This is a genomic window from Streptomyces sp. SAS_272, from assembly GCF_052543235.1.
In genome coordinates this window covers 1-46,431 of sequence record NZ_JBMNDR010000077.1, presented here as the reverse complement: position 1 = coordinate 46,431, position 46,431 = coordinate 1, and the positions used below count along the sequence as shown (strand labels likewise).

The following is a 46,431-nucleotide window of genomic DNA, read 5'->3' as shown; positions in this document are numbered from 1 at the left end:
TACGGCTGGCACGTGCAGCGCGTCGCCCCCAAGCCGGACGGCGACCTGGACCCGCACGCCCTCTACGACGCGATCGAGGCCGCGAAGCTGGTGACGGACAAGCCGTCCTTCATCGCGATGCGCTCGATCATCGCCTGGCCCGCCCCGAACGCGCAGAACACCGAGGCCGCGCACGGCTCGGCGCTCGGCGACGACGAGGTCGCCGCGACCAAGCGCGTCCTGGGCTTCGACCCGGAGCAGTCCTTCGAGGTCGCCGACGAGGTCATCGCCCACACCCGTGGCGCGCTGGACCGCGGCCAGGCGGCCCGCGCCGTGTGGGAGAAGTCCTTCCAGCAGTGGCGGGACAACAACCCCGAGCGCGCCGCCGAGTTCGACCGCGTCGCCGCGGGCGAGCTGCCCGCCGGCTGGGAGGAGAAGCTCCCGGTCTTCGAGCCCGGCAAGGGCGTCGCCACCCGCGCCGCGTCCGGCAAGGTGCTCCAGGCCCTCGGCGCCGTCGTCCCCGAGCTGTGGGGCGGCTCCGCCGACCTCGCCGGCTCCAACAACACCACCATCGACAAGACGTCCTCCTTCCTGCCCGAGGGCAACCCGCTGCCCGAGGCGAGCCCGTACGGCCGCACGATCCACTTCGGCATCCGCGAGCACTCCATGGCCGCGGAGATGAACGGCATCGCACTGCACGGCAACACCCGCGTCTACGGCGGCACCTTCCTGGTGTTCTCCGACTACATGCGCAACGCCGTACGACTGTCCGCCCTGATGCACGTGCCGGTCACCTACGTGTGGACGCACGACTCCATCGGCCTCGGCGAGGACGGCCCCACCCACCAGCCGGTCGAACACCTCGCCTCGCTGCGCGCGATCCCCGGCCTGAACGTGGTCCGCCCCGCCGACGCCAACGAGACCGCGATCGCCTGGCGCGAGATCCTCAAGCGCTGGACCAAGGTCTTCGGCAAGGGCGCCCCGCACGGTCTGGTCCTCACCCGTCAGGGCGTGCCGACCTACGAGCCCGCCGAGGACACCGCCAAGGGCGGCTACATCCTCCTCGAGGCCTCCACGGGAACGCCGGAGGTCATCCTCCTCGCCACCGGCTCCGAGGTCCACGTCGCCGTCGAGGCGCGCGAGGCCCTGGAAGCCGACGGCGTCCCCACCCGCGTGGTCTCCATGCCCTGCGTCGAGTGGTTCGAGGAGCAGGACCAGGGGTACCGGGACAGCGTCCTGCCCCCGTCCGTCAGGGCCCGCGTCGCCGTCGAGGCCGGAATCGGCCTCACCTGGCACAAGTACGTCGGCGACGCCGGCCGCATCGTCTCCCTGGAGCACTTCGGCGCCTCCGCCGACGGCAAGGTCCTCTTCCAGGAGTACGGCTTCACTCCCGAGAACGTGGTCGCCGCCGCCCGGGAATCCCTCCGGCCTTGGATCATCGGAGACACACCTTCCATGACTGACGAATCGCTCGAGCGTCTCGCCGACGAAGGCGTCGCCATCTGGCTGGACGACCTTTCCCGCAGCCGGATCACGTCCGGCAACCTGACCGAACTCGTGGAGAAGCGGCACGTGGTGGGCGTCACCACCAACCCCACGATCTTCCAGCAGGCGATCGGCGACGGGAGTGACTACGCCGACCAGATCCACGACATGGCCTTGCGCGGAGTGACGGTCTCCGAGGCCGTCCGCACGATCACCGCGGCGGACGTCCGCGACGCCGCCGACATCCTGCGCCCGGTCTTCGACGCCACCGGCGGGCGGGACGGGTGGGTCTCCCTCGAGGTCGACCCCCGGCTCGCACACGGCACGGCGGCGACGATCGCCGAGGCCAGGCACCTCGCCTGGCTGGTGGACCGGCCCAACACGCTCATCAAGATCCCCGCGACCGGAGCGGGCCTCCCGGCGATCACCGAGGTCATCGGCCTGGGCATCAGCGTCAACGTCACGCTGATCTTCTCGCCGGAACGCCACCGTGCCGTCATGGACGCCTACCTGGCAGGCCTGGAGCAGGCCGAGGCGCGAGGCCTGGACCTCTCCGAGATCCACTCGGTGGCCTCGTTCTTCGTCTCCCGCGTCGACACCGCGATCGACAAGAGGCTGGACGCCCTGGGCACTCCGGAAGCCAGAGCACTGCGCGGCAAGGCCGGTGTCGCCAACGCCCGCCTCGCCTACCGGGCGTACGAGGAGGTGTTCGGCTCCGCCGACGGATCGACGCCGCCCTGTGACCGCTGGGCGACGCTGGCGCGACTGCACGCCAACAAACAGCGTCCGCTGTGGGCCTCGACCGGAGTGAAGGACCCGGCCTACCCCGACACCCTCTACGTCACGGAGCTGGTCGCACCCGGCGTCGTCAACACCATGCCCGAGGCCACCCTGGAAGCCACTGCCGACCACGGCGAGATCAAGGGCGATACCGTCACCGGAGCCTACGAGCAGGCCCGAGCCCACCTCGACGCCGTGGAGAGACTGGGTATCTCCTACCTCGGAGTCGTGCAGGCCCTGGAGACCGAGGGCATCCAGAAGTTCCAACAGTCCTGGGACAGTCTGTTGAGCGCGGTGCGCAACGCCCGGCCACATCGCGGCGGCTCCGGAACCTGACACCCGGTCCGAGGCGCCGTCATCGGCCCGCCCGACCCCGACGGCCCGGACGATGGCCGCAACGTGGGGTCGGCATGCGGTCGGCGCCCGGCTCGACCCCATTCCCGCGGGCCGAAATCGGGAGGGCGGATGTGGCTTGCGGACGGGTTCTCGCCCGCCGGACCGGGCTCTAGGCTGCGACCGCTCCGAATCTGGCGATCTCTTGGAGGGTGTGCAGGATGAACCGGGCTCTCATGACCGCATTGGCGGCAGCAGCGTTGGCGGTGTCCGGGAGCAGCACCACGGCATCCGCTCACGATGCCCCGCCGCGAACCACGCACGGTCCTTGCCAGTACACCCAGACACCGGACGAGCCGGCGGCGCGCCCGGTTCCCCTGCCGCCCGACCCGCGGCGCACCCCCGGTCACGGCACGGTCGCTATGGCGGTGCGGACCAGCCAGGGCCCGCTCCCGCTGACCCTGGACCGGGCGAAGGCGCCGTGCACGGTCCAGAGCTTCGTGCACCTGGCGCGGCACCGGTTCTACGACCGTACGGTGTGCCATCGGCTGACGGCGTATCCGACGCTGAAGGTCCTGCAGTGCGGCGACCCGACCGGCACTGGCGAGGGCGGGCCCGGGTACGCCTACAAGGACGAGCTGCCGGTGGACCTGCCGCCGGCACCGAGCGATCCGACCGGCGCCCGTCGCGTTTACGGGCGCGGTTTGCTGGCGATGGCCAACGCCGGTCCGAACACGAACGGTTCCCAGTTCTTCGTCGTCTACGGCGACTCCGCGCTGCGACCCAACTACACGGTGTTCGGCACCGTCGGTGCAGCCGGCCTGAAGACGCTCGACAAGATCGCTGCTGGTGGAATCGAGCCGACCGCGCAGGACCCGGCGCCTGTCGACGGCCCGCCCGTGCTGGGGACCGAGCTGCTCGACGTCCGGCCGTCCTGCCGGCCCTGACGACCTGCGGTGCGATCACCGCAGGTCCAGCGTGCCTGGTCTCAAGGCGATGTGGAGAACCCGCGGCCCCAGGCCGTTCGTGAACATGCGTTCCCGCTTCGCTCGATATCCGCTTTGTTGTAGTTACGATTCATTTCGTGCCTACTTTGAGGCGACGGCGACGCGGTCGTCCGTACGATGTCCGAGGGGACGCTGTCCGACTGTCACCGGTGATCCTCACCGTCCTCATCGGCGCGCTGGCGTTCGCGACGCCGAGGGGCATCGCCATCAGTCGCCTCCTGCCTGCCGCGCCTGCTCTGGCCGCCTCGATGTGGCCTGTGCTCCCCACGATCCTCCTGGGCGCGTTCTGCGTACTGATCATGTTCGGCCTGAGCTTCGCCTACACCGACCTGGGGACCCCCTACACGACGGCTGCGATCGCCGCCGTCACTCTGGCGGCCGCCTACGCGAGCCACGTCCGGCTCCGGCGGGAGGACGCCCTCCTCCAGATCCGACTCGTGGCCGACACTGCCCAGCAAGTCCTGTTGCGACCCTTGCCGAGCCGCCTCGGGGGCATCGAGATTGCATCGCTGTACGTCGCGGCCCAGGCCCAGGCCCGGATCGGCGGCGACTTCTACGAGGCGGCCGAGACACCTCACGGCGTGCGGCTGCTCCTGGGAGACGTGCGGGGCAAAGGCCTCTCCGCTGTGGGGGCGGCCTCTGCGCTGATCAGCTGCTTCCGAGAGGCGGCGCACGACGAATCCGACCTGACGAGCGTCATCCGACGCCTGGAGATCAGCATCGGCCGTCACAGCGCCGTCCACCCCTCCGCGGACCTCCCGGAGCGATTCGCCACCGCTCTGCTCGCCGAGATCCCGCGCGGCGGCGGCCACGTCACACTCCTCAACTGCGGACACCCTCCACCGCTTCTGGTGCACCATGGCGAAACGCGGGTTCTGGAGCCAAGCGAACCCTCGCCGCCGCTCAACCTCGCGGCACTTGTCGAAGACGACTACCGCACCGACACAGTGCCCCTCACGCCGGGCGACCAACTCCTGCTCTACACCGACGGCGTGACGGAGACCCGGGATCACGCCGGCGAGTTCTTCCCACTGCAGGACTGGATGCGACAGCAGAACCCGGTGTCACCCCAGGTACTGCTCAACCGGCTCCACCAGGACCTGCTTCGTTTCAGCGGCGGAAGCCTCGACGACGACATCGCAGCCCTCGCCGTGCGATACCCGAAGGCCGGGCCCCCTGAGGCGGGCAGCGGCACGTGATCTCACCCGGATGGTCTTCCCGGGCTGTACTGCCGGAACAACTCCTGCCGGGCACGCGGATTTCGCCCTGTGACAACCCCGCCACCACAGGCTGGCCGAGGTAGAGCCTCCTGACCGGCTCCCTGCTGGTCGGCTCCTGCCCGGTGCTCTGCGAGGGCAGTCCCGGCATGCCCGGAGCCGGACGTGCGGGGGCGGAACGGCGCAGGACACCGGTACGGCATTCCTCGGCGCCGGCCTGCGTCGACGTCATGGCCAAGGCCCGCATCGTGCCCGGCGCACGCCACGATCTGTCCGCTCTGCGCACGGTCATGCCCGCCGGCTCACCGGTGTCGCCGCAGTGCACGGTCTGGTTCTGCGGCAATGCCAAGGCGGACCTGCGGATCGGCGTCGGCAGCGGCGGCCCGGCGGCGGTACAGCGGCGGCCCAGCGGGTTGCGCCGCAGTCGCCCCCGCGGACCCGCCATCCCGATCGCACCCATCGCACGGGGACGCCGCTGTCGATCGGCCTTCCTGATTGATGCGCTTCAATCGAATTGCCGAGGGAGGCGCGCGTGCCTCGCGCTCGCCTCTCGCGGGCCGTCAAGACCGTCCCCCGCACTTCTACGGCCGGGCTTACGGCTGCCCTGTGCCTGCGAACGTCGAGCGATCCCCCTCGATCGGCCGGCGCCCGCAGGGAGTGAGGGGGCAATCGGCCGAGCCGGGACCCGCGGCCTGCCTCGTCGAACGGCGAGCCCACCGCAGGACGCGCTGGCGGACGCCGAGCTTTGGAGCGCTTCAATGCGCGTCGTGTATTCTGCCGCTTGCCCGCGGCAGCGCCGGTCACTGTGAGTGCCCTGCCGGCCCGGGCTGGATGAGACCGGAGGTCGAGGAGCGCTGTGGCAACCGCCCGCCCGCGAGTGCAGGGGCATGCCGGTCCGAGCATGCAGGACGTCGCCGACGCCGCCGGCGTCTCGGTCGGCACCGTCTCCAACGTGCTGAACCATCCGGCGAAGGTGAGCCCCGCGACAGCACAGCGTGTCCGCGAGGCCATAAGCCGGCTTGGTTTCGTGCGCAATGACGCGGCCAGGTCGCTGGTCTCGGGATCGACCAACAGTGTCGGCATGGTGCTCGCCGACATCGAGAACTCCCTGTTCATCGACATGGCACACGGTGCGCAGGACGCCGCCCGAGCGATCGGCCAGAACCTGCTGCTCGCGAACACGGCATGCGACATGACGCTTCAGGACGAATATCTGGACCTCTTCGACGAGTCCCGGATGACCGGCGTGCTGCTGGCTCCGATGGAGGACTCCTCGGCCGGCATCGCCCGCATCCGTTCGCACGGGCGTCAAGTCGTGCTCCTCAACTACGCTCCGAGACCGGGCACGTGCTGTTCCGTGCTGGTCAACAATGAGCACGTCGGATATCTTGCGGCTCGCCATCTGATCGATACCGGGCGCAGGCGACTGGCCTACGTGGTGGCGCACGACGACTACCAACCCGTGCGCGACAGGCGCAGGGGAGTGCGCGCGGCCGTCGAGGAGGCAGGACCCGACGTCACCCTGGAGGAGATCGACAGCATCGGCCTGACCACGTCGCACGGACATGTCGTCGGCCAGGACCTCGCGCGGCGAGCTCCCGGCGATCTGCCGGACGGCCTGATCGCCGTCACCGATGAGCTGGCCAACGCCATCATCCATGAACTGCACACCGTGACGGGGATCCGGGTTCCCGACCAGGTCGCGGTCGTCGGCTGCGAGAACAACCGCGCGGCGGGCGCCGCGGCGGTGCCGCTGACCGCGGTGGACATGCCGGGCCGGATCATGGGGCAGGAGGCGATCCGGCTCCTGATGGACGAGGTGGCCTCGGGCGACCAGCACCGGCATGCCACGGTCGTACTGGAGCCCGAGCTGATCGTCCGCGCAAGCGCGCCGAGCTGATCGCTCGTGCCCGCGTACGAACTGTTGACCTGCGCCGAAGCGCCGGACTGATCGCCTGCGCCGACGCGCCGGACTGATCGCCTGCGCCGACGCGCCGGACTGTTCGTCCGCCGAGACAGCGAGCCGAGGATCCGAGCCGTCGGTCCGAACCGACTCACGGAGCTGGTCGTCTGGGCCGGAGCGTCGCTCGGACCGTCCACCCGCCGGTGCCGCTGTCACTGCGCGTGTCCGCCCGCCCGGCGGCCGTGCGGTTCCTGACCGCCCGCCCGTGGCCGTGCGGGGCTCTGGCCGTCCCTGCAGCCGATCCTGATGGCCGTTCGCTGCCTCGTACCGGGGGGATTCCGGCGGCCGACACCGTCGGCAGCCCTCGCGTACGGTTCGGAAACATCCGCGACAGATCCTTGACACACGCTGATATGGGTCATAGGTTCCCGGCATTCCCTCCATTGAAGCGTTTCAACGCGCTCAGCGTGCCGAGGAGCACCCGTGCACAAGACCCTCAGGACCCGTCGTATCGCCCTTCTGACGACCGCTGTCACCTCGAGTCTGGTGCTGAGCGCCTGCGGCGGCGGCAGTGGCTCGGGCTCCGACGCAAAGGCGTTCACCCTCACCATCAACGACGACAACCACATCGTTCAGCAGGAGCTCACCACCCTGAGCAAGGGCTCGTGCGCGGCGCAGAACAAGGCCCTGCCGCTGAAGATCCAGACGCTGCCGATCGGCAACGTCGACCAGAAGGTGCAGCTGCTCGCCGGTCAGAACGCCCTGCCGGTGCAGTTCGCGGCGGGCGGCACACCGCAGCTCACCAAGACCCTGGACAAGGCCGGCCAGGTCCTCGACCTGGAGAAGACACTCAAGGACCTCGGCGTCTGGGACGACATCCAGCCGGCGGCCGTCAAGACCGTTCAGAACCTGTACGGCAAGTTCAACGTCATGCCCTACCAGTTCAACATCGAGGGCATCTGGTACAACAAGAAGCTCTTCACCGACCATCACATCGCCGTCCCCGCCGATTACGACCAGCTGGTCGCGGCGGCGGCGAAGTTCAAGGGCGCCGGTGTCACCCCGTTCTCCGCGGACGGCAAGGACGGCTGGCCCCTCACCCGTCTCGTCAGCGGCTACCTCTACCGCGAGCTGGGCCCGGACGCCCTCCAGGACGTCGCGGACGGCAAGGCCAAGCTGACCGACCCCGCCTACGTGAAGGCCGCGCAGGCCGTCGCCGACCTCGGCAAGGCCGGCTACTTCGGCAAGGGCGTCGGATCGATCGACTACGACACCGCGACACAGCAGTTCCTCACCGGTAAGGCCGCCATGTTCTACATGGGCAGCTGGGCGCTCGGTGACTTCAACGACAAGACGAAGAACAAGATCGGCGCGGACAACGTCGGTTTCATGCCGTTCCCGGTCGTCGCGGGCGGCAAGGGCAGCGCGGACCAGATCCCGGCCAACGTCGGCCTTCCCGTCGCCGTCTCCGCCAAGTCGTACGACGCCAAGGTCGGCGACTGGCTCTCCTGCATCACCAAGAACTACGGCGCCGCCTCGCTCAAGGACCAGGGCACCGTCTCCGGGTTCAAGCCGAACGGTGACACCGGCGCGCTCCCGCCGCTCACGCAGACCGTCCAGGACACGATCACGAAGACCACGACCAGCACCCTGTGGTTCGAGGCGCTGTTCAACACCAAGGCCACGGAGACCAGCCAGACGAACGCCGCGCCGCTCGTCACCGGCTCCCTCTCCGCCAAGGACTTCATGCAGAAGGTCCAGGCCGATCTCGACAACGGCTGACCCCGCAGCACCACCGCCGTCCGCATCGAACCCTTCGTGAGAGAGCCGTCATGCGTTCAGTTCTGGGAGACCGCCGTGCCATCGCCGTCCTGCTGGGCCCGGCGTTGCTGGTGTACACCCTGGTGATGCTCGTGCCGATGGGGTGGTCCCTCGGATACACCTTCTTCAAGGGCAACGTCATCGAGGGCTTCACCTTCGGGGGGCTCGGCAACTTCGAGAAGCTCTGGCACGACCCGCAGGCGCACTCGGCGCTCTGGTTCACCTTCAAGTACGCGCTCGCCGTCAGCGCAGGACAGGTGCTGTGCGGGTACCTGCTCGCACTGCTCTACGTGTTCGTCCTGCGCAAGTCCTCCGCGGTGGTGCGGACGCTGGTGTTCTTCCCGGTGATCCTTCCGACGGTCGCCGTGGCCCTGATGTTCCAGAAGCTCTTCGCCGTCGCGCCGCAGAACGGCCTGGCGAACATCGCTCTCGAAGGGCTCGGCGTCCACCACGGCGACTGGTTCGCGAGCGCCGGCGGCTCCTTCGTCGTCCTCGTCGTCATGGACGTATGGCGCTCCATGGGCTTCTACGGCGTCCTGCTCTTCGCGGGACTCCTCGACATCCCCGACGAGACGCTCGAATCAGCACGGCTGGACGGCGCCACCGGATGGCGGCTCATCCGGCACATCGTCCTGCCGCTGTCCGCACCCGTGCTGCTGTCGTCGGTCGTGTTCAGCATCAACGGAACCCTGAAGGTGTTCGACTCGGTCCTCGCCCTGACCAACGGCGGCCCGGGCAGCGACACGACGCCGCTGACCCTCTACATGTTCCGCACGGCGTTCTCCTACGGCGACTACGGCTACGGCAGCACCATCGCGTCCCTGCTCACCGTCGTCTGCCTCGGCGTCACCCTGATCGTCTTCCGTTTCTCGCGCCGCGACCTGACCAAGGGCTGAACCCCATGACCGACACCACGACGTCACCGCGGCGCGGACTCCTGCCCGGCCCACGGCCGGCCCCCGTGCGAAAGCCCGGGCGCGCCCGGCGCCTGACCCGCGACCTGCTCGTCGCCCTGCTGGTGGCCGTCGAGGTGACGCCCCTGCTGTGGCTGCTGCTCAGCTCCTTCAAGACCCAGTCGGAGTTCGTCAACGACCCCGCCTGGTCGCTCCCGGGGAAGTGGGACTTCCACAACTACGCCGACGCGTGGACGACCGGCCACGTCGCCCTCTACGTCCGCAACAGCTTCCTGGCCACCGTGCCCTCACTCGCACTGATCATCGTGCTGGGCACCGCCGCCGGCTTCGCCCTGGAGGTCATGATCTGGCGCGGACGCCACCAGGTCCTCCTCGTCTTCCTGCTGGGCATCATGGTGCCGAGCCAGATGATCCTGCTGCCCCTGTTCCGGGTGTACTTCCAGGGCGGCCTCTCCGGCACGATGTGGCCGCTGATCATCACCTACACCGCGGTCGGTCTGCCGCTCACGGTCTTCATGATGGCCACCTACTTCCGGGCGGTACCGCGCGAGATCTTCGAGGCCGCCACCCTCGACGGCGCCGGCATGCTCACCGCCTTCTGGCGGATCGGATTCCCCGTCGTGCGCAACGCCGTCTTCACGGTCGCGCTGGTGCAGTTCTTCTTCATCTGGAACGACCTGCTCATCTCGCTCACCTTCACCACGGACGACGACCTGCGCACCATCCAGGTCGGGCTGCTCAACTTCACCGGCCAGTACGGAGAGACCGCCTACGGACCGCTCTTCGCCGCGATCAGCATCAACGTCGTCGGCGCCCTGGTGCTGTACCTGTTGATCAACCAGCGCATCATCAAGGGCCTGACCGCCGGGGCGGTGAAGGGATGAGCCGCGAGCGGACACCCACGGTGGCCGCGCCGACCGCGGAACACCACCGGGAGCCCATGGGCATCGGCGAGTCGTCGCCCCGTATCTCCTGGAAGACCTCGGCGCCGGCCGGCTGGACGCAGCACGGCTACCAGCTCGAGGCCACCCGCACCGGCGGGACGCACCGTACGGACTGGGTGACCTCCCAGGACTCCGTGCTCGTCCCCTGGCCGGCGGCTCCACTGACCTCCCGGGAACGCTGCGCGATCCGCGTGCGGGTCCGCGGATCCGACCTGACCGTCAGCGAATGGAGCCCCCCGCTGCGGATCGAGACGGGCTTGTCGGAGCCGACGGACTGGACGGCCCACGCGATCTCGCCGCAGGAGCCGGAGCGGTCCGCCGTGCGCCGGCCACCACTGCTGCGCAAGGAGTTCGCCGTCGTCGGTGCGGAAGTGGAGCGCGCGCGGCTGTACGTCACCGCCCACGGCCTGTACGAGATCGAGATCAACGGCCGGCGAGTGGGCGACCACACGCTTGCGCCGGGCTGGACCAGCTACCACCATCGGCTGCGCTACCAGACCCACGACGTCACCGACCACCTGCGCACCGGCGCCAACGCCATCGGCGCATGGCTGGCCGACGGCTGGTACCGGGGGCGGCTGGGCTTCGGCGGCGGTCACGCCGATCTTTATGGCGACCGACTGGCGCTCCTCGCCCAACTGGAGATCGTCCACCGCGACGGAAGCGTCACCGTCATCGGCACCGACACCTCCTGGCGGGCCGGCCGGGGCCCGATCCTCTCCTCGGGCCTGCTCGACGGCGAGACGTACGACGCCCGGGAGGAACTGCCCGGCTGGTCGAGCCCTGGATTCGACGACGGGGACTGGTCCCCGGTGACACTCGTCCCCCGGGACCGGGCGACCCTGGTCGCCCCCACCGGCCCGCCGGTGCGCTGCACCGAGGAGACAGAACCTGTCCTGGTGACCGTCCTGGACGCCGACCGGCTCCTGGTGGACTTCGGGCAGAACCTCGTCGGCAGGGTCCGCATCACGGTCTCGGGTCCCGCCGGGCACACGGTCGTCATCCGCCACGCCGAAGTGCTCCAGGACGGTGAGCTGTGCGTGCGCCCGCTGCGCGACGCCGTGTCCACCGACCGGTACACCCTGCGCGGTGAAGGCCCCGAGACCTGGGAGCCGCGCTTCACCCTCCACGGGTTCCGCTACGCGGAGATCACCGGCTGGCGCGGCGGCGACCCGGGCCGCGACATCGTCGCCCGCGTCCACCACACCGACATGGCGAGAACCGGGTGGTTCGAGTGCTCCCACGAGCAGGTGAACCGTCTGCACGAGAACGTGGTGTGGAGCCTGCGCGGCAACTTCGTCGACCTCCCGACCGACTGCCCGCAGCGTGACGAGCGGCTCGGATGGACCGGCGACATCCAGATCTTCGCGCCCACCGCCGCCTTTCTCTACGACTGCCACGGCATGCTCGCGTCCTGGCTGCGCGACGTCGCCGTCGAACAGCACGACGACGGCACCGTCCCCTGGTACGTGCCCCAGATCCCGGGCGGTGAGCAGTGGACGCCGGCCAGACCGGGCGCGGGCTGGGGCGATGTCGTGGCGCTGACACCGTGGGATCTGTACCGGGCCTCGGGCGACGCCGGTCTCCTCGCCGCCCAGTACGACAGTGCGCGGCGATGGGTCGACCTCATCACCGAACTCGCCGACGAGTCGGGCCTGTGGAGCCGCGGCTACCAACTCGGCGACTGGCTCGACCCGTTCGCGCCCCCGCACGATCCCGGAGCCGGCCGCACCGACCGCCACCTCATCGCCACCGCGTATTACGCATGGTCCGCACGACACGTGGCATGGACCGCAGGCGTCCTGGGCCGCGAAGACGAGCAGCGTCGCTACGAGCGACTCGCGGACCGGGTACGGCAGGCGTTCGTCGACGCATACGTCCTGCCGGACGGCCTGATGAGCAGCGACACCCAGACCGCCTGTGCCATCGCGCTGCAGTTCGACCTGCTCCCCGACGCGGCGGCCCGGGCCACCGCCGGACGGCGTCTGGCCGACCTGGTCGCCGCGGGCGGGCACACCATCCAGACGGGCTTCATCGGCACCCCCCTGGTGACGCCCGCGTTGAGTGCCACCGGACACGACGACACCGCATATTCCCTGCTCCTCCAGCAGGAGTGCCCGTCGTGGCTGTACGCACTCAGGCACGACGCCACCACCGTCTGGGAACGCTGGGACAGCATGCTGCCCGACGGCACCGTCAATCCGGGCGACATGACCTCGTTCAACCACTACGCCCTCGGGGCCGTCGCGCAGTGGCTGCACAACACCGTCGCCGGGCTGAGCGCGAGTGCGCCCGGCTACCGCGACATCGTCTTCCGTCCGCGACCGGGCGGCGGCATCACCTGGGCGAGTGCCACCCACGAATCGCCGTACGGCCGTGTGGCCGTCCGATGGGAGCTGCGGGAGTCGCATCTCACCGTGGAAACGACCGTGCCCACCGGAGCGACAGGCCGCATCGAATGGCCCGGCGGAAGCGTGACCGACCTGCCGACCGGGACGTCCACCCACTCCGGACCGGCCCACTGCCGCCCAGCGGGTGACCACGCCAACATCCCAGCGACACAAAGGAGTCTCGCGTGACCAGCCACCACACCCAAGAGCCCCGCACCGCAACCCACAGACAGCACGGGCGCCCTGCCCTCGCCGCGATCGTGGCCGTGCTCCTGACCGTTCTCGGCCTGCTCACCGTCTCGCCCGCACAGGCGCTCAGCGGCGACCTTCGCATGCACGACCCGAGTGTCATCAAGGTGGGCGGCTGCTACTACGGCTTCTCCACCGGGTTCGAGCACGACTCCCTGAACCCCAGCGGATCCATCACCCTCCGCAAGACCTGCGGGGGAACAGCGGCGTCCGGCTGGACGAAGGTGGGCAACGTCTGGGAGTCGACCCCGTCCTGGATCGCCGGCAAGCTGGGCTCGACCCCGCCGAACATCTGGGCCCCGGACATCAAGTACTTCAACGGCCTCTACCACCTGTACTACGCGGGCTCCCTGTGGGGCAGCAACTACGCCGTCATGGGCCTGGCCACCGCCACGAACATCGAGGGCCCCTGGACCGACCAGGGCATGGTCACGGACGTCAACTACCCGATCGATCCCAACGTCGACTGGGGTCCCGACGGCAGGCTCTACATCTCCTGGGGCTCCTGGACCGGCAGCGGCACCTACATGCACGTCCTGGACACCGCGACCGGCAAGCTCTCGACCACCGACAACAACCTGTGGCACATCGCCGTCGGCATAGAGAACCCCACCATCATCCTCAACGGCGGCTACTACTACCTCTTCGGTTCCAAGGGCACCTGCTGCAGCGGAGTCAACAGCACCTACTACACCGTGGTCGGCCGCTCCACCGGCATCACCGGCCCCTACCTCGACCAGAACGGCACCGACATGGCCTCCGGCGGCGGGACCACCGTCCTCACCGGCGCCTACCCCAGAGTGGCCGCCGGCGGCGCCGACGCCTACGACGACGGCACCGCCAAGTTCCTCGCCTATCACTACTACGACGGTGACAACTCCGGGCGGGAAACCCTCGACATCCGCCAGGTGACCTTCGCGAACGGCTGGCCGGTCCTCGCCGGTCCGCTCGGCGCCGCGAACAACCACCTGCTGAACCGCAACAGCGCCAAGTGCGCAGACGTCTGGGGCCTGAGCACGGCGGACGGGGCAGCGGTCGACTCCGGCAACTGCAACTCCGGGGCCAACCAGCAGTGGGTGCCCACCGCGGTCGGCTCCAACTACGAACTCGTCAACGTCAACAGCGGCAAATGCCTGCAGATCTCCGGCGCCTCCACCGCCGACGGAGCGGTCGCGGTCCAGTCGACGTGCACCGGAGCCTCGCACCAGCTGTGGAAGAGAACGGCGGTCATCGGCGGCTACGTCACCTTCACCAACGCCAAGAGCGGCAAGTGCCTCGAGGTCGCCGGGGCGTCGACCGCCAACGGTGCGGCCCTGGACCAGGCAACCTGTGCCTCCGGCACGAACCAGCAATGGATGGTGGTCTGACACTCCCTGACACTCCCTGACACGCCGGCCGTCGCGCTCGACGGTTCGGCGACGACGGGCTCTGGACGGCACGGCTGAAGTCGGAGAACTCCGCTCCGACTTCAGCCCGTTGCCGGAGCGGACCGCCGGCGTGACCGACTGTCCGACGACCGCCGTCGACGCCGCGGGCCGGGTGCCGATCTTCTACCGCGACTCCGACGGCGCGGCCCGGCCGGCTCGGGTAGGGACGACCTTGCCGGTCCTTGCCCTCGCTTCTTACTAACCTGTAAGTTAGATGTATGACCACCACCATGGCCGACGTGGCCTCCACTGACATCACCGCTGTCGAAGACTTCTGCGCCCGCTGGGAATCGGCGTGGAACGAACACGACGGCGACGCGGTCGCGGGGCTGTGCGCCGACGATCTGGTCTACGACGAGCCCGCCCTGGGCGGCACGGCGCACGGTCCGGATTCCATCCGGACCTTCGTCCACCACATGGCGAGCCTGTTCCCGGACTACTCCTTCACCCGCATGGGGCTGTACGGAGAGGTGACCCGTCGAGCGGTGCTGGTCGCCTGGCGTTTCTCCGGCACCCTTGCGGGCACGGGCCGACGCGTGGAGTTCCACGGTGACGACCGGGTGGAGCTGGGTGCGGACGGCCTGATCCAGGCCTACCGGTGCCTGTACGACTACAAGTCCGTACTGGCGCAGATCGAGGCCGCGTCCGCGTCGGTCCCGGCGTGAACGAAACCCCACGCGTCCGCAAGCCGGCCTCCGAGCGCCGTGCCGAGATCATGCAAGCGGCGGACGCCGAGTTCGCCGCGAACGGCCTGGCGGGTACACGCATCGAGGCCATCGCCGCACGGGTCGGTGTCTCGCATCCACGCATCGTGCAGATGTTCGGCTCCAAGCGCAGTCTGTTCATGGAGGTCATGCACGCGACCTTCGACCGTATCGAGGCGGTCTTCGCGGAGGCCGAGCCCACCCTCGTGGGGCTCGGTGACGCGTACCGGCGTTTGTTGCGAAGCGAGCGCACGGTAGGTCTCGTGATGCTCCAGGCGTACGCGGCGGGCGCTGACGAGGCGGTACGGGAAGAGGCGCGCCGACGCCAGCTAGACCTTCAGGAGTCCATTGCCCGGCTGACGGGAGCGGACGGGCTTCAGGTGCGCACGTTCTTCGCCACCGGTCTGGTCATGACGGTCTCCGACCTTCTCGAACTGCCCGAACAGCGTGCGGACGCGGCCTGGAGCGCGTGGATTCTGGAGCGAGCGGCCCCACCGGACGGAGACTGAAGCCATCGCGTGTCCCCACGGGCGGACGTGAACGGCGTGGAACGACTCGTGGTCGGGCCCGGGCCCGCAGGCCCGGCCATGAGCAGCGGCCGCCGGTCCCCGTCAGAAGGTGACCGTCTCACCCTTCGGCTCGGCTCGCCGGGCGGTGTAGGAAACGCCGTGGACCTTGAGGCCGTCAGGGTCGAGGAGAGTGATGGCCCCTCCGCCGTCGCCCAGATGGAAGTCACCGGAACCGGGGACGGCCAGGGCCTCGCCGGGCCGAAGGCTGACGTCGGGCAGGGGGAGCTTGTGCTTCTCCTGATCCACCAGCTGCCAGTCCGTGAGGCTGACGGGGGCACGGGAGGTGTTGATCAGGGTGGTGGTTTCGCTCTCCTGTCCGGGACCGAGGGGATCGACCAGGGCAGCCACGATCCGCACAGGGGCGCGTCCCTCGTCGGTGAGGCGGGGTGCGGTCTCGATGGCGTGGCCGGTGGTGTCGTCCGTGTGCCATGCCTGGGACTGGAAGGCCAGGAAGATCGCGACCCAACGGGACTCCCCGGGCAGGTGCAGCAGGAGTCCGCCGTCCTGCCAGACCCCGTCGTCACCGCGGAACCGGCCGCTGTTGCCCTGGTTCATGTGGATGTCATGGACGCCGTTGCCGGGCTCGAACCCGAAGATCTTGTCGGGCTTGCCTTCTTCGCGGCCCCAACGCTGGCCGAAGGCGTACAGGCAGATGGCCGGGTCGTTGATCGCCCGCTGGATGTAGTGGTCCAGCAGGTCGGCGAGGTCGTTGTCGGGACCCGGCAGTTCCGGAGGCAGCAACCGCATCTCGGCGGGCGCGAACAAGTTGCCGCGGATGAAGTCGAGGCCTGCCGCTCCTGGTCGGGACGGCAGCCCGGTCCAGCCGCTGCCGGCGACCGGGAGCATGTCGGTGAGCGGATGGTGGAAGTCGTCGTCGGCCAGGTACAAAAGCTCCGAAGGGGCTTGCTGTGACTGCACGTTGACGGCGGCACGGTAGTGCGTGTCCGTGTCGTCGACGAGGTGGACCTGGTAGTGCGGGGTGTCACTGTGCCCTTCCCGGCGTCTGTCGACGACGTGGGCGGCCAGCACTCCGTACTTCTTCAGCGGCATTCGGATCACCTTTCTCTCCTCCGGCCGGCCCGGACGGCTCCGAGGTCGGCACTCCCGCTGTGCGGGACGACACGTCATGGGAGGCGCAGCAGGCCTGGATCGGAGCATGGTCGGAGGCGGGCGAGTCCCGCCGCTCCGAAGGGTCTTCGCCGGCCGAGAGCAGCGCCGTTCGCCATGGAGGGCATCGGCCAGATCGCCGAGTGCCGGCGGGTCGCCGGCCGACCGCCGCCTTTGCAGCGTCGGCCCTCACGGCCGCGCGGCATGTTGCCTGAGCCATCGCAGCAACGCCGCGAACTCCTCGGACATGGTCGTATCCGACTGCACCAGGACGGACGCGTGGCCGCCCTCCTCAACCGTGATCGAGTAACTCATGGCGTCTCTCGCGAGGCTGGAGGGCTCCTCGGTCCCTTCCGCCACCGACCCGGCGGCTGCGGACACCAACCGGCGCAACTCGGCAGCGGCTCCTTCGGACAGGGTGTCCGTGTCCAGGACCTGCGGCGGAAGGTCGGCGAGAACTGTGGCAGCCAGCCCGCCGTCTGTCACCAAGGTGATTCTCATGGCACCTCACGGCCATCCAGCGCCCTCCGCCGGTCCGGCGGAGGGCGCGCAGCGATCAACGGCCGCTGGTCACACGTCCCTTCAGCATGGCCACGTCGTTGCTCAGTTCCTGGACCTGGCCTGCAAGCGCCTGAACCCGCCTGGCCACTGCCCCAACGGAATCCTGTTGGCCCGCGTCACTGCTCTCGTCGACCATGCGGCCCTGTTCCTGCGCGATCCCGGCCGGCACCCCGGTGACGGTGATGCCCACCTGCTGCCACGCGCCCAGTACGGCCTGCTGCTGGAGGCCGCCGACTTCGTAGAGATCCCCTGCCTTCTGGTAGGTGGTATCGGCGAATTCCTGGAACCGCGTCTCGCTGTTGGACGCCTTGAGCGATTCGTACCAGATCGTTCCCGCAGCCTCCCACGCGTGTCCGCCGATCGCTGTCGCCGTCAGGTAGAAGGCCTTGTTCGGGATTCCGGAGTTGTAGTGCACCCCGCCGTGGTCCCCCGACATGTGGACGTAGTTCGACATGTGGTCGGGCTGAGGGTCCCGTGCCCAGGCGTGCCCAGGGGCCTTCATCGATCGCAGAGCGTCCATCTGCACCATGGGTGTGAAGACCTCGCGGCCGATCAGCCAGTCCGCCTGATCGGCCGTCTGATTCAGCGTCCATTGCTCGACCAGCGTCCCGAACACGTCGGAAATGGACTCGTTCAGAGCCCCGGACTGGTCGCGGTACACGAGTCCCGCGGTGTGCTCGGTCACTCCGTGCGCCAATTCGTGGGCGATCACGGAAATCGAGCCCGTGAGATCGGAGAAGATGATTCCGTCACCGTCGCCGAAGCACATTTCTCGCCCGTCCCAGAAGGCGTTGTTGTACTTCTCGTCGTAGTGGATGTAGCCGTCCAGGCGCATCCCCTGACCATCGATGGAGTTCCGGGCGAACACCCGCTGAAAGAAGTCTCGAGTCCTGCCGAGGGCGTCGAACGCCCGGTTGGCGGCGCCGTCCGATGACGGCGGGCCGTCCTCGGACCGGGCCAGAACCGCGAAGGCGAGATCCGTGCCGTTTCGGCAGTCGAAGACTGTCCTGCGCCCGTTCCCGGGCGTGGCGGCACCGGGGAAGGCCGCCAGAACCGTCCGCGCACCCCTCAGGCGGGCAGTGGTGAGCAGGGTGTTCAGGGCTGCCCGCCGCACCTCGACGTCATCGCTTTCCAGAAGGTCCTCGAGGATGTACGGGGGAATCGCGCAGTTCACTCGAATTTCGCTCTTCATGGGGGGCTCCGTGTCCTAAGACGAAGGTTTGTTGATGATTCTCCGACGTGACAGGCCGAAGCGGCCCGACCGCTGGCCACTTCCCATGTGTCACGGTGTGGGTTCTCTCTCGATATCAGCATTGCAGGGTTCCGGGTGCGGTGCCACATTTCACCGACCAATGACAGAGAGGGTGTTGACTTTTTCGATTTCACATAACTCCCCGCATTCGCGCCGATTCTTTGGGTGGGGGCGGGTGTCGCGTCAAAGGGGCGGGTTTCTTTACCGACTTCTGGGGTCTGCATGGTTGACCGGGGAATCCGAGGTGCGGGCGCCGATGTGGGGCCGTGAGGAGCCGCGGACGGCGCACGGTTGACGAGCCGTCCTGGACAGGACCGTTCACCCGGTTGAGTCCGCGTCAGTTCAGCGGGCCGATCACCGCGTCAGGGCGGTCGTCGTCAAAGGCCGGCCGCCGCCGGCAGCCACAACGACCGCATGGCACAGGAGCTGTCCTGCACACACCTCCCATTGCAAGGCGCGCGCCCGCGTCGAGCACGCCTTCGCCCTCCGCGACTGCCTCACAAAGGCCGAAACGGTTCGGCGGCCGGGTGACCGAGCGTTGCCTGAACGATTTCGGGGTTTCCGCCAGGAAGTGATCTCACGAGTGGACTTGAGGAGCCGGCAGGAAGAGGATTCGCGCGCGTCCGTCAAGTTGCGGGGGGCTTGTCGTCGACTGACAGTGGAATATGAGGTATGAGCGTCCTGGAGGACTGCTGACGAGGGCGTCCGGACCATTGCCTTTCTGTGAATCCTCCGTCCGAATCGGGTGCCATGGCCCATGACTGTCCGGCCGTGCACGGAAATCGGTGATTATCCCGTTTGTTCGTGGCCGAGAGGGTGCTCGACGGCAACGAATACCCGGCGGTGGCGGCCAAGGAGCGACGGGCCAGGGGCACGGGCTGTCGACCACCGGAGCTGGAGCGACATGTGCGCAATCCACGACTGTGCGCCGGTTCCCGGTTCGGTCCGTTCTTCTGACCGACTTCTCGGCGTCCGTCCCCTCCATCCGTCGCGCTCGGCCTTGAGGGACCGTTCGCAGTCGCCTGCGTTCTTCCGCGTCCGTGCGATCCAGCCGCTCCGGTCCGACACAACCAGCCGCCCGTGACGGGGAGAAGGCGCCCCGTCCGCGAGTGGAGACGCACAAGCCACCGAGGCGAACAGGAGTCAGGCGATGAACCTGCGGCCGGTCGAGATCAAGGTCAACGTAGAGGGCGACGTTCCCGCGGCGCTGTCGGCCCTCGGGGGGACCCGGGACGCGATGGCGACGCGTCTCATCTGGTTCGTCGAAGAGGCGAAAGGCGTGGCCGAGGGGCGGCTTCCGCTGCTGAACAGCGGCGAGATCATACGGTTCAGAATCGGTGCCGCCGCGGACGACCTGACCGTCAAGCTGCGCCCGTGCACCGTTGAGCAACTGATCGGCCGGTTCTCCGCGGCCTTCAAGGAGGAACCTTTCACCTACAAGATCGAGGAGGACTGGTCGGCGGCGGGCCGGGTGCTCGCGGCCTCCGCGGTGCGTACTTGTCCCCCGGGGACTCTGTCGGACGCGGTGGAGCCCGGAGCAGATCCCACCGCTGCGATCGACGCGATGCAGAGGCAGTTCCTGTCCGACTGTGGGCCCGCCGTTGCGCTCGACGGGCTGGTCGCGCTGGGACCCGTCCTCTCGACGAAGGCCGACGACGTCCCGCTCGACGACCTGGAGGTGGACCTGGAGACGTGGTCGGCCGTCGGTCTCGAGTTCCTGGAGGTGTCCTTGCGGGTGAAGCCCAAGGACGAGGACGATGCCGAGAAGCTGACGGGTCGGGCGGAACGTAAGCAGCGGAAGCTGGAGGAGGCGGTGCGCGAGCGCGGGGTGACCCTCTCCGAGAATTCGGAGAACAAGACGCGCCGCACTCTCACTGCCCTGGCGCAAGCGGTACGAACCGGCTGAGACGGTGAGCGGGCGGGAGCCCGCGACAAAGGCGCGGAGGGGCGGACGGGGTGGGCGTGGCGCTGATGAGGCGAGAAGGCGCCACGGTGAGTGACGATTCCGGGTCGGCCTCGCGCAGAGCCCGCAGCTCGGTCGGTCGGACCGGGCACGGCCTTGTCTCCTGTCGGGCACGAGATTTCCCGGTGCCGGCTCGGTGCCGGCTCGGTGCTGACTTCGGAGTGGCTGTGGCGGCGAAACCGTAGGTCGTAGCCTCGGCCGACTGAGTTGTCGTGCCACTCGATGGCGTCCCGATGAGGCTGACGGCGACGATGCGCTTGAGGCTGGCGGGGGACGGGGCATGGGGCATGGGGCACGGGGGACGGGGGACGGGGCACGGGGGACGGGGGATGAGGGGAGCGGTCGCGGGGGTGGACGTCGGCCCCTTCCCGGTGGCTTCTTGGCCTGCCGGCGGTACAGGGCTGCCGATCACCGTCAGGAACAAGGCGCTGCGCGAGCTCGCCGAGTGGCTGCTGACCAGCGGGAGCACGCGACGTTCGACACGAAGGTGATCGCGGTGACCCGGCGGGAGGCTCACCGCGATCACCGGCCGGACGAGTTCATGGGCGACAAGGCCGACCTGCCGTCCGCGTATCGGCGTCCTGGCCCCGGCGGGAGGGTGCGACTGGGCGGGGCCTCGTCCGGAGAGTCGTAGTCACCGCATGATCAAGGCCGTCTGACCGCGCCACCCCCGCCGCCCCGGGGGTGGCGCCGCGCGTACGGAGGCGCCCGCGAGCCGCATGAGGCACCGTCGGAGCGGGGGCTGACGGAAGGTCAGGTCGCGGATGGGGAGCCGTGCCGAAATCCCTCGTTGTCGCGATGTGTGCGGTATCACGCGCTCAAAGGGTCGCCCAAGTTGTGTGAGTCACAGCGGAAATGTCCCTTTGGCGTCCATGCTCGACACGCACACAGCGACTCCCCAGCGGAGCCCCTCGGCATGGGCGCGAAGTTCCGAAGTGGCCCATGGCGCCGTCCTCGTGACGCTTCTCCTCGTTCCCCTCGAAAGGGTGCCCATCATGGCCGCTTACCTCTGTCCCCCTGCCGTGATCCACGGCGAGCACACCGTGCGGACCAGCCAGATCGTGGCGGAGGTCCGCGACCGGCACCCGCACGCGCCGTGGGCGCCGCGGATCGACGGCATCGCCGCCAGTACGGGCATCGAGACCCGTGGCTGGATGCTGCCGCTCGAGACCGCCGTCGCGCCCGGCGCCGGCGGCGGCCTGCGGACCTGCGGTGTCGGGCCCGCCCAAGAGGCGCTGGCGCGCGACGGGTTCAGTCCGCGGGACGTGGACCGTGTGATCGCTGCGCTGGAGGCGATACCCGCGCCGCAGACCGTCCAGGAGCGCACCGCGCCGGCCTGGGAGGCGGTGCAGTCCTACGGGGAGCGCGCGGCCCGCGGGGCCCTGCAGATCGCCGGCCTGGACGCCGCGGACGTCGACTGCCTGATCACCAGTCACTCCACCACCCCGGCGCTGCCGGGTCTGGACCTCGCCCTGTCCAACAGGCTCGGGCTCCGCAACGACGCGATGCTGCTGCCGGCCACCCAGTGGGCCTGCGTCGCGGGGACCCGATCCCTGGCGCTGGCGGCGGACCTCGTGGCCGCGGACCCCGACCGGGTGGTCCTGGTCGTGATCTCGGAGGCGCTGAGCACGACCTACCAGCCCGCGGACGACACCCTCGAGTCCCTGATCGTCCGGCTGCTGTTCGCGGACACCGCGGTGGCTGCGGTGGTCACGGGCCGCCCGAGGCACGAGTCGGTGCTGCGGCTCGACGCCGCCTGGCACCACACCCTGCCCGGCACCCAGGACCTGCACCGCCTGGAGACGCGGGCGGACGGCACCCACTTCGTGATGGACCGGCGCGGGCCGCGCGCCGTACAGGAGACGGTCACCGCGATGTGGGAGTGGCTGCGCGTCCGCTACGAGGACGCCGCCGACGCCTGGCACCCCGACGTGCTGCTGGCGCACCCCGGCGGGACCCGGGTGCTGGAGTACATGGAGCAGACGATGCCCGACACGTGGCCGTCGGGTCTGCTGGATCACAGCCGGGACAGCTACACCAGCGGCAACCGCGGAGGCGCCGCCGTCTTCGACATCCTGCGGCGGGCGTACGACGCCGGGCAGAAGTCGGGCGATCGCGCCGTCCTGTACGCGGCGGCTCCGGGCCTCACCGCCACCGCCCTGGAAGGGGAGTGGCTGTAGAGCGCGCCCGCGCCTGCCACCGGTACGAGCGGTGGGGCCGCTCCTGCCTCGGGCCCGGCATCACCGCCCTGCCTCGGGCCCGGCATCACCGCCCTGCCCCCGCCTCCGTCTCGCGACCCCGCGGGCGCCCGGTCGCCGTACCGCCGCGCCTACCGGCCTGCCCGGTCGCCGTACCTTCGCGTCTCCGTCTCGCAACCCGGCGGTGCGGGCCGCCGCCTCACCGCCTCGGCCTGCCCGCTCGCCGTACTTCACCGCCTCGGCCTGCCCGCTCGCCGTACTTCACCGCCTCCGGCCTGCCCGGTCGCCGTTCCGTCCCGCGCTGCCGGCGGCCGCCTCACCGCCTCGGTCGGCCTGGCCGCCCTCACCGTCCCGCCCCGCCTCAGGCGGCTGCCCTCTCACCTCGCGACTTCCGCCCAGACCACCTTGCCGGTGTCCGTCCAGCGCACCCCCCACCGGGTGGTGAGCCTGTGCACGATGTGCAGTCCGCGCCCGCCGTCGTCGAGGAGACCGCCACGGCTCAGACTCGGCCTGCCGTTGCCGGTGTCGCCCACCTCGCACAGCAGGCCGTGACCGGCCCTGATCAGTCGTACCGTGACGGGTCCTGTGGCGAACCGCACCGCGTTCGTCACCAGCTCCCCGACCAGGAGCGTCACGTCGTCCCGGATGTCGTCCCTGGTGTGCCATTGCCGCAGCAGCCTGTCGACGTGCGTGCGGGCCCGGACGGGCGCGTCGTCACGGGCGGGCAGCCGCCAGGTCGCGGTGTCCTCCTTGCGGTAGCCGATCGTGCGCACGAGCAGCAGCGTTACGTCGTCGCGCCGCCGCACCGGCGCCAGCGTGGCGACGAGGTGCCGGGCGGCCTGTTGCAGGGCGTCCCACGGATGCACCGCGGACATCGTGTCGGCCAGCCTGCTGATCCCCTCGTCGATCGACAGGGCCGGGTCCTCCACCAGGCCGTCGGTGTAGAGGGCGAGCAGGGAACCCGGCGGCGCGTCGAACGTGTGCACGTCGAACGGCTCCCGCAGTGCGAACTCGGCGCCGAGGCCGGGGTGAGGGGTGACCGCGAGCGGTCCCGCCCGGCCGTCCGGAAGCACCATGACCGGGGGGAGATGGCCGGCGCTGGAGAGCGTCACGTGGTGGCTGACCGGGTCGTACAGGGCTATGCAGCAGGTGGAGCCGAGGGCGCTGTAGCCGGCCGCGAGCCCGGAATCCGCGTCGTCGAGCAGTGTCACGGTCTCGTCGAGGTGCTCCAGCACCTCGTCGGGCGCCAGCCCCGCCGACAGCAGGGCGCGCGCCTCCATGCTCAGCTGGCCCATGGTCGCCGCGGCCCCCAGGCCGTGCCCGACGACGTCTCCGACCACCAGCGCGGTACGCCCGTCCGGCAGCGGAAAGCTGTTCACCCAGTCGCCGCCGACGCCCGCGCTGTCGGGGGTGGCGGGCTGGTAGACGCTGGCGATCTCCATGGTGTGGCCGCTCGCCCTGGGCAGCAGCCGGCGCTGCAGCGCCAGCACCTGAGTGTGCTCGCGGTGGTGCTGACGGGCCAGGTCGACGTGATGGGCGGTCCTGGCCACCAGTTCCTGCAGGTCGAACAGCTCGCTGTCGCGGAAGGGGCAGTCAGCCCGCCGCCAGACCTCCGCCACGCCCAGCACGACGGGCGGCGTGCCGTCCAGGACCAGCGGTATGCACGCCACACTCGCCGACCGGTCGCCGGGCACCAGGGCCCGGATCACCCGGGGGCTGCCGAGCAGCCGCTCCACCGCGTCCCGGTCCGGTATGACGATGGCCTGTGGTGCGTCATCGCGTCGCACCGCCTGCGCCAGGAGGCGGCTCGCGTCGTTCGGAAGATCGTCGCCGGGGGTCGTGTACCCCTCGGGCCACACCCGGTCCGGCACCAGGGCCGCACGCCGCAGCCGGATGCGACCCTGTGCGTGCTCGGTGACTCCCTCGCCCGTCCACACCGCGAAGTCGAGGTCGACGGCGGCCACGTCTCCCCACGCCAGCAGGGACTGCGCCAGTGACTGCGCGGTCTCGCCGATGTCCAGCGAGGTGCCGATCGCGGTCTCGGCGGCGTACAGGTGCAGCCGCCTGGCCATGGCGATCAAGGAGACGGTCAGCCCGTGCTGGGGCGCCGCCGCGGGGAGGATGCTCATGGAGACCACCAGCTCCGACCCGTCGTGGCGCCGCAGACGCTGGATGCGGGCGACGTGCGCCTCGCCTATCTCCAGGACCTGCCGCAGCCGCCGGGTGACCGTGGGCACGTCCCCTGGCGGCAGGAGGTCGGCGAAGGGGCGTCCGATCGAGGCGTCCAGACCCGTGAACACGGCGGCGTCGAGATTGCAGCGGGTGATCCGCAGATCCCCGTCCAGGCTGACCACGCCGAGGATCTGGTCCTGACGGTCGGCCGCCGGGTCGTCCGGCGGCTGCGGGCGGGCGGCGTGGCCGCCCTGCGCGCCGGCCGATCCGGCGGCCGCTGCCGGGCCGCCGCGCGGGGAGTAGCGTCCCAGGGCGCTGCTGAGCAGGTCGAACGGGGATGAGGACGAGGGCGACGGCGTGGCGTCCATGCTGCTCTCTCGGCATTCCCCGGCCCAGCGCCGGGTGCGTTACTCGGACCCGTGCGACGGGGCCCCGAGATCCCTGACCGCACACCTCATTGAATAACACCGGGCGTCGCTTCGCCCACACCAGCGGATCGCGTGACGGACACGGAGGGTGAGGCGACGCGGCGGACGAGGGGCCCGTGCTCCCGCCGACGGCTCGGCCACCGGCCTCAGACCGGCTTGCGCCACACCGAGATGTGCTTGTCGGAGTCCTGGGTGAACGGCGACCCGGCCCAGTCGGCGACGCGGCGTTCCGGCTCGAGCCCGGCGATCCGTGCCATCAGGTCGAGCTCGGCCGGCCAGGCGTACCGGTGCCGGGAGGCGTCGCGGCGGTAGCGGCCGTCGTCGCCGTCGCGGGTGAGGTGGTGGGAGACGAGGATCTGCTCGACGAGGTCGAAGGTGTCGAAGCCGAGATGCCGCTCGGACACGTCGAACGGCACCGCGACCTGACCGGGCGGCAGAAACCGCAGCGGCGGTACGCCCAGCTCGACGACGAACCGGCCGCCGGGCGCCAGATGACGTGCGGCGTTGCGGAAGCACTCGACCTGCTCGTCCTGCGTGAGCAGGTTCGTGATGGTGTTGTAGACGAGATACACCAGGGTGAACTCGCCGTCGACGACGGTGGTGGCCATGTCCCCGACGGTCACCGGGAGGGCGTCCTCGTCGATCTTGCGCCGTAGCCGTGCCGTCATGTGCTCGGACAGTTCGATGCCCGCGACCGGCACGCCGCGCTCCCGGAGGGGGACGCCGACGCGTCCGGTCCCGATGGCGAACTCCAGCGCCCGGCCCTCTCCGGCGAGCTCGGCGAGGAAGGCGAGCGTGGGTCCGAGCACGGCGGCCGAGGACATCGTGCTCTCCTCGGCGTCGTAGCGGTCGGCGGTCGCTTGCGTCCACAGCTCGCTGCTCGTCATGGGCCGCCACTCTGCCGGGCGTTCCGGGGTGCTGTCGACGGGTTTTGTCGCCCGCAGCCCAGGGATGCAAGCGCTTTCCGGATGTATCGGACGCCGGGGGCCGGGCCCGCGGATCCCGACTCGTCCACCGTCTTGACGAGTTCATGGCCATCCTCAAGCATGCGCAGAGCGCGATTCCTTCTGTTCGGTTCTGTTCGGCTCTGTGTTGTGAAAGGGAGTGCTGTGTCCCCTCGGCATCGCATCGTCCGGGCGCTGGCGCCCGCGGTTCCCCTGGCGCTCGGCGCGAGTCTCGTGGCCGCGCCCGCGGCGAGCGCGGATCCGGCGCCGCAGAGTGCGGTCACCGTACGCATCGACCCCTCCTACCGGCAGCAGGAGTTCGAGGGCTGGGGCACCAGCCTCGTCTGGTTCGCCAACGCCACGGGCCGTTACCCCGACCCCATCCGAAAACGTCTCGTGGACATGCTCTTCGGTGCGGACGGCCTCGGCCTCACCATCGCCCGGTACAACATCGGCGGCGGCAATGCTCCGGACGTCCGCACGGACTACATGAAGCCGGGCGCCACCATGGAGGGCTTCTGGAAGGCCCCCGACGGGACCACGCGGCAGGACGTCGACTGGTGGGACCCGAACGACCCCGACCACTGGAACCGGGACGCCGACGCCGGCCAGCGCTGGTGGGTGGACCAGATCAAGGACAAGGTCAGCCGGTGGGAGGCCTTCAGCAACTCGCCGCCCTGGTTCCAGACCGTCAGCGGATACGTCTCCGGAGGCTTCGACGCGAGCGCCGACCAGATCCGCGCCGACCGCGTGGACGACTTCGCGACGTATCTGACCGGGGTGACCGAGCGTCTGGAGCAGGCGCACGGCATCCGGTTCGACACGATCGACCCCCTCAACGAGCCCAACACCCCCTACTGGGGGACCCAGATCGGCGCGGACGGCCGGCCCACGGGCGGACGCCAGGAAGGCGCCCACGCGGGCCCGGAGCTTCAGCAGAAAGTGATCCTCGCCCTCGACAAGGCACTCCGGGGCGCGAAGACGAACGCGCGGATCTCCGCGATGGACGAGACCAACCCCACCCTCTTCACCCAGAACTGGAACGCCTACGGCGCGCCCGCCCGCGCCGCCGTCGACCAGCTCAACGTGCACACCTACGGCACGGGCATGCGCACCAGCGCACGCGACATCGCCAAGGGCGCGGACAAGAGACTGTGGATGAGCGAGGTCGAGGGCACCTGGGGCACCGGCACCGACTTCACCGGCATGGAGCCGGGGCTCGGCATGGCCACCCGGATGGTCGAGGACATGCGTGAACTGGAGCCCTCGGCCTGGGTGTTCTGGCAGCCGATAGAGGACGCGACACCGCAGGCCGCGGCGGGCAAGAACTGGGGCAGCATCCACGTGCCGTTCAACTGCACGGCCGAGGACACCCTGCAGACCTGCCCGATCCGCACCAACTCCAAGTTCCACACCATCCGCAACTTCACCCACTACATCCGTCCGGGCGATCACTTCGTGAAGGCCGACGATCCGTCGAGCGTGGCCGCGGTGCGCAGTTCAGGCCGTGCGGCGACCGTCGTGCACGTCAACGGCGGCACCTCCGCGCGCTCGGTCACCCTCGATCTCTCCCGCTTCGGCTGGATCGCCCGAGGGGCCTCGGTCACGCCCGTGGTGACGAGCGCCGACGGCGCCCTCGTACGCGGCGCGCCGGTCCGCGTGACCGACCGGTCGGCCACACTCGTCGTCCCCGCCAAGTCGGTCACGACGTTCCTCGTCGACGGGGTCGGCGGCGTGGCGACAGACGCCGCGCTCGTCCAGCCCGGGCACGTCTACCGGCTCCAGGGGGCCCAGAGCGGCAGGTCGCTCGCGCCCTCGGACGCCGGCAGCGGCGTCGTGCTGCGCACCGACGACGTCGCCAGTGCGCAACAGCTCTGGTCCGTAAGCAAGTTGACGCGCGGCATCGACAACCGTGAGCGCTACGCCGTGGCCCGCACCGGCACCGGCGAACTGCTCACCGTGCGCGACGGCCAGGCCGTTCTGGAGCCGCCGCAGAAGGGCGCAGTCGCCGAAGCCGCACAGTGGATCATGTCGACGACCGGCGACGGCACATGGACGTTCGTCAACGCCGCCACCGGCCGGCTGCTCGACGTCGCCGGACAGTCGACCGCGGACGGCGCCAAGGTGTCCACCTACACGCCGACCTCCGCAGCGAACCAGCGCTGGTCCGTGATCGACGAGACGGTCCTGCGCACCGAGCCCGCCGACGCGTTCACCGTCCCGGGCCTGCGACCCGAACTGCCGAAGACGGTGACGCCGGTGTTCCGCGACGGCGCCCGCGGCGCGCTCCCCGTGGTGTGGAGGCTTCCGTCCGACCGGACGTGGCGCGCTCCCGGGACGGTGCGGGTCACGGGCGAGGCGACCGACCCGCTCGGGCGGACGCTCCCCGCGGTCGCGGTCGTCACCGTCGACACGATCGCCTCGACCCGCGCGGGCCGCGCCAAGACCTACGTCGGCGGCACGCCGAACCTCCCGGCCACCGTCGTCGGCGTCGGCCGGCACGGCGGCCGGGTCGACCTTCCGGTGACGTGGGACCCGGCGCCAGAGGGGTCGTTCGACGGGACCGGAGTCGTCGCCCTGCGCGGCGTCGCCCGAATCGTGGGCGGCGGCACGATCGACGCCACGGCGCGCGTGCAGATCACGGAACCCGTCCAGACCAACATCGCCGGGGACGGCGGCGTGTCCGTCGCGGCCACGTACACCGAGAGCGGGTACTCCGCGGAGCGCCTGCGCAACGGGGACCTGTCCGAGAAGGCCTGGTCCAACTGGAAGCCGGGGACCGCCAAGAACCCCTCGGACTCGATCACCTTCACTCTGCCCGGGGCACGCGACCTGAGCCGGATCGTCACGCACTTCTACCGGGACGGGAGCAGCGCCTCGTTCCCCGAGACGCTGAAGGTGCAGGTCCGGGAGGCCGCCACCGGGGCATGGGCGGACGCGAGCGGCCCTGTCGCGGTCGGCGACGAGGGCGCGCCGGTGGTCGACGTGCCGGTGGCGGCGAAAGCGGCGTCCGCTGTGCGGGTCGTCATGACCGCGCGCCCGGGCGGCTACCTCACCGCGAGCGAGATCGAGGTGTTCGCCAAGGCCCCGGGAGTCGCCTCGGACGCGGCAGCCGCGTCCGTCGAGGTGTCCGGCGAGCCGATCGCGTCGTTCGACCCGGAGACCACCGCCTACCGGGTGGTCACCGGCGCCCCTGGCCGCAGCCGGGTCACGGCGACGGCCCGCGACCCCTACGCGAAGGTCGCCGTCGCGTATCGCGACGAGCCCGGCGGACGGTCGGCACTCGTCACCGTGACCGGTGAGGACGGCTCGCAGACCCGGACCTACCGGATCCGCCTCGTCCGACGCTGAGGCCGAGCGGGTGGGCGGCCGTGCGGCCGGGCGGCCGGGCGAGAAGGGACGACGCCCGGGCGATGCCGGCCTCGATGCCGCTGCGGCGGCTGGAGGCGTCGTCGGCAGCGCCCGGCGAGAGCCCCGGGGCGACGGCGACGATGACGGCGAGGGGAGCCGCGGCGACGTCCGCGCAGCCGGTGGCCGTGACGGCGACCGCGGCGATCCGCCAGAGGCGGCAGTCGGATCACACCGGACGGCGGGCAGGCCGCGTCGGGCGCTCTTGAGCAACGCCGTCCGATGAGCGGCCGGGACGTCGACGGGGACGGGGCGGCGCACCCGGTCGCTCAGCCGGTGGTCTCCGGCCGGGTGCGGCGTGCGTAGGCCCGGGCCGCGCGGGCGCGGTCGCCGCATCGGGTCGAGCACCAGTGGCGGCGGCCGTGACGCAGCAGGTAGCGGGTGCAGGGAGTGGAGCCGCAGGCGGTGAGGCGCTCGGCGTCGGCGCCGGTGAGCAGATCTGCGGCGTCGGCGGCGAGGACCGCGAGGGCGTGGTCGAGGATCCGGTCGGTGGGGTGCGGGGTCGCGCGGTGGAAGCCGCTCTGCTCGTCCCACCGCAGGAGCGGGGCGGCCGGCGCCCCGCTCAGGGCGTCGTTGACGGCGGACAGGGCGGCGGGCGGGGCCGGGAGCGCGGCGACGCGCGAGGCGAACAGGGTGCGGATCTGTTCCCGCATGGAGCGCAGTCGCCCGGCGCAGATCTCCTGCAGTCCGGCGTCCGCCGGTGCGAGGTCGTGTTCCGCGAGCCACCGGTCGGCCCCGGAGGGCGTGCCGAGGTAGTCGGCGAACCGGCCACCGGTCAGCGCGACGGTGCTGTTGACCAAGGCCAGGGCCGGGTGCTGCTCCTCGCCCGGCGCAGGCGGTGCGGCGGGTTCGGTGATCGCGGACGCATCCATGACTCTCATGGTACGGCTTGCCTGTATCCGTGAGGAGCGGCTACGGTTCCTCACGGATACATTCTTCTCATCCGTGAGGTGTTCTTCGTGACGTCTTCTGTCGAAACCGTCGAGCCGTTCCCCGTCCGCGTCTTCGGCGGCCCGACCGCCCTCTTCGAGTACGGCGGCCTGCGCCTCCTCACCGACCCCACCTTCGACGACCCCGGCGACTACCCGGCGCCGGGCGGGCCGTCGCTCACCAAGACCGCGCCCGCCGCCGGCGGCCCCGCCGACCTCGGCCCCGTCGACGTGGTCCTGCTCTCGCACGACGAGCACCCCGACAACCTCGACCGCTCGGGCCGCGCCCTCCTCGCCGATGTGCCGCTCACCCTCACCACCCCGGCCGGCGGCGAGCGCCTCGGCGACCGTGCCAGGGGGCTGGCCGACTGGGAGTCCGTCGAACTGGACCGGCCCGGCGGCGGCAGGATCACCGTGACCGGTGTCCCCGCCGTGCACGGCCCCGGCCCGCGCGAGGAGATCGAGCCGATCTCCGGACAGGTCGTCGGCTTCGTGCTGACCGGCGACGGACTGCCCACCGTGTACGTCAGCGGCGACAACGCCTCCCTGGACGCGGTCCGGGAGACGGCCGCGCGGTTCGGGCCGGTGGACACCGCCGTCCTCTTCGCCGGCGCGCCCCGCATCGCCGGCCTCTACGACGGGGCGACCCTCGTCCTGGACAGCGCCCAGGCCGCGGAGGCCGCACGGATCCTCGGCGCCCGCCGCGTGGTCCCGGTCCACTACGACAGCTGGGCGCATTTCACCGAGGGCCGCGAGGAACTGGAGCGCGCCTTCGCCGCCGCCGGGCTGTCCGACCGCCTGGACTGGGGGAGCGCAGGCCGTCCGGCGGACCGGTCGTGACACGCCGCCGCAGGTCTCCCCGGGAGGTCCGCAGGCGTGCCCTGGCCACGGCGTGTTTCGAAAGTCCCGTCTGCCCGGCGACGCCTGGCACGCACTCCCCCAGAGGGGGGACCCCCAGCCGCGTTGTCGGGATCACCCCGATGCAACCGGATCGGTGCGACCCTCCGCCTTGCGATCGCGCGCACCGGACGCCGCCGGGCCTGCCCTTCGGGCAGACGACGCTACTTTCGAAACACGCCTTATTAGGCGGCGGCCTTCGCGGCGGCGGCCTTGCCCTTGGTGACGGCCTCCTCGTGAGCCCTGGCCTTCGAGGCCTCGGCCAGCGGGATCAGCTCGGCCATGGCCGGGTTGGAGTGGGCTGAGGTGAGCTCGGGGACGATGAACTCGACCGTCATGCCGAGCATGTCGCCCAGGACGGCCTGCAGGTAGTTCTGCACGTACTCGTAGCCCTCGCGGGGAGTGCCCGGGGCGTAGGAGCCGCCCCGGCTGGCCACCACGTAGACCGGGGTGCCGCGGACCGACGACGCCTCGGCCGGCGCGGTGCGGCCCATGAGGATCACCTGGTCGAGCCAGGTCTTCAGCGTCGAGGGGACCGTGAAGTTGAGCATCGGCGCGCCGATCAGCACGGCGTCCGCGTTCTCCAGCTGCTCGATCAGCTCGAGCCGCGGGGCGAAGGCCGCGGCCTGCTCGGCGGTGTGGTCGGCCGGGGCGGCGAACCCGGCGGACGCGGTGAGGGCGTCCAGGTGCGGCACGGGGTCGGTCGCCAGATCCCGGTGGATCACCGTGCCGTCCGGGTGCTGTTCCTCCCATGCCCGGCGGAAGGCCGCCGTGACCGAACGCGAGGTGGAGGCGGACTCGGGGAAGAGCGAGGAGTCGAGGTGCAGCAGCGTGGCCATGAGAAGTCTCCGATGCGAAGGGACGGCATGACTGGGCGTCGGTAAGGAGCTGCCGTTCCGTGTGTACCTATTGATAGCACAGCCCCTTACTTTTTCTCAGCTACTAGGGCGGTTGTCGTACACTTCCGGCATGGAGGAGGCGGACATGGAGTCCTGCAAGCCGGTGGACAGCGGGCTCACGCGCGTCTTCGTGTTGCTCGGCAAGCGCTGGACCGGCCTGATCGTGGCCGTGCTGATGGAGCGCCCGGTGCACTTCTCCGACCTGTGCCGTGCCATCCCGGGCATCAGCGAGCGCATGCTGTCGGACCGGCTGAGCGAGCTGGGCGCCGCCGGTCTGGTGGTGCGCGAGGTGGATGCCGGGCCGCCGCTGCGCGTCGCCTACCGGCTGACCGAGGCCGGTGTGGCACTCGGGCCGGCCCTGGCCGAGCTGCAGGAGTGGGCGGGCCGGTATCTGCCCGAGGCGCAGCACGGCGGATGCCCCCGCGCGACGACCGGCGCACCGGAGAGGTGAGCCGAGCCCGCCCGGGGGCGTGTTCGGAAGCGGCGTCGTCCGCCCGCCGGCCAGGCGGGGCTTTCGAACGACCCCTGGGCGGGGGCGGCGCCGACGGCTCGGGCGGGCTCGTGAGCCCGGGGGATGCGGGGCTCCGCTGAGGAGCCCGTCCGGGATCAGCCCGCGTCGGGGGTGCGGATCGCGGCGATGTCGAACTGCAGACGTACCTTCTCGCTCACCATCGCGCCGCCCTCCGCCAGGCGCGCGTTGTACGTCAGGCCCCAGTCGGAACGGTCGATGGTGGTGGTGCCGTCGAAGCCCGCCCGCTCGTAACCGAACGGGTCGACGACGTGGCCGAGGTACGTGAGCTCGAGGACCACGGGCCGTGTCACGTTCCTGATGGTGAGGTCGCCGGTCATGCGGTAGACGTCGGAGCCCGCGAGCTCTACGGCTGTGCTGGCGAAGCGCATCCGCGGATAGGCGGCCGCGTCCAGGAAGTCACGGCCTGCCAGATGGGCGTCACGCTGTTCCACGCCGGTGTCGACGCTCGCGGTGGCCAGCACGATCTCCGCGCGCGAGCGGGCCGGGTCCAGGCCGTCGAAGTAGAGGCGGCTCTCGTACCGGGTGAAGGCTCCGCGCACCGTGGTCACCAAGGCGTGCCGGACGGAGAAGCCGACACGGCTGTGCGCGGGATCGATCATCCACTCGCCGGTCAGCGCGGCCAGCGCGGGGTCGGGCCGGCCGTCGGCGTCGGCGGGGGTGAACGCGGCCGGGCCGGCGGGCCGTCGGGGAGCGGCGGAGGGCGCCGAACGCCGAAGGGACGCGCTGCGGGTGAACAGGTTCATGATTCACGTGGTTACTGCACGGCCGACGGCGCTGCAAGCCGGTGCCCCCGGGCGGCGGCCGTCCGAATCAGTACCGAAGGGTTGATAGACGTCCATCGCCGACCGGGGGGTTACGACATCCACACACGGCCGTCACCGAACGAGAAGGGCTCCACCTGAGTTCACAGGCCACGGGGCCGGTGTGCGCGTGGAGGGATCCTGGTCGGGAAGTGCGGTGACAGGCCGCGGTGGTGGCCTACTGGGTGTAGAACGTGGCGTCGGCCCGGTCGGTCGCCGTGCTGGGGGTCTGGACGTACAGCAGGTAGTTGTAGTGGCGGATGTAGCGGCCCGGAAGGTTGTACGACTCGTAGGAGACCCCGGCGGAGTCCGCGAGGCCGGCCCGGGCGGTGAAGGAGGCGTCGCCGGCGAACAGCGTCGTCCCGTCGTTCTTCTCCACCCATACCTCGTCGTTCTTGTGGCGCAGGAAGTAGCCGGGGAAGTTCGCCGACTCCAGGGAGGCGGTTCCCGTGCCGGCGAGACCGGTGACGACCCGGAACTGCGAGTCGGCCAGCGGCGAGACGTTCGCCTCGATCTTGGCGCGATAGTCCCAGTGCCGGATGAACCGGTCCGGGAAGTTGTACGAGGAGAGCCGGACCGGGGTGAGACCGTCGGCGACCGGGATGCCGAAGTCGGGCGTGCCGTCGGCCCTCCAGTAGATCTTCTGGACGCGGGTGCGGCGGTTGGGGTCGTTGAGCGGGGAACCGCTGATGTCCTTGTAGCCGCGGTCGTGGTAGACGAGGATGTCGGACTTGCCGTCCTCGGAGACCGTGAACTGGTTGTGCCCGGGGCCGTACTGGCCGGTGGCGGCGTTGCCGGCGAAGACCGGGCCCGTGGACTTGGCCCAGGACGAGGCATTGAGCAGGTCGGCCGAGGCGGACGCGGTCAGCATGCCCATGCAGTAGTTGGCGTCGGTGGCGCTGGCCGAGAAGGTCATGAAGACCTTGCCGCCCCGCTGGATCACGGCCGGGCCCTCGTTGACCGTCTCCCCTCCGGCGGTCTCCCACGAGGCGGTCGGCCGGCTGATCATGACCGGGGTTCCGGTGATGGCCCACGGGCTGGACATCTGCGCCAGGTAGATGTTGGTGCCGGGGCCGACGGCCGGGTCGTTCTGCGCCCAGGCGAGGTAGCGGGTGCCATTGACGGCGAAGGTCGTCGCGTCCAGGGAGAAGGTGTTGAGCGGCAGGGCGATACGCCCCTTCTCCGTCCAGGTCCCCGTGATCGGGTTCGCGGCGGTGCACTCCAGGACGTAGGGCCGGATGTTCCAGATGTTCTCGGCGTCCCCGGCGGCGAAGTAGATGTACCACGTGCCGTCGATGACGTGGATCTCCGGGGCCCAGATGTGTGCGCCCATCGCACCGCTGGCGTGCTTGGTCCAGATGGTCGTCTCGGCGGCCGAGGACAGCCCCTGGATCGTCGTGGCACGGCGGAGCACGAGGCGGTCGTACGCCGGCACCGTGGCGGTGAAGTAGTAGAAGCCGTCGGTGTGCTTGTAGATGTGCGGGTCGGCCCGCTGCTCGGCGATGGTGTTCGTGTAGGTCGCACCGGGTGACGCGGGCACGGCGGCGTGAGCGGTACCGGCCGAGACGCCGGTGACGGCGGCGGCGGCCGAGCCGGCGATCATGCCGAGGACCGTTCGACGGGTGAGCTCAGGTGTCACGTAGTACTCCCTCTGGTGCGGGTGCGGGTGCGGGTGCGGGTGCGGGTGCGGGTGCGCGTGCCGGGTGCGGGTGCGAGTGGTGCGGGGAGGCCGCCCCTTCGCCGTTGTCGATATGTCGAACGGTGTTCGTGAACTCGGCCAAAACATAGGTTCTGCACCTGTCCTGGTCAACACTTCCGCCGTCAGGAGCGTCCCCGCGCCGTTCATGGCGTCGCCGTGGCCCGGGGGCGGAGCGTCAGCGGGCCGGCATGCGTTCGACGAAGTGCTCCAGGTCCTCGGCGGTGGGCCGCAGCAGGCCGTCGCGCAGGGCGAGCGCCGTGGCCTCGGCGCGTGAGGCGCTGCCGGTCTTGCGGAGCAGGTGCTCCATATGGCTGTGCACGGTCCGCGGGGACAGGAAAAGCGCCTGGGCGATGGCCTGATTGGTCCGGCCGCGGGCGGCCCGGGTGAGGACCTCCAGCTCGCGCGGACTCAGACCGTACGGCAGTTCGGTGGGCGTCTCCGTCACCAGGACGGCGTCCCTGGCGAGCGGCGATCCCGCAGTGGACCGGCTCAGCACCACGCGCCGCCATGCGCGGCCCACCGGCCACAGCGCCCGCAGGCGCAGGCCGCCGATGGCCGTGAACGCTCCGACCAGACGGGCGAACGCGTCGTCCGCCAGGACCTCGGCGGGCTCACGGCCGGGGAGGGCGATGACGCCCGCCGCCGTGACCAGGCTCGCGCCCGCTCCGGGCGGCAGATCGTGGACGTCGCCGGTGTGCGCGACCGGGTCGGCGAGGGCGCCCAGGGCGGGCAGCACTGTGGAGAGCAGCCGCCGTGCGTCCGTGTCGTACGCGCCGGGACCCTCGACGGACAGGTTGATCAGGCCGACCAGGCGCCCGTGATGGCGCAGGGCCCCGGTCAGCGCGTCCCGGAAGCCGGCCGGGCGGACCCGCTCGGCGTAGAACCATCCGTTGCGGAAGCGCTGTCCGCCGGACGACGTGTCCTCCACGTCCTCGGTGATGGACGGGGGGAGCTCCTGCCGGACGACATTGGCGTACCAGGGGGTCGAGGCGAACTCGGCGGCCAGCGACTCGGACGTCCCGGCCGGGTATCCGATGCCCGCGAGCTGCACGTGCGTTCCGGTGCGCGGGTCGATCGCCAGCAGGGTCGCCGCGTCGAGGGGCAGGGCTCGGCGGAGTTCGTCCAGGGCCTGGGCGCAGGCCGCGGCGGTGTCCCGTTCGCGGGTGAGCATGCCGATGCGGGCGGCCGCCGCGAGCTGCTGGTGGCTGATCATGGCGGGCCTCCGGGAACCCACGACCAGGGGTGTCGTTTGGTCCCTAACGGTATGACTCCTCGGGCGGTCCGACAAGCCGTTCGCCGTTTCGTGACCGAAGTGCGCCTACGATCGCCCGCCGTCGGGGCCGGTCGGTATTTGTACGGATGGCGGTACGGTGCGCCCGCGACTTTCCTGTTCGGCACAGCCCGACGCCCGATGCCAGCGAGGCCGGGCCGCGACCCTCGGAGAGCGCCGCCATGAACAGATTCCCGTCCCCGCCCCCCTCCTCGCGCCGGAAGTTCCTCGGTCTGTCCGGCGGGACCGTCGCCGCCGCCCTGCTGGGCGCCGCGGGCTGCTCGGCGCCGGGCGGGGGCGCGAGCTCCGCACAGGCCGCGGGGGCGTCGGGCGCCGGAGCGAGGACCCTCACGAAGATCGGTCTGGACTACCCGTTCACGCAGATCCCGCTCTACTCGGCGCTGGTGAAGCTCTCCTCCGCCGCGGGGAAGAAGCGCGGCGTCTCCCTGGTGACCACCAACGACGCCGCGAGCGCCGACGCCCAGGCCGGCAACCTGCGCACCTGGGTCGCCCAGAAGATCCCCGCCATCGTGTCGTTCCCGATGGTCTTCGAGGCCACCGAGTCGATCGCGAAGGCCGCGACGGACGCCGGCCTGATCTGGGTCACCTACGGAGGGTCTCTGGAACACCAGAGCGCCGACATCCAGTTCAACTTCCTCAAGGGCGGCACCCTCCTCGGCGAGGCCGCCGCCAAGTGGGCCCAGGAGCAGCTCGGCGGCAAGGGAAAGATCGCCTTCCTCACCGACGACACGATCCAGCTGGGCCGCGAGCGCACCAAGGGCATGATCGACGCCTTCACCAAGGCCGCGCCGGGCGTCGACGTCGTCGCCCGGGAGCAGGCCATCGACCCCGACACCGGTCTGTCGAAGGCGCGGGCGGTGCTCGCCAAGCACCCCGACCTCAACCTCGTCCTCGGGGTCACGGACGCCGCCGCGTACGGCGCGTACAAGGCGCTGCAGCAGACGGGCCGTGCCACGACCGACGCCAGGACCTTCGTCGGCGGCCAGGACGGCGCCGCCCCCTCCCTGCTGGCGATCAGACAGGGCACGTTCTACCGCGCGTCGGCAGCCCTCGCGCCGCAGGACATCGCCGACGCCGTCGTCGACGTGCCCCTCGCCGTCGCCGCGGGGAAGGCGAACCCGAGCGTCCAGGTGCCGATCACCCTCGTCGGGCCGGGCGACACCGCGCGGATCGACGCCCTGCTCGCCCAGAACGCCTAGGCGCGGCCGCCATGACCGAACCCACGCTCCGCATTCGCGGCCTGGGCAAGTCGTTCGGCGGCGTCCGCGCCCTGGACGGCGTGGACCTCACCGTCCCGGCGGGGCAGGTGCACGCGCTCCTCGGGCACAACGGCGCCGGCAAGTCGACCCTGATCAAGTGCCTCGGCGGCGCCTACCCGCCGGACACCGGCACGATGGAGATCGACGGGACCGTCCACACGCGGCTGAACCCGCGCGAGTCCATCGCCGCCGGGGTGGCGATCATCTTCCAGACGCTCAGCGTCGTCGACTCCCTCACGGTCGCCGAGAACATCTTCCTGGGCCAGGAGTGGACCCGTTACGGGACCGTCCATCGGCGCGCCCAGGAGGAGGTGGCCGCGGGCCTGCTGGAACGGGTCGCCGCCACCTGCTCGCCTCGCGACCGGCTCGGTGAACTGCCCATGGGACAGCGGCAGCTGGTCGAGATCGCCAAGGCGCTGAGCCGCAGCGCCTCGGTGCTGGTCCTCGACGAGCCCACCGCCGCCCTGTCCGGGGCCGAGACCGACGCCCTCGCCGCACGGGTGGAGCACCTGCGCGCCCAGGGCCTGGCCATCGTCTACGTCACGCATCTGCTCGCCGAGGTGGAACGCCTCGCGGACGCGGTGACGGTGCTGCGGGACGGCCGCGTCACCCATCGCTCCACGGTGGCGGGACGGACCCGGCAGGAGCTGGTCGAGGCCATCGCCGGAGGGGCCCGCGCCGAGCACGGCCCGGGACAGCGGCCCGAAGGGCCCTGCGAACAGGGCGACCGGCCCGGGACGACCGCGCACGCGTCCGACGCCACCCCGCTTCCCCTTCCGCTCCCGCTCCCGCTCCCGGGCCGCCCCCGCCCGGCCCGTCTCACGGTGAAGGACCTGCGAGGACCGGGCTTCGGCCCCGTGGACCTGGACGTCGCCGAGGGCGAGATCGTGGTGCTGTACGGCCTCATCGGCGCAGGACGCACCCGCATCCTCGAGACCCTTTTCGCAAGACGCCCCGCCGCGGGAGGAACCGTCCGCGTCGGGGAGCGCACCGTCGCGGTCGCCCGGCCCGCGGACGCGCTCGCCGCGGGAATCGCCCTGGTCCCCGGAGACCGGCGCAGGCAGGGCTTGTTCCCTGCGCTGAGCGCACAGGACAACGCCCTGCTCCCGTCGGTGCGCGGCCTGGCCCGGCGCGGGGTGCGGGCGCTCCGCGCGGAACGGCGCGTGTTCGCCGGGCTGTCCGGCGCCGTGGGGCTGCGCCCGGCCGACCCCCGGCTGCCGGCGGCCGCCTTCTCCGGCGGCAACCAGCAAAAGCTCGTCCTCGGCCGGTGGATCAACGAGGCGCACGACGTCGACGTCCTGCTCCTGGACGACCCGACGCAGGGCGTCGACGTCGGCGCCCGGCAGGAGATCTACCAGGTGGTGTCTTCGCTGGCCGCACGCCGCGGCACGGCCGTGCTGTGCGCCTCCAGCGACCCCGAGGAGGTCGTCGCGCTCGCCCACCGCTGTCTGATCGTCTCCGGCGGCCGGGTGACCGGCGAGCTCTCCGGCGCCGAACTCACCGAAACCGCCCTCCTCTCGGCCGTCCACGAAGCCGCCCGAGCAGCGCCCCCGGCCCCCGAGCAGCCCCCGTCACCGACGCCGATCCCGATGCCGTCACCGACCGCGACTTCGACACCCACCACGACTTCGACACCCACCACGACTTCGACACCCACCGCGACTTCGAACGGAGCGGCATGACCACCGCGACCAGCGCCCCCTCGGCCGACCGTCTGCTGCCCGCCCCGCGCCCGCCGGCGCTCACCGCGCTCCAAGCCGTACGGCGGCAGCCGCTGCTGCCCGTCCTCGCGGTCATGGTGGTCGTCTTCCAGTCGACGACCGGCAGCTTCCTGGACACCGGCAACCTGCGGGGGATCGCCACCGACGCCGCCGCGGTCGCCATCGTGGCCGTGCCGCTGGCCCTGCTGGTCATCAGCGGCTACCTGGACCTCTCCGTCGGCTCCACGCTCGCCCTCGGCGGCCTGGTGGCCGGTTGGCTCGCCGGGGAGCAGCACCAGTCGCCGGCCGTCGCCGTGCTCGGCGCGCTGGCGGCGGGCGCGGTGGTCGGCGCCGTCAACGGCGTGCTCTGCTGCTACCTGGGACTGTCCGCGTTCATCGTGACCCTCGGCATGCTGACGGCGGTGCGCGGCTTCGCCCAGCAGCTCTTCCCGCTGCCGCTGAGCGGTTTCGGCTCCGGGTTCGCGTGGCTCGGCGGGGCCCGTATCGCCGGGATCGACGCACCGGTCGTGATCGCCGCCCTCGTCCTCGTGGCGGGCGCGCTGTTCCTGGCGCTCACCCCGGCCGGTCGGCATGTCTTCGCGATCGGCGTCAACCGAGAGGCCGCCTACCTCTCCGGCATCGGCGTCCGCCGCACCCCGTTCGCGCTGTTCGTCGTGACGGGCGTCGCGGCCGCGCTCGCCGGCGCGATCAAGGCCTCGGTGCTGGACAGCGTCGTCGCCGGCACCTCTGGGGCCGGGTTCGAACTGACGGTGCTCACCGCGGTGCTCCTCGGCGGGGTCGCGCTGACCGGCGGGTCCGGCTCCGTTCTCGGCGTCCTGCTCGGCGTGCTGTTCCTCGGAAGTCTGCAGAACGGGCTGACACTGCTGAGCGTGCCGACGTTCTGGCAGCAGATGGCACAGGGCGTGGCACTCGTCGCCGGCGCGGCGCTCGCCTTCTTCGGGCCCCGGCTGACCCGGTGAGCCGCGCCCGCGGCACCGCCGACCCTCCCGCGACTCCCGATCCGCCCGCGCGCCGCCTCCCCCGGCACACCCGCTCCACCCCTGCTCCGAGAGGACTCACGTGAAAGACAGCGCCCCCTCCCTCGTCCTGACCGGCGGCCAGGTCCTGACCGTCGACGGCGACTTCACCGTCGCGGAGGGCCTGGCCGTGCGCGGCCGGGACATCGTCGCCGTCGGCAGCGACGCGGAGATGCGCGCCCTGGCCGGACCCGGCACCCGCCTCGTCGAACTCGGCGGCCGGACCGTGCTGCCCGGCATCAACGACTCCCATCTCCACGGAGCCGCCTACGGCATGACCAAGCCGCCGTTCGCCCTCGACGTCGGCCACCCGGCGGTCGGGTCGATCGCCGACATCGCCGACGCGGTCGGCCGGGCGGCCCGCGCCGCGCGGCCCGGCGAGTGGATCGTCGGACTGGGCTGGGACGCCGGCTACCTGGCGGAGTGCCTCGCCGACCCCCGGCGCTTCCCGCACCGCCGCGACCTGGACGCCGTCGCACCGGACAACCCGGTCTGCCTGACCCACTTCTCCTCGCACCTCGTCTGGGTCAACAGCGCCGCGTTGCACCGCTGCGGCGTCGACGCGGACAGCGTGCCGCCGCCCGGCGGCGTCATCGACGCCGACCCCGACGGCCGTCCCGCCGGCATCCTGCGCGAAGCCGCCCAGGAACTCGTCAACGTCGGGCTGCCCACGCCCACCGTCGAACAGCGCCGCCGGGCGATCCAGGGCGTGGTGCGCGAACTCCACTCCCGCGGCATCACCAGCTACACCGAACCCGGCCTCGGCCCCGGCGGAGCCGGCTCCTTCTTCGGTGGGCTGAGCACCGACAACTGGACCGCCTACGCCGATCTCGCGTCGAGCGGCGAACTCGAGGCGCGGGTCAGCGTTCTGCTGCTGCCCGCGCCGATGGGCGGCTCGGCCGACGACGTCCGCAAGGGACTGGCCGAACTGCGCCGCCCCGAGTCCGCGGACCCGCGCCTGCTGAACGCCATCGGCGTCAAGATCTTCGCCGACGGCGTGCCCCCCAACCGCACCGCCTGGATGAACGAGCCGTACTCCGGCGGCGGCCACGGCGCGCTCTGCGTGCACGGTGACACGCCCGCGCTGCGCAGCGGCGAACTGCGCGAGATGATCCGCGTCGCCCACGAGGCCGGCTTCCAGCTCGGCGTGCACGTCACCGGGGACCGGGCCATCGACGAGGTGGTCGACGCGTTCGTCGCCGCGAACGCCGCCGTACCGCGGCCCGACGCCCGGCACTACGTCATCCACGGCGACTTCGTCGGCGCGCGCAGCCTCGCCAGGCTGGCCGCCCACGGCTACGGCGTCAACATGAACCCGGCCATCAAGTGGACCATCTCCGACCTGATGGACGAGGTCGTCGGCCCCGAGCGCTCCGCCTACCAGTGGCCCGTGCGGTCCGCCGTCGAAGCCGGAGTGCGGGTGTGCGCCGCCTCCGACGCCCCGATCACCGAGCCCGACTGGCGGCAGGGGGTGAGCGCGATGCTGCTGCGGGAGTCCAAGGCCAGCGGCCGCCCGAGCGGACCCGAGCAGTGCGTGCCGCTCGCCGATGCCCTGCGCGCCTACACCGCCCACCCCGCCCGGCAGGACTTCGCCGAGGAGTGGAAGGGCTCGATCGAGGTCGGAAAGGTCGCCGACCTGTGCGTCCTGGACCGCCCGTTGCTGGACCGGGACCCGCACACCGTCACCGACGCCGAGGTCGACCTGACGGTGTTCGACGGCCGCATCGTCCACGAACGCTGAGCGGAGCAAGGACCAGGCAAGGAGACCAGATGACCACCGCACCCCGCATGCTGCTCGTCCTCAGCGAGAACTGGACGCTCACCGGCGGCCGGGCCGACCTGCCCACCGCGATCCGCTGGGCACGCGAGGCCGAGGACGCCGGCTTCGACTCCGTCATGGTCAGCGAGCACATCGTGCTCGGCCCGGACGCGGCCGCCGACGGCGTCATGGGCAACCCCCGCGACTACGCCCTGCCGGGCAACCAGGACCCGTACACCCCCTGGCCCCACTCCCTGCTCCTGCTCGCCGCCATCGCCTCGGTCACCGAGCGGCTGCGGCTGGCCGCCGCCGCGGTCCTCGCACCCCTGCGCCATCCGCTGCTGATGGCCAGGGAGCTCGGCACCCTCGACCTGATCAGCGGGGGGCGGCTGCTGGTGCAGCCGACGGTGAGCTGGAGCCGGGACGAGTACGACGCGCTGGGAGTGCCCTTCGACCGCCGCGGCCGGCTGCTGGACGAGCATCTCGACGTCTGGGCCAAGGCGTGGGGACCGTCGCCGATCTCGCACGAGAGCGCCCACTACCCGTTCCGGGACGTCTACTTCGAGCCCAAGGCGTTCCGTCCCGAAGGGCCCCGGCTCTGGTTCGGCGGACAGCGCCTGGCCGGGCCGGTGCTGCGCCGGCTCGTGCGGCACGGCCACGGCTTCCACCCCCTCGGACGGCCGACGCCGCAGGACCTGCGGACGCTCGAAGAGGCCATGACCGCCGCAGGCCGGGACCTCGCCGACCTGGAGATGATCGGCGGCGCGCAGGGAGTCTTCCCCGACGACCGCTCCACCGCCGACCTCGGCGCCGCGCTCGCCGGGATACCGGAACAACTTGAGCAGGGCTTCACCACGTTCTGCGTCAAACCGAACCAGTTCACCGACGACCCGGCCGGGGTCGGCGCCTTCTGCCGGGAGGTGATGCGCCGCGTCGAGGCGTTCACCCGCTGAGCCCGCGCGCTGCCGTTCGCCCTGTTCGCCCCTTTCGCCGCCCCCGCTCCGGGCCGGCCTGTCCTTTCGTACAATTTGAGCCCGAACAACACGTCGATCCACCGACCCACGCACCACGTGGCCGAAGGAGTGTGCCGATGCCCGGCCAGCGATCCATCGCAGAAGCCGAGAAGCTCGCCGAGGCCAAACTCGGCGGCATCCCGCTGCGACGCGAGCAGATGGCCGTCGTCGCCAACATCTACCGCGCCGCCTCGGCGGTACGGCAGCACCTGGAGAACTCCGTGCTGCGCGGTTCGGACCTCACCTGGACGGCGTTCGTCGTGCTGTGGGTGGTGTGGGTGTGGGGCGAGTCGGAGACCCGGCACGTCGCCGAGGAGGCCGGGATCTCCAAGGGGACGCTGACCGGGGTGGCGCGCACGCTGGAGGGGCGCGGTCTGGTCCGGCGGGCCGGGCATCCCACCGACGGCAGGCTGGTGCTGCTCAGCCTCACCGACGAGGGGGAGGCGCTGATGCGGCGGCTGTTCCCGGCCTTCAACGAGGAGGAGGCGTTCGTGGCGGGCCGGCTCAGCGACGAGGAGTGCCGGACCGTCGCGGACGGGCTGCGCCGCGTGGTGCGGCAGGTCGAGGAGGAGGGCGAGGAGCGCCGCGCCGACCTCCTCGACGGCGCCCGGCCGGCGCCGCGCCGCAGCGGTCGCCGCCCGAAGACTCCGAAGGCCCCGAAGGCCCCGAAGGCCTGAACCCGGCCCCGATACCCCGCGGGGCCAAGGACGGGCGCCGCGGGGGCGACGACGGGCCTCGCGGGACCAAGGGCGAGGGGGCAGGTGCGGGCGCCGAGCGGGCAAGGCAGGCCCCGAGCGGGCAAGGACGGGCGCCGAGCGGGCAAGGCAGGCCCCGAGCGGGCAAGGACGGGCGCCGAGCAGGCGAGGAAGGCCCGAGCGGGCGAGGAGGCGCGTGGGGGCGACCCCGAGCGACGGCCGCGAGCAGGGTGCAGGCGCATGACGACGGAGGGGCGTGACGCGGTGCGGGTCATGCGGGTCTGTGCGCGACGTCTTGACGTGTACTTGGCATAGTGGCTTCATGGGAGCGCTCCCATGCTTCGGTGGCCCCCCACGTCCTCCCGACCTGCTCCGAGTTCCTCCCCACCCCTCCCGCCGGCCGAGTTCTCCGGCCCCACCTCAGGAGTCGCAGTGAGCACTGTCCCCACCCCACGCACCATGTCCTTAGCCGGGTTGCTGACCAGGCTCGCGGCCCTCCTCGGCATGGTCCTGCTGGGCGCCCTGTGCCCGGCGGCCGCGCAGGCGCAGCCGCAGTCGGCCGCGGCTCTCGCGACCGGCCTGCACATCAGAGACGGCCGTCTCGTCGAGGGCAACGGGAACGACTTCGTCATGCGCGGCGTCAACCACGCCCACACCTGGTACCCGGGCAGGACGCAGCAGTCGCTCGCCGACATCAAGGCGATGGGCGCCAACGCCGTGCGCGTCGTCCTCGCCGACGGCCACCGGTGGAGCGCCAACAGTCCCGCCGACGTCGCGGGCGTGATCGCCCAATGCAAGGCCGACCGGCTCATCTGCGTGCTGGAGGTGCACGACACCACCGGTTACGGCGAGGACGCGGCGGCCGGGACGCTGGACCAGGCGGCGGACTACTGGATCGGCCTGAAGGACGTCCTGGCCGGCCAGGAGGACTACATCATCGTCAACATCGGCAACGAACCGTGGGGCAACACCGACCCGGCGGGCTGGACGGCGCCCACGATCGCCGCGGTCAAGAAGCTGCGCGCCGCCGGACTCCAGCACACGATCATGGTGGACGCGCCGAACTGGGGCCAGGACTGGCAGGGCGTCATGAAGGCCAACGCCCGGTCCGTGTACTCCGCCGACCCCACCGGCAACCTGATCTTCTCGATCCACATGTACAGCGTCTTCGACACGGCGGCGGAGGTCACCGACTACCTGAACACCTTCGTCAACGCCAAACTGCCTCTTCTGATCGGGGAGTTCGGCGGCCCCGCCGACCAGTACGGAGACCCCGACGAGGACACCATGATGGCGGCCGCCGAGCAGCTCAAGCTCGGGTACCTGGCCTGGTCGTGGAGCGGCAACACCGACCCCATCCTCGACCTGACGCTCAACTTCGATCCCGCGCAGCTCAGTTCGTGGGGCAAGCGCATCTTCAACGGCGTCAACGGCATCGCGCAGACCGCGAAGGAGGCCACCGTCTTCGGCGGCGGCACGCCGGGAGACACCCAGGCGCCGACCACCCCGGGCGCCCCGACGGCCTCGGCGGTGACGGCGACCTCCGCGACCCTCTCCTGGCCCGCCGCGACCGACGACGTCGGCGTCGCCGGTTACGACGTGGTGCGGGTCAGCGGCACCGCCGAGACCAAGGTCGGGGCGTCCACCGGCGCCACCGCCACCCTCACCGGGCTCACGGCGAACACCGCGTACACCTTCGCCGTGTACGCCCGCGACGCCGCCGGGAACCGCTCCGCCCGCTCGGCGACGGTGAACGTCACCACGGGCAGCGCGCCCGCCGTGGCCTGTTCCGTCGCCTACCGTGTGGTGGGGGAGTGGCCGGGCGGCTTCCAGGGGGACATCACCCTGCGCAACACCGGCGCCACGCCGATCAGCGGCTGGAAACTGGTCTTCGCCTTCGCCGACGGCCAGACCGTCGCCAACATGTGGGGCGGCACCGCGGCCCAGAGCGGCGGCACGGTGAGCGTCACGCCCGCCGCCTACACCTCCACGGTCCCCGCCGGCGGCTCGGTCACCGTCGGTTTCATCGGCAGCAAGGGCGCGGCCAACTCCGCGCCGACCGCGTTCACTCTCAACGGCGGTGCGTGCGCCACCTCCTGACGTCACGTCACCGACGCTCCCGCGCCTTCGCCGGGGCGGGCGTCGGGGCGGGGGGCGGCTCCCGCG

34 protein-coding genes are annotated in these 46,431 nt (G+C 71.1%); 24 read left to right on the top strand and 10 right to left on the bottom strand.

Going from position 1 to position 46,431, the window contains the following annotated elements; translation table 11 throughout:
- The 11 genes from tal to ACN6LD_RS32685 form a co-directional block, all read left to right on the top strand.
- Positions 1-2,580, top strand: a 2,580-nt coding sequence (gene tal / locus ACN6LD_RS32735; RefSeq protein ID WP_445045069.1) for a transaldolase, incomplete at its 5' end; no start/stop codon positions are given.
- A 419-nt stretch (positions 2,581-2,999) separates the two neighbouring features.
- Complete coding sequence (locus ACN6LD_RS32730) at positions 3,000-3,524, top strand: peptidylprolyl isomerase (RefSeq protein WP_319194433.1); 525 nt, start codon at positions 3,000-3,002, stop codon at positions 3,522-3,524.
- A 209-nt stretch (positions 3,525-3,733) separates the two neighbouring features.
- On the top strand, positions 3,734-4,783 hold the full coding sequence (locus tag ACN6LD_RS32725) for a PP2C family protein-serine/threonine phosphatase (RefSeq protein ID WP_445045068.1): 1,050 nt from the start codon (positions 3,734-3,736) through the stop codon (positions 4,781-4,783).
- 919 nt (positions 4,784-5,702) lie between these two features.
- On the top strand, positions 5,703-6,701 hold the full coding sequence (locus ACN6LD_RS32720) for a LacI family DNA-binding transcriptional regulator (RefSeq protein WP_319194437.1): 999 nt from the start codon (positions 5,703-5,705) through the stop codon (positions 6,699-6,701).
- Positions 6,702-7,187: 486 nt separating this feature from the next.
- Complete coding sequence (locus ACN6LD_RS32715; RefSeq protein WP_319194439.1) at positions 7,188-8,486, top strand: ABC transporter substrate-binding protein; 1,299 nt, start codon at positions 7,188-7,190, stop codon at positions 8,484-8,486.
- A 50-nt stretch (positions 8,487-8,536) separates the two neighbouring features.
- The gene (locus ACN6LD_RS32710) at positions 8,537-9,421 is read left to right on the top strand and encodes a carbohydrate ABC transporter permease (protein ID WP_319194441.1); all 885 of its coding nucleotides are present in this window, start codon (positions 8,537-8,539) and stop codon (positions 9,419-9,421) included.
- A 5-nt stretch (positions 9,422-9,426) separates the two neighbouring features.
- Entirely contained in the window at positions 9,427-10,323 is an 897-nt protein-coding gene (locus tag ACN6LD_RS32705; protein ID WP_319194443.1) for a carbohydrate ABC transporter permease, read from the top strand.
- Complete coding sequence (locus tag ACN6LD_RS32700) at positions 10,320-12,962, top strand: family 78 glycoside hydrolase catalytic domain (protein WP_445045067.1); 2,643 nt, start codon at positions 10,320-10,322, stop codon at positions 12,960-12,962. Before ACN6LD_RS32705 ends, ACN6LD_RS32700 begins: the two co-directional genes overlap by 4 nt.
- Complete coding sequence (locus ACN6LD_RS32695; protein ID WP_445045066.1) at positions 12,959-14,389, top strand: family 43 glycosylhydrolase; 1,431 nt, start codon at positions 12,959-12,961, stop codon at positions 14,387-14,389. Before ACN6LD_RS32700 ends, ACN6LD_RS32695 begins: the two co-directional genes overlap by 4 nt.
- 278 nt (positions 14,390-14,667) lie before the next feature.
- Positions 14,668-15,114, top strand: coding sequence for an ester cyclase (locus ACN6LD_RS32690; RefSeq protein WP_445045065.1), 447 nt, complete (start codon positions 14,668-14,670; stop codon positions 15,112-15,114).
- Positions 15,111-15,662, top strand: coding sequence for a TetR/AcrR family transcriptional regulator (locus ACN6LD_RS32685; protein ID WP_445045064.1), 552 nt, complete (start codon positions 15,111-15,113; stop codon positions 15,660-15,662). Before ACN6LD_RS32690 ends, ACN6LD_RS32685 begins: the two co-directional genes overlap by 4 nt.
- 102 nt (positions 15,663-15,764) lie before the next feature.
- Here ACN6LD_RS32685 and ACN6LD_RS32680 read toward each other — a convergent pair whose 3' ends face one another.
- The 3 genes from ACN6LD_RS32680 to ACN6LD_RS32670 all read right to left on the bottom strand — a co-directional run bounded on the left by ACN6LD_RS32680 (position 15,765) and on the right by ACN6LD_RS32670 (position 18,582).
- Positions 15,765-16,772: a DUF2278 family protein gene (locus ACN6LD_RS32680; protein ID WP_445045070.1), complete on the bottom strand. Its 1,008-nt coding sequence runs from the start codon at positions 16,770-16,772 to the stop codon at positions 15,765-15,767.
- A 246-nt stretch (positions 16,773-17,018) separates the two neighbouring features.
- Positions 17,019-17,330 (bottom strand): protealysin inhibitor emfourin, encoded by a 312-nt coding sequence (locus ACN6LD_RS32675; protein ID WP_445045063.1) that lies wholly within the window; start codon positions 17,328-17,330, stop codon positions 17,019-17,021.
- A gap of 55 nt (positions 17,331-17,385) precedes the next feature.
- Complete coding sequence (locus tag ACN6LD_RS32670) at positions 17,386-18,582, bottom strand: M4 family metallopeptidase (protein WP_319194455.1); 1,197 nt, start codon at positions 18,580-18,582, stop codon at positions 17,386-17,388.
- Between the two features lie 864 nt (positions 18,583-19,446).
- On the opposite strand from ACN6LD_RS32670, the gene ACN6LD_RS32665 reads away from it, so the two are divergent.
- From ACN6LD_RS32665 to ACN6LD_RS32655, 3 genes are all read left to right on the top strand, one after another.
- The gene (locus ACN6LD_RS32665; protein WP_445045062.1) at positions 19,447-19,599 is read left to right on the top strand and encodes a hypothetical protein; all 153 of its coding nucleotides are present in this window, start codon (positions 19,447-19,449) and stop codon (positions 19,597-19,599) included.
- Positions 19,600-19,792: 193 nt separating this feature from the next.
- Positions 19,793-20,548 carry a hypothetical protein gene (locus ACN6LD_RS32660; RefSeq protein WP_319198409.1) on the top strand — a complete coding sequence of 252 codons (756 nt, stop codon included), beginning with the start codon at positions 19,793-19,795 and terminating at the stop codon, positions 20,546-20,548.
- Between the two features lie 1,052 nt (positions 20,549-21,600).
- On the top strand, positions 21,601-22,785 hold the full coding sequence (locus tag ACN6LD_RS32655; RefSeq protein ID WP_319194183.1) for a type III polyketide synthase: 1,185 nt from the start codon (positions 21,601-21,603) through the stop codon (positions 22,783-22,785).
- A 395-nt stretch (positions 22,786-23,180) separates the two neighbouring features.
- On the opposite strand, the gene ACN6LD_RS32650 is transcribed toward ACN6LD_RS32655, so the two are convergent.
- Together ACN6LD_RS32650 and ACN6LD_RS32645 are read right to left on the bottom strand one after the other, a co-directional pair.
- A complete protein-coding gene (locus tag ACN6LD_RS32650; RefSeq protein ID WP_319194182.1) occupies positions 23,181-25,343 on the bottom strand; it encodes an ATP-binding SpoIIE family protein phosphatase in 2,163 nt (720 codons plus the stop codon).
- A 206-nt stretch (positions 25,344-25,549) separates the two neighbouring features.
- Complete coding sequence (locus ACN6LD_RS32645; RefSeq protein WP_319194180.1) at positions 25,550-26,290, bottom strand: class I SAM-dependent DNA methyltransferase; 741 nt, start codon at positions 26,288-26,290, stop codon at positions 25,550-25,552.
- Positions 26,291-26,512: 222 nt separating this feature from the next.
- On the opposite strand from ACN6LD_RS32645, the gene ACN6LD_RS32640 reads away from it, so the two are divergent.
- Complete coding sequence (locus tag ACN6LD_RS32640) at positions 26,513-29,698, top strand: glycoside hydrolase (RefSeq protein ID WP_319194179.1); 3,186 nt, start codon at positions 26,513-26,515, stop codon at positions 29,696-29,698.
- A 326-nt stretch (positions 29,699-30,024) separates the two neighbouring features.
- On the opposite strand, the gene ACN6LD_RS32635 is transcribed toward ACN6LD_RS32640, so the two are convergent.
- A complete protein-coding gene (locus ACN6LD_RS32635; RefSeq protein WP_445045061.1) occupies positions 30,025-30,636 on the bottom strand; it encodes a CGNR zinc finger domain-containing protein in 612 nt (203 codons plus the stop codon).
- A gap of 78 nt (positions 30,637-30,714) precedes the next feature.
- Between ACN6LD_RS32635 and ACN6LD_RS32630 the strand changes: the two genes are divergently transcribed.
- Positions 30,715-31,524, top strand: a complete 810-nt coding sequence (locus ACN6LD_RS32630; protein WP_445045060.1) for an MBL fold metallo-hydrolase — start codon at positions 30,715-30,717, stop codon at positions 31,522-31,524.
- A gap of 242 nt (positions 31,525-31,766) precedes the next feature.
- Here ACN6LD_RS32630 and ACN6LD_RS32625 read toward each other — a convergent pair whose 3' ends face one another.
- On the bottom strand, positions 31,767-32,420 hold the full coding sequence (locus tag ACN6LD_RS32625) for an FMN-dependent NADH-azoreductase (protein ID WP_319194173.1): 654 nt from the start codon (positions 32,418-32,420) through the stop codon (positions 31,767-31,769).
- A 130-nt stretch (positions 32,421-32,550) separates the two neighbouring features.
- Between ACN6LD_RS32625 and ACN6LD_RS32620 the strand changes: the two genes are divergently transcribed.
- Positions 32,551-32,931: a winged helix-turn-helix transcriptional regulator gene (locus ACN6LD_RS32620; protein ID WP_445045059.1), complete on the top strand. Its 381-nt coding sequence runs from the start codon at positions 32,551-32,553 to the stop codon at positions 32,929-32,931.
- 155 nt (positions 32,932-33,086) lie between these two features.
- Here ACN6LD_RS32620 and ACN6LD_RS32615 read toward each other — a convergent pair whose 3' ends face one another.
- From ACN6LD_RS32615 to ACN6LD_RS32605, 3 genes are all read right to left on the bottom strand, one after another.
- On the bottom strand, positions 33,087-33,755 hold the full coding sequence (locus tag ACN6LD_RS32615; protein WP_319194169.1) for a YceI family protein: 669 nt from the start codon (positions 33,753-33,755) through the stop codon (positions 33,087-33,089).
- Between the two features lie 235 nt (positions 33,756-33,990).
- On the bottom strand, positions 33,991-35,415 hold the full coding sequence (locus ACN6LD_RS32610; protein WP_319194184.1) for a family 43 glycosylhydrolase: 1,425 nt from the start codon (positions 35,413-35,415) through the stop codon (positions 33,991-33,993).
- 271 nt (positions 35,416-35,686) lie between these two features.
- Positions 35,687-36,724 carry a helix-turn-helix transcriptional regulator gene (locus tag ACN6LD_RS32605; RefSeq protein WP_319194168.1) on the bottom strand — a complete coding sequence of 346 codons (1,038 nt, stop codon included), beginning with the start codon at positions 36,722-36,724 and terminating at the stop codon, positions 35,687-35,689.
- 239 nt (positions 36,725-36,963) lie between these two features.
- On the opposite strand from ACN6LD_RS32605, the gene ACN6LD_RS32600 reads away from it, so the two are divergent.
- From ACN6LD_RS32600 to ACN6LD_RS32570, 7 genes are all read left to right on the top strand, one after another.
- Positions 36,964-38,001: a sugar ABC transporter substrate-binding protein gene (locus ACN6LD_RS32600; protein ID WP_445045058.1), complete on the top strand. Its 1,038-nt coding sequence runs from the start codon at positions 36,964-36,966 to the stop codon at positions 37,999-38,001.
- Positions 38,002-38,012: 11 nt separating this feature from the next.
- Complete coding sequence (locus tag ACN6LD_RS32595) at positions 38,013-39,743, top strand: sugar ABC transporter ATP-binding protein (RefSeq protein WP_445045057.1); 1,731 nt, start codon at positions 38,013-38,015, stop codon at positions 39,741-39,743.
- Positions 39,740-40,741 (top strand): ABC transporter permease, encoded by a 1,002-nt coding sequence (locus ACN6LD_RS32590; protein ID WP_319197577.1) that lies wholly within the window; start codon positions 39,740-39,742, stop codon positions 40,739-40,741. Before ACN6LD_RS32595 ends, ACN6LD_RS32590 begins: the two co-directional genes overlap by 4 nt.
- Before the next feature lie 100 nt (positions 40,742-40,841).
- Positions 40,842-42,539: an amidohydrolase gene (locus tag ACN6LD_RS32585; RefSeq protein WP_319197579.1), complete on the top strand. Its 1,698-nt coding sequence runs from the start codon at positions 40,842-40,844 to the stop codon at positions 42,537-42,539.
- Between the two features lie 29 nt (positions 42,540-42,568).
- Complete coding sequence (locus ACN6LD_RS32580; RefSeq protein ID WP_319197581.1) at positions 42,569-43,510, top strand: TIGR03619 family F420-dependent LLM class oxidoreductase; 942 nt, start codon at positions 42,569-42,571, stop codon at positions 43,508-43,510.
- Positions 43,511-43,647: 137 nt separating this feature from the next.
- Positions 43,648-44,247, top strand: coding sequence for a MarR family winged helix-turn-helix transcriptional regulator (locus tag ACN6LD_RS32575; RefSeq protein WP_319197583.1), 600 nt, complete (start codon positions 43,648-43,650; stop codon positions 44,245-44,247).
- A gap of 477 nt (positions 44,248-44,724) precedes the next feature.
- Entirely contained in the window at positions 44,725-46,365 is a 1,641-nt protein-coding gene (locus tag ACN6LD_RS32570) for a cellulase family glycosylhydrolase (RefSeq protein WP_319193998.1), read from the top strand.
- Positions 46,366-46,431 lie beyond the last annotated feature (66 nt).

Coding starts and splice junctions, on each gene's coding strand:
- ACN6LD_RS32730 (WP_319194433.1), top strand. CDS start 3,000: ATGGCGGTGCGGACCAGCCAGGGCCCGCTCCCGCTGACCCTGGACCGG.
- ACN6LD_RS32720 (WP_319194437.1), top strand. CDS start 5,703: ATGCAGGACGTCGCCGACGCCGCCGGCGTCTCGGTCGGCACCGTCTCC.
- ACN6LD_RS32710 (WP_319194441.1), top strand. CDS start 8,537: ATGCGTTCAGTTCTGGGAGACCGCCGTGCCATCGCCGTCCTGCTGGGC.
- ACN6LD_RS32705 (WP_319194443.1), top strand. CDS start 9,427: ATGACCGACACCACGACGTCACCGCGGCGCGGACTCCTGCCCGGCCCA.
- ACN6LD_RS32700 (WP_445045067.1), top strand. CDS start 10,320: ATGAGCCGCGAGCGGACACCCACGGTGGCCGCGCCGACCGCGGAACAC.
- ACN6LD_RS32690 (WP_445045065.1), top strand. CDS start 14,668: ATGACCACCACCATGGCCGACGTGGCCTCCACTGACATCACCGCTGTC.
- ACN6LD_RS32680 (WP_445045070.1), bottom strand. CDS start 16,772: ATGCCGCTGAAGAAGTACGGAGTGCTGGCCGCCCACGTCGTCGACAGA.
- ACN6LD_RS32675 (WP_445045063.1), bottom strand. CDS start 17,330: ATGAGAATCACCTTGGTGACAGACGGCGGGCTGGCTGCCACAGTTCTC.
- ACN6LD_RS32670 (WP_319194455.1), bottom strand. CDS start 18,582: ATGAAGAGCGAAATTCGAGTGAACTGCGCGATTCCCCCGTACATCCTC.
- ACN6LD_RS32660 (WP_319198409.1), top strand. CDS start 19,793: ATGAACCTGCGGCCGGTCGAGATCAAGGTCAACGTAGAGGGCGACGTT.
- ACN6LD_RS32655 (WP_319194183.1), top strand. CDS start 21,601: ATGGCCGCTTACCTCTGTCCCCCTGCCGTGATCCACGGCGAGCACACC.
- ACN6LD_RS32650 (WP_319194182.1), bottom strand. CDS start 25,343: ATGGACGCCACGCCGTCGCCCTCGTCCTCATCCCCGTTCGACCTGCTC.
- ACN6LD_RS32645 (WP_319194180.1), bottom strand. CDS start 26,290: ATGACGAGCAGCGAGCTGTGGACGCAAGCGACCGCCGACCGCTACGAC.
- ACN6LD_RS32635 (WP_445045061.1), bottom strand. CDS start 30,636: ATGAGAGTCATGGATGCGTCCGCGATCACCGAACCCGCCGCACCGCCT.
- ACN6LD_RS32625 (WP_319194173.1), bottom strand. CDS start 32,420: ATGGCCACGCTGCTGCACCTCGACTCCTCGCTCTTCCCCGAGTCCGCC.
- ACN6LD_RS32620 (WP_445045059.1), top strand. CDS start 32,551: ATGGAGGAGGCGGACATGGAGTCCTGCAAGCCGGTGGACAGCGGGCTC.
- ACN6LD_RS32615 (WP_319194169.1), bottom strand. CDS start 33,755: ATGAACCTGTTCACCCGCAGCGCGTCCCTTCGGCGTTCGGCGCCCTCC.
- ACN6LD_RS32610 (WP_319194184.1), bottom strand. CDS start 35,415: ATGATCGCCGGCTCGGCCGCCGCCGCCGTCACCGGCGTCTCGGCCGGT.
- ACN6LD_RS32605 (WP_319194168.1), bottom strand. CDS start 36,724: ATGATCAGCCACCAGCAGCTCGCGGCGGCCGCCCGCATCGGCATGCTC.
- ACN6LD_RS32600 (WP_445045058.1), top strand. CDS start 36,964: ATGAACAGATTCCCGTCCCCGCCCCCCTCCTCGCGCCGGAAGTTCCTC.
- ACN6LD_RS32595 (WP_445045057.1), top strand. CDS start 38,013: ATGACCGAACCCACGCTCCGCATTCGCGGCCTGGGCAAGTCGTTCGGC.
- ACN6LD_RS32590 (WP_319197577.1), top strand. CDS start 39,740: ATGACCACCGCGACCAGCGCCCCCTCGGCCGACCGTCTGCTGCCCGCC.
- ACN6LD_RS32580 (WP_319197581.1), top strand. CDS start 42,569: ATGACCACCGCACCCCGCATGCTGCTCGTCCTCAGCGAGAACTGGACG.
- ACN6LD_RS32575 (WP_319197583.1), top strand. CDS start 43,648: ATGCCCGGCCAGCGATCCATCGCAGAAGCCGAGAAGCTCGCCGAGGCC.
- ACN6LD_RS32570 (WP_319193998.1), top strand. CDS start 44,725: ATGTCCTTAGCCGGGTTGCTGACCAGGCTCGCGGCCCTCCTCGGCATG.